The sequence below is a fragment of the Streptomyces sp. NPDC001222 genome (assembly GCF_042896945.1).
Classification (GTDB): domain Bacteria; phylum Actinomycetota; class Actinomycetes; order Streptomycetales; family Streptomycetaceae; genus Streptomyces; species Streptomyces gibsoniae.
In genome coordinates this window covers 1-54,618 of the sequence record NZ_JBIAXT010000039.1, presented here as the reverse complement: position 1 = coordinate 54,618, position 54,618 = coordinate 1, and the positions used below count along the sequence as shown (strand labels likewise).

Below are 54,618 nucleotides of genomic sequence, written 5' to 3'. Positions count from 1 at the left end.
ACTGCGAAGGCACTCCTCGAAGGCGGGCCGGACGATCTCGCGGGCAAGCTCGTGCCCGTCGTCCCGCCCGGAAAAGAGCTGAAGATCCCGCACCGCGGCGGATACGAGCACTACAAGATGACGCCGCGCCACGAGCACAGCCAGGAGGGGCAGGTCACCGTCTACCAGTGGTGGGAACGCACGGAAGTCGCCGAATAACGCGAACGGGCCCGCCCCCGGGAGCCAGGGGCGGGCCCTCTTCTACCTCGCGGTGGCACCGCCATGCAGCACCGCGAGGGGTCCTCGGACCGGGGTCGGGTCAGCCGAAGCGACCCGAGATGTAGTCCTCGGTCGCCTGGACCGACGGGTTGGAGAAGATGCGCTCCGTCTCGTCGATCTCGATCAGCCGGCCGGGCTGGCCCACGGCCGCCAGGTTGAAGAACGCGGTGCGGTCGGAGACGCGCGCGGCCTGCTGCATGTTGTGCGTCACGATGACGATCGTGAAGCGCTCCTTCAGCTCGCCGATCAGGTCCTCGATCGCGAGGGTGGAGATCGGGTCCAGGGCCGAGCAGGGCTCGTCCATGAGCAGCACCTTCGGCTCGACCGCGATCGCGCGGGCGATGCACAGACGCTGCTGCTGGCCACCGGACAGACCGGAGCCCGGCTTGTTCAGGCGGTCCTTGACCTCGTTCCAGAGGTTGGCGCCCTTGAGCGACTTCTCCACGATGTCGCTCAGCTCGGACTTCTTGTAGCTGCCGTTCAGCCGCAGGCCCGCCGCCACGTTGTCGAAGATCGACATCGTGGGGAAGGGGTTCGGGCGCTGGAAGACCATGCCCACCTCGCGGCGGACGGAGACCGGGTCGACCCCGGCACCGTAGAGGTCCTCGTTGTCGAGGAGCACCTTGCCCTCGACGCGTCCGCCCGGCGTCACCTCGTGCATGCGGTTGAGCGTGCGCAGGAACGTCGACTTGCCGCAGCCCGAGGGGCCGATGAACGCCGTCACCGAACGCGGCTCGACCGACATCGAGATGTCCTCGATCGCCTTGTGGGAGCCGTAGTAGGCGGTGAGACCGCTTACGTCGATTCGCTTGGCCATGACTACTTCACTTCCAGTATCAGTCGCTGTGGGCCCCGACCGGCGGAGCCGGAAATCGTCGCCTTTAGCGACCGGTCTTCGGGGCCTTCCAGCGGGCGATGCCGCGAGCCACCAGGTTGAGGATCATCACGAAGGCGATGAGGGCGAGTGCCGCCGCCCAGGCCCGGTCGTAGGCCGCGCCGGAACCGGCGCTGTTCGCGTACTGCTGGTAGATGTACAGCGGCAGCGAGGCCTGCGGGTCCTTGAACGGGTCGCTGTTGATGAAGTTGGTGCCCCACACCAGCAGCAGCATCGGCGCGGTCTCACCGGTGATACGCGCGATGGAGAGCATCACACCCGTCGTGATACCGCCGATCGAGGTCGGCAGCACCACCTTGAGGATGGTGCGCCACTTCGGGACACCCAGCGCGAGGGACGCCTCGCGCAGCTCGTTCGGGACGAGCTTGAGCATCTCCTCCGTGGAGCGGACCACCACGGGCATCATCAGGATCGCCAGGGCCAGGGAACCGGCGAAGCCGGAGTAGCCCATCTTGAGGATGAGGATCCAGAAGCTGAGGACGAACAGACCGGCGACGATCGACGGGATACCCGTCATGACGTCGACGAAGAAGGTGATGGCACGGGCGAGCTTGCCGCGGCCGTACTCGACGAGGTAGACGGCGGTGAGCACACCGACCGGCACGGCGATCACCGTGGCGAGGCCGACCTGCTCCAGGGTGCCGAGGATCGCGTGGTAGATACCACCGCCGGTGTCGGTGTCGGCGACCACACCCATCGAGTGGGTGAGGAAGTAGAAGTCGAAGACCTTCACACCGCGCTTGACGGTCTCCCAGATGAGGGAGGCCAACGGGATGACCGCGAGGAGGAAGCAGACCCAGACGAGGCTGGTGGCGACCCGGTCCTTGGCCTGCCGGCGGCCCTCGACGCGCGCCGCGATGACGTACGTGCCGAGGACGAACAGGACCGCGGCCATCAGGGCCCACTGGATGCTGCTGTCGAGGCCGGCGGCCAGGCTGATGCCCAGTCCCACGGCGATCGAGCCCGCGGCGATCGCCCAGGGCGACCACTTCGGCAGGCTGGCACCGCGCAGGGTGCTCACGCGCTTGTCGCGGACGGCTGCGGTGCTCATGCGTTGGCCCCCGAGTACTCCTTGCGGCGGGCGATGATCACGCGAGCCGCGCCGTTGACCAGCAGGGTGATGACGAAGAGGACCAGACCGGAGGCGATGAGGGCGTCACGGCCCTGGTCGGTGGCCTCGCCGAACTTGCTGGCGATGTTCTGGGCGAAGGTGCCGCCACCCGGGTCCAGCAGGCTGGTCTGGATGTCGAAGGTCGGGGACAGGACGGTGGCGACGGCCATCGTCTCGCCGAGCGCACGGCCGAGGCCGAGCATCGACGCGGAGATCACACCGGAGCGGCCGAACGGCAGCACGGCCATGCGGATGACCTCCCAGCGCGTGGCGCCGAGGGCCAGGGCCGCTTCCTCGTGCATCTGCGGGACCTGCCGGAAGACCTCACGGCTCACGTTGGTGATGATCGGCAGGATCATGATCGCGAGCAGGATGCCGACGGTGAGCAGGGAGCGCGGGGCGCCGCCCTGCCAGGAGAAGATGCCGGTCCAGCCGAGGTAGTCGTTCAGCCAGCCGAACAGGCCGGTCATGTGCGGTACGAGGACCAGGGCGCCCCAGAGGCCGTAGACGATGGACGGCACGGCGGCGAGCAGGTCGATGACGTAGGCGATGGGCCCGGCCAGCTTGCGCGGCGAGTAGTGCGTGAGGAAGAGCGCGATACCGACCGCGACCGGGACCGCGAGGGCCATGGCGATGATCGAGGAGACGACCGTGCCGAAGGCCAGGACCGCGATGCCGAAGACCGGCGGGGTCAGGTTGGTGTTCCACTCGAAGGTGGTCAGGAAGTTTCCGTGGTCCTTGCTGATCGCGAGGGTCGCACGGTAGGTGAGGAAGACCGCGATCGCGGCCATGATCACCAGAAGGAAGATGCCCGACCCACGGGAGAGGCCGAGGAAGACCCGGTCTCCGGGGCGGGTGGAGCCGCGGCGCGTCCGCTTGTGCGAGGCCGCGGAAGGCTGGGGGGCGGGGGGAGGCGCTTCTGTGTTCTGTGTAGTGATGTCCATCAGGATCTCCGGTCTGCGGAGCCGTGGCGGGTAACGACTCCGGGCGGCGGTGCACCGGACGGTGCGGCCCGCTCCCCGTTCGGGGAGCGGGCCGCACTTCGGGTCAGCTCAGGCTCGAGATGGTCTCGCGAACCTTGGAGTTGATCTCGGCGGGGATCGGCGCGTACTTCGCGTCGGCCAGCTGGTTCTGGCCGTCCTCCGACGCGATGTAGTTGAGGAAGGACTTCACGGCCGGCAGGGTGTCGGCCTTGTTGCCCTTGTCGCAGACGATCTCGTAGGTGACGAGGGTCAGCGGGTAGGCGCCGTCCTCGGTCGGCTGGTAGTTCAGCTTGAGGGCCAGGTCCTTGCCGGTGCCGGCGACCTTGGCGCTCGCGATGGCCTTCGTGGCGTTCTCGACGGTGGCCTTGGCCGGGGTGGAGGCACCGGTCTTGAGGTCGGCCGTCTTGATGCCGTCGGCGGCGTAGGACAGCTCGAAGTAGGAGATCGCACCCGAGGTCTGCTTGACCTGCTGGGCCAGACCGGCGGAGCCCTGAGCGGACTGGCCGCCCTTGGCCTGCCAGGCCTTGCCGCCCGAGTAGGGCCAGTCGCTCTTGGCGGTGGCGATCAGGTACTTGGTGAAGTTGTCCGTGGTGCCGGACTCGTCGGAGCGGTGGAAGGCCTGGATCTTGAGAGCCGGCAGCTTGGCGCTGGGGTTCAGCTTCTTGATCGCGGCGTCGTTCCACATGTTGATCTTGCCGTTGAAGATCTTGGCGATGGTGGACGGGTCCAGGGTCAGGCTGTCCACGCCCGGGACGTTGAAGCCGACCGCGATCGGGCCGCCGACCATCGGCAGGTCGATGGCCTTGCCGCCGCCGGTGCAGACCTTGCTCGACTGGGCGACCTGGTCGGGCTTCAGCGCGGAGTCCGAGCCGGCGAACGCGGTCTGGCCACCGAGGAACGCGGTGACACCGGCGCCCGAACCGGTCGGGTTGTAGTTGATCTGAACGTCGTGGCAGGCCTGCATGTACTGCTTGACCCACGCGTCGATCGCGTTCTTCTGCGCGGAAGAGCCGGAGGCCTGCAGCTGGCCCTTGGCGTTGTCGCACTTGACGGCGGAGGAGCTGGCCGGCGAGGCCGAGCTGCCGCTGTTGTTGGTCTTGCCCGTGTCATCGGAGCCGCACGCCGTCAGGGCCAGGGCGCCGGAGACGGCGACAGCACCGAGGGAAAGGGCGCGAAGCCGGTTCTTGCGCTGAAGCATCACTTTCGGGAGTTCCTTCCAGAAGCCGCCGTCCGTGGCGGCGTGCGAAGTGTGGTAGCCCGTCAGGGCTGCTGTGACGGTGAACGCGACAGCACGCCCCATGCGCGCTTCGCACCGTGTACGGCCGAAATTAGGCAGAACAGGTGAAGCTGCCGATGGTCGAGAGTGAACGGAAGGTGAACCCCTGCGGTCGGTGCGGTAAGGTCACGGAACGCTTACGTCTCGGACACAGGGGCATTCCGGTGGCCGAGCCGCAGTGGTGGGTGGTTGGCCTGCGATTTTCGGCCGGTGGCGGTTGTTTCCGGCCGTTCGCGCGGTCCCGTGCCACGTGCGGGGCACGGGCGTCAAGCGACTGCACCTTTCGGGATGCATGGCGCTTATGTCAGGTTAAGCACGTTCAGGAAGGCGTCGACCAGTTCGCGGTCGCGCGGGTGGGTCAGCCGGGCCCGCGCCGCGGCGGGCGGGAGCCACAGGATGCGGTCGACCTCGCGGTTCGGGACGAAGAAGCCCGCCGTCGCCTCGGCCGCCCAGTAGTGGACCTGCTTGGGGCGGCCGTTCACCTCGTAGTGGGCGGTGGGCAGGGGCGCGCCGGGGACGGCGGTGTACCCCGTCTCCTCCGCCACCTCGCGCAGCGCGCCCGCGAGCGGGTCCTCACCGCGCTTGAGCTTGCCCTTGGGGTGGGACCAGTCGTCGTATCTGGGCCGGTGGACCAGGCAGATCTGCGGTTCGCCGTCGACGGGGGAGCGGCGCCACAGGACACAGCCCGCCGCGCGGATGACGTCGTCGCTCATCGGGTGCTCCGGCTCCTCTCTCGTGCCGGCGGCACGCCTGTCGCGGCGTGCCCTGCCGTCGTGCGAGTCTCTGCCGCCGCGTGCCCGGGGGCGGGGCGGTGGGGGGCCGGCGTGTGCCGGCCCCCCGGGGGCGCCTACGGAGTACCCACCGCCTGCTTCTGCCACGACTGCTGGAACGCGAAGCGGGCCGCCTCCACCTCATGGCGCTGGTCGGCGTGCAGCACGCCCAGCGCGTACGCCGTCGCCGGGGCGATGCGCGGGGTGCGCGCCGCCGCCGCGGCGGCCGCGGCCGCCTCCGAGGCGTCCCGGTGCCGGTTCAGGGCCTGGCCCGCCGCCAGCAGTCGTACGTCGACGGGCGCGTCCTCCCCGTAGAGCACCTCCCGGGCGTAGCGGTGCAGGCGCAGCAGCAGCCGGACCTGGTGCCAGGGGCCGTCCTGCGGGTGCGGGGCCGGGTCGGGCGACAGGCCGTGGATCAGGGCCTCCGCGTTGTACGGATGGCCCGCCGTGACCAGCGGCAGCGCGGCCACCGCGTCGCACAGGCGCTCCTCCGCCGCGGCAGCCGGCGGACGCAGATCGGCGGTGGCCGCGGCGGCCGTGAGCGGGACCTCGCTGGCGAGGACCGCGACGCTGTCCGCCACCGCGTGGAACCGGCTGGAGCCGAGGGCCTGCAGGGCCGCGGAGTGGGCCCTCGTCCGGGCCAGGGTCAGCTGGCGCTCCAGCAGGGCCCCCGCCTTCGCCGCGCCGACGGTCAGATTGCCCCGCTCGGGAACGCCGGGCTGGCTGCGCGGGCCGGTACCGGCCTCCCCCGCGCCCCCCGTCGGGGCGGGGAAGACCGAGGAGCCGGACAGCCGGTGCAGCGCGAGCAGCAGCCGTTCGAGCCGGGCCGCGTAGGCGTGCTCGCGGGCGAGAGTGCCCGAGAGCCACGCGAGCTCCGGACGCATCGCCTCCGACCAGTCGGGGTCCAGAAGGGGACGGAAGGTGTGCAGCGTGCCGCTGATACGGCGGGCCGAGCGACGCAGCGCGAGCGCCGCGTCGCCGGAGTCCTCCGTGCCGGGACCCCCTACGTGCGACTCGTCCCCCACGCGCGACTTCGCACGGGCGGGAGGACCCCCATGAGCCGAAGGACCCCCGGCACCGGTCTCCCGGTGCTGCCGCAGCGAGCGGAGGAACTCCGTGGCCTGGGCCCGCAGATAGCCCGCGAGGGCGTCCCCGGTGGGCCCGGCCGTGGGGTTGGTCGGGGGATCAAGGTGTTGCTGTGCCACGCCGGCGCCTCCGGGCGTCTATGAGCATCTCCTGGATGTTCCGCAGGGGCTGGCCGTCCGCGTCGGTCGCGTGCCGGGTCCACTCGCCGTCCGGGCCCAGGTGCCAGGAGGCCGTGGTGTCGGACATACCGGTCTCGATGAGCCGGTTGAGGGCCGCCCGGTGCGCCGGGTCGGTGACCCTGACGAGTGCTTCGATGCGGCGGTCGAGGTTGCGGTGCATCATGTCGGCACTGCCGATCCACACCTCGGGTTCGCCACCGTTTCCGAACACGAAGACACGCGAGTGTTCGAGGAAGCGGCCGAGGATGGACCGCACCCGTATGTTCTCCGACAGGCCGGTGACGCCGGGGCGCAGCGCGCAGATGCCGCGCACCCACACATCGACCGGGACGCCCGCCTGCGACGCGCGGTAGAGCGCGTCGATGATCGCCTCGTCCACCATCGAGTTGACCTTGATGCGGACGCACGCGGGCCGGCCGGCCCGGTGGTGCTGGATCTCCTTGTTGATCCGGGAGATCAGGCCGTCGCGCAGGGACTTGGGGGCGACCAGCAGCCGGCGGTAGGTCTCCCGGCGGGAGTAGCCCGACAACCTGTTGAACAGGTCGGACAGGTCCGCGCCGACCTGCGGGTCGGCGGTCAGCAGCCCCAGGTCTTCGTACAGGCGTGCGGTCTTCGGGTGGTAGTTGCCCGTGCCGACATGGCTGTAGCGGCGGAGCGTCTCGCCCTCCTGCCGTACGACCAGGGACAGCTTGCAGTGCGTCTTCAGGCCGACGAGCCCGTAGACGACGTGGCAGCCCGCCTCCTCCAGCTTGCGGGCCCACTTGATGTTGGCCTGCTCGTCGAAGCGGGCCTTGATCTCGACCAGCACGAGGACCTGCTTGCCGGACTCCGCCGCGTCGATGAGCGCGTCGACGATCGGCGAGGTCTCCGAGGTCCGGTACAGCGTCTGCTTGATGGCGAGCACGTCCGGGTCGCCGGCCGCCTGCTCCAGGAACGCCTGCACCGAGGTGGAGAAGCTGTCGTACGGGTGGTGCAGCAGGACGTCCCGCTCCCGCAGCGCCGCGAAGATGTCGGGCGCGGACGCCGACTCGACCTCCGCGAGGTCACGGTGGGTGCCCGCGACGTACTTCGGGTACTTCAGCTCGGGCCGGTCGAGGTTGGCGATGCCGAAGAGACCGGTGAGGTCCAGGGGACCCGGCAGCGGGTACACCTCGGCCTCGGAGATCTTCAGTTCGCGCACCAGCAGGTCCAGCACGTACCGGTCGATGGACTCCTCGACCTCCAGGCGCACCGGGGGCCCGAAGCGGCGCCGCATGAGCTCCTTCTCCAGGGCCTGGAGCAGGTTCTCGGCGTCGTCCTCCTCGACCTCGAGGTCCTCGTTGCGGGTTATCCGGAAGGTGTGGTGCTCCAGCACCTCCATGCCCGGGAACAGCTCCTCCAGGTGCGCGGCGATGACGTCCTCGATGGGGACGTAGCGCTGCGGGGAGGCCTCCAGGAAGCGGGAGAGCAGCGGCGGCACCTTGACCCGCGCGAAGTGGCGGTGGCCGGAGACCGGGTTGCGCACGACGACCGCGAGGTTGAGCGAGAGTCCCGAGATGTACGGGAAGGGGTGCGCGGGGTCGACGGCCAGCGGGGTGAGCACCGGGAAGATCTGGTGCCGGAAGAGCGTGAACAGGCGTGCCTGCTCCTTGTCGGTCAGCTCGCTCCAGCGGACGATGTGGATGCCCTCCTCGGCGAGCGCCGGGGCGATGTCCTCGTGGAAGCAGGCCGCGTGCCGGGCCATGAGCTCGCGGGAGCGGGCCCAGATCATCTCCAGCACCTCGCGGGGCTGGAGGCCGGACGCCGAGCGGGTGGCGACACCGGTGGCGATACGGCGCTTCAGACCCGCCACCCGGACCATGAAGAACTCGTCCAGGTTGCTGGCGAAGATCGCCAGGAACTTGGCGCGCTCCAGCAGGGGCGTGTTCGGGTCCTCGGCCAGTTCGAGCACGCGCTCGTTGAACCCGAGCCAGCTGCGCTCGCGGTCGAGGAAGCGGCCCTGCGGGAGCTGGGCGCCCTCTCCCTCCTCGTAGACGTCGAGGTCGGCGTCGATGTCTGGTTCGAGTTCGGAGACCGTCGCGGCCACGGTGTGTGGGCGGTGCGCGGCGATGGAACCCACAGAGGGCTGCTGGTTCTGCGTGTTCGCGCGACCCGAGGGTTCCCCCTCACGGGGGGTGGCAGGGGACGGGTGGGCCGGTGCCTGGGCGTTCTGCTGGCTCATAAACCCATTCTTCCGCGCCGACCGGGTGACGGGCGCGTCGGAGAGGGCGGGCGGCGGCGTGGAGAACGGAACCCCGCGTTCCGCGCCGGCCCCGTTGTGCGGGGGCGGCGAGGGCTCGGGCACGACGGCGTTCATTGGCTGAGCGTCGCAAGTCCGTCTGAATCAATGGTTACGGCGACATGACGTGCGGGATAGCGAGGAGCGGCTCGCGGACGTCTACAGGGGGCGTGGCGGCGTACGAGGGGCTGGACGGAGCGTCTACGGCGTCCCGGCCCGAGTCGGGGTGGGAACGGGTGCGGTGTATGGGGCGGGGGGCTGCTTCCGGTCGCGCTGGGGCTGCTGCGTCCGGCCCGGGGCGGGGGTGTGCTTGAGGGCGGGGGCGTGGCGGCGTACGACGGGGCTGGACGGAGCGTCTACGGCTCCCGGCCCGAGTCGGCACGAGCGCCGAACAGACCCGGATCGTCCGGGAACTGCTGAACCAGCCCCGCTAGGGCGTCACCGCCACGCCCCCCAGCAGCCCCAGCAGCCTCAGGTCTCCGTCCGGTACATCAGATCCGTCTCGTAGGTGCTGAAGCCCAGCCGTTCGTACACCGCGAGCGCCGCCGCGTTGTCCGCGTCGACGTAGAGCATGGCGGTCGGCAGGCCCTGGGCGGTGAGGTACCGCAGGCCGATCGTGGTGAGGGAGCGACCGAGGCCGCCGCCCTGGGCGCCGGGCCGGACACCGAGGACGTACACCTCGCCGAGCTGCTCCTCCGCGTGGACCTTGGTCCAGTGGAAGCCGATGAGTTCGAGGCCGTGCGTACCCTCCCGCTCCGCGAGGAAGAAGCCCTGCGGGTCGAACCACGACTCGGCCTTGCGGTCGTCGAGGTCGCGCTGGGTCAGGGAGCCCTGCTCGGGGTGGTGGGCGAAGGCCTCGGCGTTGACGGCGAGCCAGGCCGCGTCGTCCTGGCCGGGCACGAAGGTGCGGACGGTGACACCGTCGGGCAGCTTCGGCTCCGGCAATTCGAGCTGGTCCAACGGGCGGCGCAGCTGGCGCAGTTCGCGGAAGAGGGTGAGGCCGAGGACCTGGGCGAGGTGCCGGGCGGCGGAGTGACCGCCGTGCGCCCACACCCGCAGCCGCTTGCCCGAGGCGGCCAGAAGGGCGGCGCCCAGCGCCCGGCCGTGCCCGTGGCCGCGGTACGAGGGGTGCACGACCAGTTCGGCGGCGGGGGCCTCCACCGGGTCGGTGTCCTCCAGCTGGGCGTACCCGACGAGGGTCTCGCCGACCCTCAGCAGCAGATGGGAGACGCCCTCACGCTCGCCACCGCGCAGTTGCAGCCGCCCCTGCTCGGACACCGCCTGTTGTCCGTCGACCCGGGCGGCCTCGGCGAGCAGCTCCAGCACGGCCTCGGCCTGTGCGGGAGGGAGCGCGGTGACGGTGTCGATGGAGCGGGTCGATGCCGGGCGGGCGGTGTCGTCGCTGGTCATGGATACGAGGGTAAGGGGCGGCCCGGTACGAGGGGAGGGAACGGGATGGGTGTGGGACGGTCCGGCGGTTACTCGTCCGGACTCGGCGGCGGTGTCGGGGCGCCCGGCAGCCGGAGCGTCGCCACCGTGCCTCCGCCGTCCGCCGGCTGCAGGGCCACCTGGCCGCCCGCCTGCTGGACCGTGCGGGCCACGATCGACAGGCCGAGGCCCGAGCCGGGCAGCGCGCGGGCCGAGGGGGAGCGCCAGAAGCGGTCGAAGACATGCGGGAGTTCCTCGGCCGCGATGCCGGGGCCGTGGTCGCGGACCGTCAGGACGCCGTTGGTGAGGGCGACGTCGATCGTGCCGCCCGCGGGGCTGAACTTCACCGCGTTGTCGAGGATGTTCACGACCGCCCGCTCCAGCGCGGACGGCTCCGCCCGGACGTACCAGGGCTGGAGGGCCGCCGTGATGGTCAGCTCGGGGCCCCGCAGCCGGGCGCGGCGCAGGGCGGCCTCGACGGTGTCCTGCAACTCCACCACCTGGGCCTTGCCGGCGTGCAGCCCCTTCTCGGGGCGGGACAGCTCCTGGAGGTCACCGATCAGCGAGGCCAGCTCGGTCATCTGGGCCTTCACCGAGTCGAGGAGCGCCTTGCGGTCCGCCGCGGGGAGCGGGCGGCCCGTCTCCTCGCTGCGGGTGAGAAGTTCGATGTTGGTGCGCAGGGACGTGAGCGGGGTGCGCAGCTCATGGCCGGCGTCCGCGATCAGCTGCTGCTGCAGCTCGCGGGAGCTGGCGAGGGCCGAGGTCATCGAGTTGAAGGAGCGGGACAGCCGGGCGATCTCGTCCATGCTGTCCTCGTCCACCGGGATCCGCGTGGTCAGGTCCTCGGTGCGGGCGATGTGTTCGACGGCCTCCGTCAGCTTGTCGACGGGACGCAGACCCGCACGGGCCACGGCCAGGCCGACGGCACCGGCGCCCACGACGCCGAGGCCGGACACGATCAGGAGGATCACGGCGAGGTCGTCGAGCGTCTTGTCGGTGTCCTTCAGGGGGTACGCCACGATCAGGACGTAGCCCGGGTACAGCTGAGGGCCCGCGGGGGTCTCGCTCAGCAGGGGCGTCGTCAGCACCCGAACCGGCGCGCCCTTGCTGTCGACGCTGTTGTGGAGGATGCCGTGGGTCGGGTTCCGGGCGATCTCGGTGTCGCTGCGGGTGATCCTGACCATGCCGGCCGAGTTCGCGTACACGCAGATCTGGCCGTCGGCGTTGACCACCTGGGTGTAGTACGTGCTCATCTCGGGGCCGCGGTCCTCCTGCGGGGAGGGCGTGGTCCTGCACTCGGCCAGGACGTTCGCCAGACCGCCCGGCCGCACCGGGGCGCTGGAGCTCTTCAGGTCGTTGTCCACCTGCTCGTACAGCTTGCCCTGCACGAGGAACCAGCAGCTCACCGACACCGCCGCCACCCCGAACGCCACCGCCGCCGCCACCAGCAGGGCGAGCCGGGAGCGCAGCGGCAGGGAGCGGAAACGTCTGATCACTCGGCGCCGCCCTGCCGCAGGACGTAGCCCACACCGCGCACCGTGTGCACCAGCCGGGGTTCGCCGCCCGCCTCGGTCTTGCGGCGCAGGTACATCACGTACACGTCGAGGGAGTTCGACGACGGCTCGAAGTCGAAGCCCCAGACCGCCTTGAGGATCTGCTCGCGGGTCAGCACCTGGCGCGGATGGGCCATGAACATCTCCAGGAGCGTGAACTCGGTACGGGTCAGTTCCACCGGCCGCCCGCCCCGTGAGACCTCGCGCGTCGCCAGATCCATCCGCAGGTCCGCGAAGGTCAGCGCCTCCTCCTCCGGGACGCCCACCGTCGTGGCCGCGTACGAGCTGCGCCGGAGCAGGGCGCGGATGCGGGCGAACAGCTCGTCCAGCTCGAAGGGTTTGACGAGGTAGTCGTCGGCCCCGGCGTCGAGACCGGTGACGCGGTCGCCGACCGTGTCGCGGGCCGTGAGCATCAGGATGGGGGTGGTGGTGCCCGCGCCGCGCATCCGGCGGGCGGCGGTGAGGCCGTCCATCCGCGGCATCTGGATGTCGAGCACGACCAGGTCGGGCTGGTACGCGGTGGACTTCTCCAACGCGTCCGCGCCGTCCACGGCGACCTCGGTGTCGTAGCCCTCGAAGGCGAGGCTGCGCTGGAGTGCTTCGCGGACCGCCGGCTCGTCGTCGACGATCAGAATGCGCTGGGGTTCACGGTCGCCTTCGGCGGGGCTCATGTGTCGGGGGATCCTCGGGGTGCGGCGGGACGGTGGCTGAACGTCTTCAGCCTCGCACGTTTCGCGGGGAAGAGTCGGAAGGGACCGGACGGCTACCGGCGCCGGGATCGTCCGCGCACGGGGGGCGTGCGCCGGCGCCGGGGCGTACGGCGGGCGGATCGGACGGGTGCCGGCGCCGGGGCGCCGAGGCGGGCGGATCTGCGGAGTGGCGGGCGGGCCGAAGGTGTGCGGATCTGCGGAGCGGTGGACGCTTCGAGGGTCAGCACATCGCCGTGGTGAGACGGTTCAGCGGCACCTTGCGGCGGGGGCGCCCGACGTTGGTGCGGCGCAGGCCCATCAGCTGGGGGACCGCCACCTCCGGGACCCGGCGGTCCGGTGCGCGCAGCTCGTACGCCTTGTAGGCGGGGGCCGCGGGGGCCGCGGGGGCCACGACGGCGCGGAGTTCGTACGCCTCCGGCGCGGGGGCCGCCGGGGTGTGGAGCTCGTGTGCCACGGCCAGGGCCAGGCAGACCCGGGCGGGGGCGACGGGGGCGGTCGTGGGGTGCAGAACCTGCTTGATCATGTCGTGCTCCTTACCAACCGGCCCTACCGGGCGTCCGCTCACTTCCGAGAACCGGAGCGAAGGGTCGCCAGGTCGGACTTGACGGTGTTGATCGGGATGGCGAAGCCGAGCCCCACACTGCCGGCGCTCGACGAGGTCGAGTCCGAACTGGCGGAGTACATCGCCGAGTTGACGCCGATGATGTTGCCGTTCATGTCGATGAGGGCGCCGCCGGAGTTGCCCGGGTTGAGGGACGCGTCCGTCTGGATCGCCTTGTAGGTGGTGGTGGAGGACCCGGTGTCGCCGTTGAACTGGCGGCCGCCGAACTCGAACGGCCACTGGCCGTTGCCGTTGCCCTGGCCCTGACCCTGGTTCTCGTCGGTCGAGACGGTGACGTCGCGGTTGAGGGACGAGACGATGCCGCTGGTGACGGTCCCGGTCAGGCCCTCGGGGGAGCCGATCGCCACGACCTGGTCGCCGACCTGGATGCCGTCGGAGTTGCCGAGCGTGGCGGCCTTGAGCCCGGAGGCGCCCTCCAGCTTGATGAGCGCGAGGTCCTTCTTGCTGTCGGTGCCGACGACCTGGGCGGTGTAGGACTTGCCGCTGCTCGTGGCCACCTTGATCGAGGACGCGCCGGAGATGACGTGGTTGTTGGTGACGATCTCGCCGTCGCCGGTGATGATCACGCCGGAGCCGGTCGACTGGCCCTGGCCCGAGTTGGCGCTGATCTCCACGATGCTCGGGCTGACCGCGGCGGCGACCCCGGCGACCGTGCCCCGCTTGCTCGACGGCACGACGTTGGTGCTGGTCGAGCTGGAGGGGACGGTGGTCTTGCCGGTCAGTTCCTGGATGCCGTAGGCCGTGCCGCCGCCTATGGCCGCGGCGACGATCGCCACGGCGGCGAGGACCGCGAGCGGCCCCTTGGTCCGCTTCCTCGGCTCGGGCGCCGCGGGGACGGTACCGAGATGCGCGGCCGCGTCGCCGCCATCGCCCTCGCCTCCGCCGTATCCCGGGGCGAAGGCCGGCCGGGCCGGCTCGTACGCCGGCGGGGGCGGCCACTCGGGGTTCACGGAGGGAGCGACGTGCTGCTGCCGGGGGTACGCGAACTGGTGTCCGTCACCCTGGGGGTACTCGTACTCGCCGCTGCGGCGGAAGCTCTCGGTCATGTAATAGAGAGTGTCCCGGGATCATGAGAGCCAGCTGAGTCACCGCTGAGAAGCCCGACAGAACCTCGTATGCCCGATATAAAGGCGCCTCGCGGAAGCCTTCGAGGGCAGGGCCGCGGGAAGGCCGGGACAGCCTCGGGACTCCTGGTGCCATGGAGGCAGGGGAAACCTGAGGTTTCCATGAGATGAGTGATCGGGGAGCGGTGGGCGAACATTTGTCTGAGGGTTGTGCGGCCCATGTGAAAGAAGGGCGCCCGAGGCTACGATCGCGGCCACCGGAGGGGGGCTCCGCGGTTTCGCCCGACTGCTCTGCGCGGCTCGCGCCGCGCTGCGTCGGGCCGGTGCGTCGTACGCCCTCCTCGGGCCCTGTCTACGACACACCCAGGAGCCATGAGTGATACATGCCCTGCGCGACCGCTGGAGACGCCCCGCCGTGGCCCTCCCCGCGGCCGCACTCGCGCTGACCCTGAGCGGCGTCGGCGCCCTGGCGGCCCAGTCGGCGGCCGCCGCCGACGGACTCCCGACGCCCGGAGTCACCCAGCAGCGGACCGATGCCCCGAAGCCCGCCGCATCGTCCCAGGTACTGCACCAGCGCCTGATCAACGCCGCCAGGAAGCAGGCGGCCGTGAACAAGGAGCAGGCGCAGACGGCGGCCGCCAAGGCGCCCGCCGCCACGGGCAAGCCGTCCTCGTTCATCATCGGCGGCACGGAGACGACGATCGCCTCCGCCCCCTGGATGGTCCAGCTCGGCTACTACGACCCCGCCACCGACGAGGGCTACTTCTGCGGCGGCACCCTGGTCGCCCCGAACAAGGTCCTCACCGCCGCGCACTGCGTCGCCGGTCTGGACTGGGTCGACAACGGTGTCGTGCGGGCCGGCTCGGGTGACCTCGACGGCGGGACCGCGGTGTCCGTCATACGCCAGTGGAGCCACCCCCACTTCAGCCACGACACGCTCCAGAACGACATCGCCGTCCTCACCCTCGGCGCGCCGCTGGAGCAGCAGTGGATGCGGCTGGCGGCGTCGAACGACAGCGCGCTCTACAAGCCCAGCACCACCGCCAACGCCACCGTCTACGGCTGGGGCCTGACCTCCGGCGCCGACGGTGCCGACCTGTCGGCCACGCTGCGCAAGGTGAGCCTGCCGATGGTCGCCGACGCGACCTGCAACAGTGCGATGAAGTCGGTCATCGGCGCGGACTACTTCGCCGAGGGTTCGATGATCTGCGCCGGCACCCCGGCCACCGGCACCGACGAGGGCACCAAGAGCACCTGCAACGGTGACTCCGGCGGCCCGCTCGTGGTCGGCGGCAAGATCGTCGGCGTGGTGTCGTGGGGCGTCGCGGGCTGCACGGGCAAGGGCGCCTACCCGGTCTTCACCAAGGTCTCGTCGTACACCTGGGCCGCCCAGCCCCGTATCGACGACGCGGACCTGAACTACGACGGCCGCGCCGACCTGCTGGAGCGCACCCCGTCCGGGGGCCTGTTCGAGCAGGACAGCAAGGGCACCTCGCTCGCCCGGCGCGCCTTCGGCAGCAGCGGCTGGCAGACCGCCAGCTGGGCTCTCCAGGCCGACCTGGACCGCGACTACTTCCAGGACCTGATCGTCCGCGAGAAGAGCGACGGCAAGCTGTACCGCAGCTACTACGATCACGCCGCCCAGCAGTTCACCTGGATGCAGATCAGCTCGGTGTGGGGCGGCTACAAGTCCTACGCCGTGCCGGGCGACATGACCGGTGACGGCCGCCCCGACCTGGTCGCGGTGGACACGGACGGCTCGGTGTATCTGTACCCGGGCAAGGGCAACGGCCAGTTCTACGGGCGGGTCAAGGTCGTCGACCGGGCGTGGAAGGGCGTGCAGATCTTCGGCCGGGGCGACCTGTCCGGCGACGGCAAGGCCGACCTGCTGGCCCGCTCCACCGACGGCACGCTGTGGCTGTACCGGGGCACCCAGCAGGAGCACACCCCGTGGTCGACCCGGATCAAGGCGCGTACGGGCTGGAACTTCACCTCGTACGTGGCCAACGGCGATGTGACGGGCGACGGCATCGCCGACGTCATCACCCGCGACTCCAGCGGCAAGCTGTGGCTCTACCCCGGCACCGACAAGGCGTCCGCGGACCTGTTCGGCTCCCGGATCAGCCTGGGCACCGGCTTCAACCAGTACAACCTGCTGTTCTGAGCACCCTTACGACGCTCGGGGGCACACACCCCTGGCGACGGCCCGCCGGTCCACCGGCGGGCCGTCGTGCTGCGGGCGGCGACCGGAAGAGCGGCGGCGGCGTGGGGCCTCGCTCAGCCCTCGCAGCCGCAGGAGCCGCGGACCACCAGGCGTGACGGGAACTGCTTGACGCGCTCGCGGCGGGAGCCGGCCACGCGGAGGCCGTCGTCGAGGACCAGGTCCACGGCCGCCCGGGCCATCGCCGACCGGTCCGAGGCGACCGTCGTCAGCGGCGGATCCGTCAGCGCCGCCTCCTTGACGTCGTCGAACCCGGCCACGGCCAGTTCGCCCGGCACCTCGATGCGCAGCTCGCGCGCCGCGCGCAGCACGCCGATCGCCTGGTCGTCGGTGGAGCAGAAGATGGCAGGCGGACGGTTCGGGCCGGCCAGCAGCTCAAGGCCCACCCGGTAGGCGTCGTAACGGTTGTACGGCGCCTCGAACAGCCGGCCCTCCGTCGACAGCCCGGCCTCCTGCATGGCCCGCCGCCAGCCCTCGACGTGGTCGGAGACCGGGTCGCCGACCGCGGGGGTCTCGGCGGTGCCGCCCATACAGGCGACATAGGGGTAGCCGTGCTCCAGCAGATGGCGGACGGCGAGCTGGGCGCCACCGAGGTCGTCGGTGACGACCGCGACGTCGTCGATCGCCTCGGGCCGCTCGTGCAGCAGCACGACCCGGGCGTCCCAGGCGTCGATCTCGGCGGCGGCGTGGTCGTTGAGCGCGTGGCTTACCAGGATCAGCCCGGAGACGCGCATCCCGAGGAAGGCCCGCAGATAGTGGACCTCACGCTCGGCCACATAGTCGGTGTTGCCGACCAGCACCATCTTTCCGCGCTCGGCGGCGGCCTGCTCGACCGCATGCGTCATCTCGCCGAAGAAGGGCTGGCGCGCGTCCGGGACGATCATGCCTATGAGGTCCGTGCGCCGCGACGCCATGGCCTGGGCGACCCGGTCCGGCCGGTACCCCAATTCCTTGATCGCCGCGAGGACACGCTCGCGCGTGGCCGGGGCGACCGGCCGGGGTCCGTTGTTGATGACATAGCTGACGACGGCGGTGGAAGTACCCGCCAGCCGCGCCACATCGTCCCGAGTCACCTTGGCCACGCGCGGAGTCTACGCGGATGGACCGCCCCTGGGCAGGGACTACGTGGTTCTATGCCTCAGCCGTGACCTCGGCCGCGGACACGGCCGCCGTCTCGCCCGCATCCTCCGCCTTTGGCCGGCCCGCCGGGGCCTTCGCCTTCGGCTCCTCGGCCGAGCGGTCCGGCTTCTCCGGGGTGACGAACCGGTAGCCGACGTTCCGGACGGTGCCGATCAGCGATTCGTGCTCGGGGCCGAGCTTGGCGCGCAGCCGCCGTACATGGACGTCGACCGTGCGGGTACCGCCGAAGTAGTCGTAGCCCCAGACCTCCTGGAGCAGCTGGGCCCGGGTGAAGACACGGCCCGGGTGCTGCGCCAGGTACTTCAGGAGCTCGAACTCCTTGAAGGTGAGATCGAGGACGCGGCCCTTGAGCTTGGCGCTGTAGGTGGCCTCGTCGACGGACAGGTCGCCGTTGCGGATCTCCATCGGGGAGTCGTCGTTGACGATCTGCTGGCGGCCCATGGCCAGCCGCAGCCGCGCCTCGACCTCGGCCGGTCCCGCGGTGTCCAGCAGCACGTCGTCGATGCCCCAGTCGGCGGTGACGGCCGCGAGACCGCCCTCGGTGACGACGAGGACGAGGGGGCAGCCGGGCCCGGTGGAGCGCAGCAACTGGCACAGGCTGCGCACCTGCGGCAGGTCCCGGCGCCCGTCGACGAGGATCACGTCGGCGCCGGGGGTGTCGACGAGAGCGGGGCCTTCCGCCGGGGCCACACGCACGTTGTGCAGGAGCAGGCCGAGAGCGGGAAGCACCTCCGCGGACGGCTGGAGAGCGTTGGTCAGAAGAAGCAGAGAACTCATCGTGCGCCTCCCGCCTCAATCGTCGTCGGTTCGTGCACGGTTCGCTCGCCCATAACGTCTGGTTCCTCCTCGGTCCCTTCGAGGACGTTTGCGGCACTGCTTCGTTCGTACGGTGGCGAATCCCGCCTGCCCTGGGACCCGCTGCGCGTTCGCCGGCCCGTACACCTGCGGTTTCCCGCTTCGTATACAACGCTTCCGAAAGCACAAAAGGACCCGGGGGCTACGCTGCCCGAGTCCTCTGCACAGCAGAATAGCCCACATGAGCACTGGTCGGGCAGGTCACATGGCACCATCCACGGTTCGTCCACACTTCGAGACGACGAGCCGTGGGCCCCTGCGGACGGTTCTGCGTACGGTCGACAGCGTCGCGATCGACGCCGCATACGAGCCGGGAGCCGGTGCGGACGACACCGAGCGTGCACCCGCCGGCCATCTGGACGATCTTGCGATCGTCGTCGCGCACGGCTTCACCGGCGATCTGGAGCGGCCTCATGTCCGCCGCGTCGCCGGCGTCCTCGCCCGGTACGGCGCCGTGGTCACCTTCTCCTTCCGGGGGCACGGTGCGTCGGGGGGACGCTCCACGGTCGGCGACCGCGAGGTGCACGACCTGGCGGCCGCGGTGCGCTGGGCGCGTGAACTGGGGCACTCCCGGGTGGCCACCATCGGCTTCTCGATGGGCGGATCGGTGGTGCTGCGGCACGCGGCACTGCACCAGGAGGGCGCGGACACGGACGCGGTGGCGGCCGTCAGCGCCCCGGCCCGCTGGTACTACCGGGGCACGGCCCCCATGCGGCGGCTGCACTGGCTGGTGACCCGGCCGGAGGGCCGCCTGGTGGGCCGCTACGGCCTGCGCACCCGTATCCACCACCGGGACTGGGACCCGGTGCCCCTCTCGCCGGTGCAGTCCGTCCCGCTGATCGCGCCGACCCCGCTGCTGATCGTGCACGGCGACCGGGACGGCTACTTCCCCGTCGACCACCCGCGGATGCTGGCGGACGCCGCGCCCGACCACGCCGAACTGTGGCTGGAGCCCGGGATGGGCCATGCCGAGCACGCCGCCGACGACGCGTTGATGGCGAGGATCGGCGCGTGGGCGGTCTCGCGCGCGGGCTAGGGGCTGTCGTCACACTCGCGTCGTCGCCCGAAGGGCGGCCCTGCGGCGTCAGGTGCGTGCTCTCGGCGTGCCGGCCGAAAGCCCAAGTCCATCCAGTACGAGGCCTTCCGGCCGGCACTTCCCCAAGTTCTTCGAGCAGGGGGGTACCCCCAGGGCACGCCCCGAGCTCTCGGCTTCGCTCGAGCAGGGGGATCCGGGGGCCCATGACGTCGCTCCTTCACGGGCGAACGTCACCTGCCGAGGCACTAGCCTGAGGGCGTTCACGACGACGAGCTGAGGAAGCAGATGGCAAAGGGCACGGTGCGCTACTGGGCCGCCGCCAAGGCCGCGGCCGGGACCGCCGAGGAGCCGTACGACGCGACGACGCTCGCGGAGGCGCTCGACGCGGTCCGTCTGCGACACCCCGGAGAACTCGTGCGTGTCCTGCGGCGATGCTCCTACCTCGTCGACGGTGACCCCGTCGGGACACGCGCGCATGAGACGGTACGGCTGGCCGAGGGCGGCACGGTCGAGGTGCTCCCGCCGTTCGCAGGAGGATGAGCGATGAGCAACCCGCCCCACGAGGGGTACGACCAGGGCTACGACCCCTATGGGCAGCAGGGATATCCGCCCCAGGCGCAGCAGCCGGGGCCGCAGCAGGGTTGTCCCCAGCAGTCACCGCAGCAGGGGTGGTACGACCCGAACGCGGCCGCGTATCCGCAGCAGCAGCCGTACCCGCAGCAACAGCAGCCTCAGCAGTACCCGCCGCAACAGCAGTGGCAGGGACAGGCGTACGGCCGGTCGTTGCCGCCGGAGGGCTCGGCGTACGAGCCCCACGGCTACGCGGCACCCCCCACCGGGGGCCTGGCCCACCCGACCCGGGCCGACGGCCCGGGCGCCGGCACGGCGACGGCCACGCCGTCCGCCCCCGTCGACCTCTCCTCCCTGCCCGCCAACCAGCGGGCCCGGCTGGAGGGCCGTTCGCCGATCATCGAGCCCGGACTCCAGCCCGCCGCGCTCACCGCGGGCCTCGGCGTTCTGCTCGCCGGTGCCGCGGCCCTCGGGACGTACGCCCTCGTCGTACCGCTCGTGGTGCTCCAGGCCGTGACGGCCGCCGGATGGTTCCGGCTGAACGGTATGTGGCCCGCCCGGCAGGGCATCGCACTGGCGTTCCTCGGCGCGGTCACCGCGGACGTCGCGCTGCTCGTGGCCGGCCGGGAGCACGCGCCCGCCGCGATCCTCGGCACCCTCGGGGTCTGGGTGCTGCTGTCCCTCGTGCTCCAGCTGCGGTCGCACGCCGATCCGGACACCCGGATGTACGGCCTGATGGCGACGGTCGCCTCGTCCGCGCTGTCGATCATCGCGGCCGGGCATCTCGCGGCCGCGCCGGACGCCGTCACGGTCGGCGCCGTCGCGGTCGCCGCCACGGTCCTGGCGCGTGCGCTGCCGCTGCCGACCGCGGCCTCCGTGGTCGTGGCCCTGCTGGCGGCGGCGGGGGCGGGCATCGCTATGGGCGGGGCGACGGGTCTCGGCACCTCCGGCGCCTTCCTCGGTCTCGGTGCGGGCGTCTGCGCCCTGATCGGCCACCGGGCCGCGTCCTACGACTACCCGTCCCGCTTCGTCCACTTCACGGCGGGCGTGGCCCTGCCGCTGACGGCGGCGGCGCCGGCCGTCTACCTGCTGGGGCGTGCGCTCGGCTAGTCATGCCTCCGTGCATGTCACAAGTGATCGACAATCCGACGGCCGCCACAGCGCACGGGGTTACAGTCGCGCTCGGCGGCCACTCGGCCGTCGTTGATCTGTCGTGCACGACCGCCGAGGTGGGGGAACACCGAGCATGCGCGCACTGCGAATACTGCTGATCGTCGCCGTGATCCTGGGCGGGCTCTTCGCGATCGTGGACCGGGTCGCGGTCCACTTCGCCGAGGGGAAGGTGGCCGACAAGCTGCGGACCGCCGAGAACCTGGCCGCCACCCCGGACGTGTCGATCAACGGGTTCCCCTTCCTCACCCAGGTCGCCGGCGGCGAGCTGGACGACGTCGAGGTCGGCATCAAGGACTACGAGGCGCCCACCGGCAACGACGGGCAGAAGGTCCGTATAGACGACCTCCACGCGCATATGAAGGGCGTCAGGTTCTCCGGGAACTACAGCTCCGCCACCGCCTCCGACGCCACGGGCACCGCGCTGATCTCCTACGCCGAGCTGCTCAGGACCGCCAGGTCGGAGCCCACCGACGTGGGCCTCGGCGTGACGGCCCGGGTGATCGGGCTGTCGGACGGCGGCAACGGCAAGATCAAGGTGACGCTCACCTTCACGGCCCCCGGCGTCAAGTCGACGCAGCCCGTCTCCGTGCTCAGCTCGGTCACCGTCCGGGGCAACAACCTCCAGGTGCACGCGGACGGACTGCCCCAGCTCGACGGGGTCTCGCTGGGGGAGAACCGGATCCGGGCCATCACCGACTTCCGGCAGGGAATCGCCCAACTGCCGGGCGGCATCCACCTCGACACGGTGCGGGCGGCGAAGGACGGCGTGGAGATCACGGCGAAGGGTTCGGACGTCAGGCTGGTGGGGTAGGACGCCCGACGGCCCCCGCCCCGAAGGACGACTGTCCGAAAGGCGAGACACACCCGTCCGCTCCATAGATGAGCCGGTGACCCGGTGCGCCCGCCGGTCACCCGGCGGCGGCCCGGCCCCTGACTCCTTCTCACATCCCGGACGATCGCATCTCAGCATGCGACACACCGGTGACACGCCCGGCGATACGTCCCTACGATCGACCCCATGCAGCGACAGGCGGATCTCACGAAGCGGCGGGCAGTAGACCTGTGCCGCGTCGCCGCCATGCTCTGTCGCCCCTTCTGAGCGGGAACCCTTCCCGTACCCCTCTCGTATCGCCGGCCCCGCGCCTGATTCCGGGGCCCCTGTGCGCCGTGTACGCCCCAGCCCGATCGTGTACCCGCGCCCACCGCACCCGCATCACCCGCCGCAACTGCCCCGGAGGAGAAAGCGCATGAGCCGCAGCGACGTCCTGGTCGACGCCGACTGGCTTCAGGACCACCTGGACGACCCGACCATCGCGATCGTCGAGGTGGACGAGGACACGTCCGCGTACGACAAGAACCACATCAAGAACGCCGTCCGGATCGACTGGACGACGGACCTCCAGGACCCGGTCCGCCGCGACTTCATCGACCAGGCCGGCTTCGAGAAGCTCCTGTCGGAGAAGGGCATCGCCAACGACCAGACGGTGGTCCTCTACGGCGGCAACAACAACTGGTTCGCCTCGTACGCCTACTGGTACTTCAAGCTGTACGGCCACGAGAGCGTGAAGCTGCTCGACGGCGGCCGCAAGAAGTGGGAGCTGGACGCCCGCGAGCTGGTCGACGGCACCGACGTGCCCGAGCGCCCCGCCACCCAGTACCAGGCCAAGCCGCAGGACACCTCCATCCGCGCCTTCCGCGACGACGTGGTCGCCGCGATCGGCGCGCAGAACCTGGTCGACGTCCGCTCGCCCGACGAGTTCTCCGGCAAGCTGCTCGCCCCGGCGCACCTGCCGCAGGAGCAGTCGCAGCGTCCGGGCCACGTCCCGAGCGCCCGCAACATCCCGTGGTCGAAGAACGCCAACGACGACGGCACGTTCAAGTCGGACGAGGAGCTCAAGGAGCTCTACGCCGAGGAGAAGGTCGACCTGGCCAAGGACACCATCGCCTACTGCCGCATCGGTGAGCGCTCCGCGCTGACCTGGTTCGTCCTGCACGAGCTGCTCGGCGTCCAGAACGTCAAGAACTACGACGGCTCCTGGACCGAGTACGGCTCCCTCGTCGGTGTCCCGATCGAGCTCGGCGCCGCCAAGTAATCCCGGACCCCGGACCTACCCGAAGGAAGAACCATGTGTGGAGCGAAGGCCGGCGGCCCCGACGCCTCGACGATCAAGCCCGGTGAGACCACGATCCAGGGTCAGGTGACCCGCGACGGCGAGCCCGTCGTCGGCTATGTGCGCCTGCTGGACGCGACCGGCGAGTTCACCGCCGAGGTCCCGACCTCGGCGACCGGACAGTTCCGCTTCTACGCGGCCGAGGGCACCTGGACCGTGCGCGCCCTGGTGCCGGGCGGCACCGCGGACCGTACGGTCGTCGCCCAGAAGGGTGGCCTCGCGGAGGTCGCGATCGCCGTCTGACGGCACACTCCACGACGGTCCGAGGGGCCGTGAGTGACGGCTGAAGGGCCGCATCCCCGGGGGTTGGACGCTACTGGTGGTGCGGCCCTTCAGCATGTCCGGGCTCCGGGCATAGCCTGGAGGTATGTACGCACGCCGGCGTCATCTGTACTTCGCCATGATGGGGACCTGCATCGGGTTGTTCGTCCTGGCGTGGGGCGTCGTGCGGCTCTGGTCGGTCCCGGCGGCGGTGGGGATGTGCGTGGTCGCCATGGTGATCCCGCCGGTGGCCGCGGTGGTGGCGAACCGGCGCGGTCCCGACGACCGCTGGTGGGACGACCCGTCCGGGGACCCGAAGTCCGACGAGTGGTGGGACGAACTGGACGGGAAGAAGCGGCACTAGTGCCGACCGGGCCCGGCGGCCCGGTCTCAGTACACGAGTGCCTGCGTGTCGTCCGCCAGCGCCTCCTGGACGAACATCTGCGAGCCCGCGATCCGTACGCCCTCGATGACGTCCTTCTCCGTGATCTCGCGGCGGGCCGCGCACTGTGTGCACAGGGTGATCCGCCCGGCCGCCAGGACCGACGCGATCAGATCCGGCAGCGGCGCCGCGTGCGGCAGCTCGAACTCGGCGGCCCGGCCCGGCAGCGCGAACCAGGACGACTCCCCGGTCAGCCAGAGCGAGACGTCCACGCCGCTGGCCACCGCCACGGCCGCCACGGTGAACGCCTGCGAGCAGCGCTCCGGGGCGTCCGCCCCGGCCGTTACCTTGATCACGAGCTTCTTCGCCATGCCCGCAGCCTAGTGCGACGGGGGTCATGCGCGGTGCTCCCGGTTGTGGTGGCGGCGCAGCAGAACGTTGGCGTCCGTCTCCGCGCTCGCGTCGTACTCCGCCCGCGCGGCCGCCCGCAGCCCGTCCAGCTCCGTGCACAGCGCACAGCCGCGGACCGGGAGCGGCGGGCCGCTCGTGTCGCCGGCCGACCGGGTGCGTTCGTTCGCCGCGGTCACTCCGGCACTCAGCCGCTCCCGGGCCGTCGCCGGGCGGAGCGCGGCGGGGTCGGCCTGCCATTCCCGGCCCCCGCCGACCGGGCGCAGCAGCGCGTACGGCCCCGACCGGTCCTGGTACGCGCCGACCTTGCCCGTCGCCGGGTCGTAGAGAAGCGCTCCGCGCTCGGGGGACTCCGCCGTCATGGGTGCCGTTCCTTTCCGCCAACGCCTGCGCTCCGTGTGACAAGTGAACTACGCTGCGTGTTCCGCACAGTAAGAGCATGGCCGCTGAGCAGGGCCGGAACGCCGTGGACGAGACCTCCTTCGCCGTCGCCCGGCACTTCTTCCACACCTTCCACGGCCGTCCTCCACGAGGGGAGCGCGATGCCGCCGCGACGGGTGATCACAGGGCGCAGCCAGGAACCGAGGAAGCGGTTCGCGGAGGAGCTCCGATTACTGCGCACCGAGCGGGGCGACAGCCTGCGGAAGCTCGGCGAGGTGCTGGGCTGGGACTGGTCCCTGTTCGGAAAGATGGAGAGCGGCCAGACGTTGGGCAGCCCCGAGGTGGTCCAGGCGCTGGACCAGTACTACGGAACACCGGGCCTGCTGTTGGCCCTGTGGGAACTGGCGGTGGGGGATCCGACGCAGTTCAAGGAGCAGTACCGGCGGTGCATGATGCTGGAGGCGGAGGCGGTGAGCCTGTGGCAGTACTCGGTGAGCAGGCCCCCGGGGTTGCTCCAGACCGCCGGGTACGCCTGCGAGGCGCTTGCAGCAGGCGGCCTCAAGGGTGAAGAGCTGGACCAGCAGGTCGACGCGCGCATCGGGCGACGGAAGGTGCTGGAAGGGGGCGATGCGCCACCGTTCCGTGTTCTGCTCTCAGAAACGGTACTGCGGAACTCGCTGCGCAGCGCTCAGGCCTGGAGGGGGCAACTGGAGCACCTGGCGGAGGCTTCGGAGCGTCCGAACATCACCCTGCACGTACTGCCGTTCGGCACTGGACTGCACGGCCTGGACAGTACGGACGTGATGTTCCTGAGGTTGCTGGACGGACGTACGGTGGCCTACGCGGAGAACGACGTGCGAGGCGAACTCGTCGAAGAAGCAAGCAGGGTTGAGCGCCTGCACCGCACCTATGATGCGGTACGTGACCTGGCTCTGAACCCGGCCGAGTCGCGGAAGTTCGTCCTGCGGATGTTGGAGGAGTTGCCGTGCGAGGAGTCGACCTGAGCAGCGCGACGTGGCGCAAGAGCAGCTACAGCAACTCGGACGGCGGCAACTGCGTAGAGGTCGCCCAGAACCTCCCCTCCGTCGTCCCCGTCCGCGACAGCAAGGCCCCCGCCCGCGGAACCCTCGTCTTCGAGGCCGCCGCCTGGGCCGCTTTCGTCGCGGCGGTCGGAGGAGACGACATCGAGTCGTGATCAAACCACCGTACAACCACGGGTGTTGACCGAGAGTCTCCTGTGAAGCGCGCATGCGGAATGCGCGCTTCGCTTTTTGTGGGGGATGTCTTGGAAGTACCCGAAGAGGTACCCGAAGAGGTACCCGAAGTGGCAGCGGAGCTGCCTGAGCCCGCGCCCCGCGCCCGCCGTCGTGGCCGTACGGCGCTTCTCATCGCGACGGCCGCCGTGCTCGGCGTCGTCGCCGGCACCTGCATCGGCTACCTGATCCAGGCCGACAGGGAACCCACCCGGCTGCCCTCCTTGTCACAGCCCACGCTCCCGCAGGCCAAGGGGCCCGCTCCCGAGCCGCTGTCGGCCGCGCAGGATCGCCAGGTGAAGACCGACGGAGACCTGCGCAAGTTTCTGCTGACGAAGCCGCGTGGCGCCAAGGACGTGGACGTGCTGAAGGGCGACGACGGCTGGTTGGGACTGGCGGCGTACGCCGAACTCTTCACCAAGCCCGGCGCCGGCTTCGGGACCTTGGTCGACGAGGAGTTCCGCCGGGGCGCCGAGGCCGGTTGGGAGACCGGCAACGGATCCATCGTGGAGATCCACCTGCTCCAGTACCGCCAGGAGGAGACCACGGGCGCTGCCGACAGAACCAAAGCCGAAGAGGGCTGGACACAGGGCCGGCACGGCACCAAGAGCTGGCCGATCCCCGGCACCGGGGCGGGCATGGCGTACGTCAGCTCCGAGCCGGGCACCGGCTACGGCGCCGAGGCCTTCGCCTGGCGCGGTGACATCGCCGTAGAAATCTTCATCGACTCGGCCGAGCCGGTTTCCAAGGCGCAGATCATGGATCTCGCCCAGCGACAGTTGGAGCGTCTGTGAGCAAGAGCCAGGCAGATCAGAGCCGGGCAGAGGAAGAGCCGGCACCGAAGGAGCCCGTACGGCGGGTTCGCCGTGGCCGGGTCGCCGCCGCTGCCGGGGCGGTACTCGTCGTCGGCGCGGTCGTCGCCGGAGTCGGGTACACCGTCGTGACCGTCCGGGACGCCGACTGGCATCCGGGCGCACCCCTGTGGACGTTCCCGGAGGACAAGGCGGCGGAGGCGAAGCCGGCCGCGCAGACGGGCCTGGCCGGGATGCTCGTGCCGTACGAGCTCCTCTGGCAGCGCGGCCCGGACCTCGGCGAGTTCGGCTCTGACGCCCGGCTCAGCGGGGAGCAGGCCACCGCCTTGCGCAAGGAGGCGTATCACGACCTGCCCCGCACTCAGCGCGAACGGCTGGAGAGGGAGATCGACAAGGAGCGCGTCCAGGGCATGGCCATGCGCAGCTACGTCCAGCCGGCCGGCGACATCTTCCAGGACGACGGGGCCGTCACGGTGAGCATCGTTCTGACGCAGATGGAGAACAAGGCCGCCGTCCGTGACCTCTCGACGTTCCAGAACGAGTTCCTCGCGGCCCTGGACATCTTCCGCAAGGGTCCCGAGATCAAGGGGCACAAGAACGCCAAGTGCTTCCTACCTCCCAAGGGCGAGGACACCAAGGGCAAGGGCGAGGACGGCGACAAGGGCGTCGAGACGATGGCCTGCTCGGCGTACGAGGGGAATGTCCTGGTCGGCGTCACCGCGTCGGGTCCGCGTGACCTGAACACCAAGGAGGTCGCCGCCCTGCTGACCAAGCAGCTCGATCGCATCAAGGAGCCGGGGGCGGCCGTATGACGGAGCAGGCGCGACAGCTGGAGGGGCGGGCAGGGATGCCGGAGGACACCGCGGCGCCGGAGCAGACCGAGGCACGGATCCAGGCCGGGACGCCGGAGGACGTCGTGCCGGCGGCGGCCACGCCGGCGGGGCCCTCTCCCGCCGACGGCCCCGAGCCGCCGAAGGAGCGGCGGGTGCTGCGGGCCGTTCTGCGGTGGACCGCCGCCGTGGTCGTCTTCGCGGCGGCCGGTGCGGGGACGGCGTGCGGCATCACACGCATGGAGCGGACCGACCTCCCGGCGCTGGCGACCCGGTCGGACGGGCGGTGGGACTACCCGATGCTCAGCAAGCCGCCGCTGCCCTCCGGCAGCCCCGGGCCGTTCGCCGACGACAACCCGGCCGGCGCCCACTACGCCGACCTGCGCGCCCTCGTCCTGCCGGCGCCCAGGGGCGCGTCCGAGGACAAGGCGCTGAACGGCGAGGAGGGCTGGCTGGCGACCAAGGACCTCCTGGCGGAGTTCGCCGTGCGGGAGGACCGGACTGAGCTCGGGCAGAGCCTCACCGACCTCGGCCTGCGGCACGTCGCGGCCCGCGGCTGGACCACCCAGGACGGCACACGGACCCGCGTCTACCTGCTGCAATTCGGCACGGCGGAGGTCGCGCACCGGGCGAGCGAGGCCTTCGGCGGGGGGAACGCGCCCGAGCACGAGGTGCATGGCGCCGACGTGTCGCACCTGGACGCGGACTTCCCCGGCGCGGCCGAGGTCAAGGGCGTCTGGCGGGTCGTCTACGCCGAGGACAAGCCGTACGGCGACGAACAGGTCCGGCACGCGTACCTCCAGGCCGGTGACATCGTGGCGATGGTCGTCGAGTCCCGTAAGGGCACGGCACCGGCCGTCCCCTTCCAGCAGACGGTGACCCTGCAGAGCCAACTGCTCGGCTGACCGCAGCCGACCCCGTGAAGACGTACCTCGAAGGGAGGACCGGGCCCCGGCCGCGTAAGCTGGGCCCCGGTCCTGTACATACGTACCTCACCCCGCTCAGCCGAGGAGCACCCCGTGGAGATCTTCTTCGAAACCCTGCTGGTCCTGGTCTGCGTCGGCGTGCTCGCCTTCGCCGGGCTGGCTGTGAAGAAGCTGTACCAGGGCCAGCGCTGAGCCCCACACCCCCGCCGGACACGACGAAAAGCTGCTCATGATCGAGATCCCGTCCGACCTCCACAAGCACCTTGTCCCGCTCGCCTTCCTGCTCGGCAACTGGGCCGGCGCGGGCGTGCACGACTTCCCCGGTTCCGAGAAGTGCAACTTCGGGCAGGAGGTCTCCTTCACCCACGACGGCCGGGACTTCCTGGAGTACCACTCCCACAGCTGGGTGCTGGACGGCGAGGGGAACAAGGTCAGGCCGCTGGAGTCCGAGTCGGGCTACTGGCGGATCGACAAGGACCGCAAGGTCGAGGTCACGATGGCCCGCGACGACGGGGTCGTCGAGGTCTGGTACGGCGAGATGGCCGAGAAGAAGCCGCAGGTCCACCTCGCCACGGACGCCGTCGCCCGGACGGCGGCCTCGGGTCCCTACACCGGCGGCAAGCGGCTGTACGGGTACGTCAACAGCGACCTGATGTGGGTCGGCGAGAAGCAGACCCCCGAGGTCCCGCTGCGCCCCTACATGTCGGCCCATCTGAAGAAGGTCGTCACCCCGGAGGACGTCGAGCGCTGGGCCAAGGCCCTCCCGGACGACCTCCCGGACGACGGAATCGCCTTCTTCAAGTAGGCCGGGCCGCCCGTCGGGCGCTTGCCGGCGCCCCGACGGGCGCCTCCCTCTCGCTCGGCGGCCCGGGACCCGGGACCCGGTCGGTCCTACACTGGGTGCTGTGGTGAGCACCGACTGGAAGAGCGATCTGCGGCAGCGCGGCTACCGGCTGACCCCGCAGCGGCAACTCGTGCTCGAAGCCGTGGACACCCTGGAGCATGCGACCCCCGACGACATCCTCGTGGAAGTGAGGAAGACGGCGTCGGGGGTCAACATTTCCACGGTGTACCGCACCCTGGAGCTGCTGGAGGAGCTGGGGCTGGTCAGCCACGCCCATCTGGGGCACGGCGCGCCGACGTACCACCTCGCGGACCGGCACCACCACATCCACCTGGTCTGCCGCGACTGCACGAACGTGATCGAAGCCGATCTCGACATCGCCGCCGAGTTCATCGCGAAGCTGCGCGAGACGTTCGGTTTCGACACGGACATGAAGCACTTTGCGATCTTCGGCCGATGCGAGGACTGCTCGGTGAAGAGTTCAAATACCGCGTCGTAGGCTTGGATCCATGAAGAGCCCCCTGCTGTCCCTGCCCGGCGCGGTCCCTGCCGAGGGCGTGGACGAAGGCGTCGCCGCCCACTACGGCGACCTGTTCCGTGAGCAGCGCGCCCTGGCCGACGGCTCCGGATTCGTGGATCTCTCGCACCGCGGTGTCCTCACCGTCAGCGGCGAGGACCGGCTGAGCTGGCTGCATCTGCTGCTCACCCAGCACGTCAGCGAACTGCCTCCGCACCAGGCCACCGAGGCTCTCGTCCTCTCCGCGCACGGCCATATCGAGCATGCGCTGTACCTGGTCGACGACGGCGAGACGGTCTGGGCCCATGTGGAGCCCGGCACCCAGGACGCGCTGATCGCGTACCTGGAGTCGATGAAGTTCTTCTACCGCGTCGAAGTCGCCGACCGTACTGACGACTTCGCCGTCGTGCATCTGCCCGCCGGCTCGATCGCCGAGGTCCCCGAGGGCGTCCTGGTCCGCGAGACGCCGTACGGCCGCGATCTCTTCCTGCCGCGCGGGGACCTGGAGTCCTACGCCGGGAAGAGCGGCCCCGCGGCCGGCCTGCTGGCGTACGAGGCGCTGCGGGTCGAGCAGCACCGGCCCCGCCTCGGCTTCGAGACCGACCACCGCACCATTCCGCACGAACTGGGCTGGATCGGTTCGGCCGTGCATCTCCAGAAGGGCTGCTACCGCGGTCAGGAGACGGTCGCGCGCGTCCAGAACCTGGGCAAGCCGCCGCGCCGACTGGTCTTTCTGCACCTGGACGGCAGCGAGGTGCATCTGCCGCCGCACGGCACCGAGCTGCGGCTCGCGGACGACGGCCCGGAGGGCCGCAAGATCGGGTTCGTGACGACGTCGGTACGCCACCACGAACTGGGTCCCGTCGCCCTCGCCCTGGTCAAGCGGAACATCCCGGTGGACGCCCCCCTGATGGCGGACTCGACGGCGGCGGCGCAGGAAGTCGTCGTGGAGCCGTAGGGCCCAGAGCTTCCGGAAGCCCGCAGGGCTCACATCTCCAGGAGCACGGTGAACGGGCCGTCGTTCGTCAGCGACACGCGCATCTGCGCACCGAACCGGCCCGTCGCCACCGTCGCGCCCAGCGCACGCAGCTGGGCGACCACCTCCTCGACGAGGGGCTCGGCGACATCGCCCGGGGCGGCCGCGTTCCAGGTGGGGCGGCGGCCCTTGCGGGCGTCGCCGTACAGCGTGAACTGGCTGATCACCAGCAGCGGCGCGTCGATGTCGGAGCAGGACCTCTCGTCGTGCAGCATGCGGATCGACCACAGCTTGCGGGCGAGTTGGGCCGCCTTCTCCTTGGTGTCCTCGTGCGTGACCCCGACGAGTACGCACAGCCCCTCGCCGTCGATCTCGCCGACCGTCTCGCCGTCCACGACGACACTCGCGCCGTCCACTCTCTGCACCACCGCACGCATGGGGTCCATGATGCCGTGCGGCCCGAACGCCCTGTACGGGGCACCCGGGACGGGCGTTCCGGTACCTGGGAGGGCGTTCCGGTACCTGGGAGAAGGTTCCGGGACCGGTCGGTGAAAACCGGACCGGTGATTTCTTATGAGGGCATTCTTATTGCCCCTTAACACCTCCATCCGGGGCAGATCGGTGGCACTCGGTCACGCGACGGTGGCATGGAGTGGCACGATGCGTGTGTCGCGGCCCATCCGTGGGGGGTGCCGCGCCGGTCGAGGGGACGGTAGAGGTACATGAGCACATCGAGTACCGGGCACCCGCCCGGGATTGTGGCGCCCGCCGTGTCGGGAGTTCTGGGGCAGCACCGGGCGCCCGTGCAGCGCACGGACAGCCCCCTGGCCACCGACCCGCCCGGGCCCGATCTGTCCGCACTGCGGCTGGGCGAGGTGCGCGCGCTGCGCCGGGACGCCCAGCGGGACGAGGCCGACCTCAGCTATGTACGACGGCTGCTCCAGGGCCGTATCGACATCCTGCGGGCGGAGCTGGCCCGGCGCGGCGGCCGGGCGGCCGAGGGCGTCATGGAGCGGCTCGCGGAGATCCTCCGGGACGCGCCCGCCCGCCAGCGCTCCTCCGCCCGCCATGTGACGCTCGGCACACCGCATGGAGAGGAGTACCGGCGGCTGGCGTCCCGGATGCTCGGCGAGGTCGAGCTGTCGGACCTCCAGGCGCGCACGGACGAGGAGTTGGGCGCGGGGATGATCCGGCTCGTGGGGTACGAGCGGCAGGTGTCCCGGCGACGGCAGCACCTGCAGCGCACGGCGGACGACTGCAGTGCGGAAATCGCGCGCAGGTACCGTGAAGGGGAAGCGCAAGTAGACGACCTGCTCATGTGACACGAGGGCCCTGGCGAACCCGGGGCCCCGAGTGTGCACGAGGGCGCTCGCCGGGCCGGAGACCCTCCGGCCGGGCGTCGCCGGGCGGGTCCCGTCCCGAAGGCCACCGCCCATGTCGACGTCCGCCCAGCCCACCGTCCCCGCCCAGCCCACCCCGTCCGCTCCGTCCCCTGTGCCCCCGGTGCTCGCCGAGGTGGTGCGCTCCGGGTTCGTCGAGGGGCGGCACCGCGGGAGCCTGGTACTGCTGGCCGCGGACGGTTCCGTGGAGTTCGCGCTCGGGGACGCGCACGCACCGGTCTTCCCCCGGTCGTCCAACAAGCCGATGCAGGCGGCCGGCGTGCTGCGCGCGGGCCTGGAGCTGACCGGGGAGCGGCTGGCGATCGCCGCCGCGAGCCACTCGGGCGAGGCGTTCCACCGGGAACTCGTACGGCAGATGCTGTCGGAGCACGACCTGACCGCCGAGCGGCTCCAGTGCCCGCCCGATCTGCCGCTGGACCCGACGGAGGCGGAGGCGTACCTCGCGTCGGGGGCCGTCCGGGACCCCATCACCATGAACTGCTCCGGCAAGCACACGGCGATGCTGGCGGCGTGCGCGCTGCGGGGCTGGCCGCTGGACTCCTACCTCGACCCCGCGCACCCGTTGCAGCAGCTGATCCACTCGGTGGTGGAGGAGGCGGCCGGGGAGCCGGTGGCGGCGGTCGGCACGGACGGCTGCGGGGCCCCGCTCATGGCGGTCAGCCTCGTCGGCCTGGCCCGCGCCTTCCGCTCCTTCGTCCTCGCGGCGCCGGGCACGGCGGAACGCCGGGTGGCGGACGCGATGCGAGCGCACCCGGAGTACGTGGCGGGCACCCGCAGGCCCGACACCTGGCTGATGCGCGAGATCCCCGGCGCCCTGTCGAAGATGGGCGCGGAGGCGGTCCAGGCCGTCGCCCTGCCCGACGGCCGGGCCCTCGCCTTCAAGGTGGACGACGGCGGCACCCGGACGCTGGGCCCGATCCTCGCCCGGGCCCTCACTCTGATGGGCGTCGAGGCCCCGGTGGTGTCCCGGATCGGCCGGGCGCCCCTGCTGGGCGGAGGCCGGGAGGTCGGCGCGATACGCGCGGCCTTCTAGGGGGTGATTCGCGCCGGATCGGCGCGCGGCGTCTGCGGGTGATCCGGCAACGCGGCGAGGTGCCGTGCCCGGGGGTACCTCCCAGCCGCCAGGCTGGGGGAGTCGCGCGCCCGGCCGTAATTGTCAGGCCCCCAAGGTCGTGTTTCGAAGTCCCGTCTGGCCCGGGACGCCTGGCACGGCACCTCGCCGCGTTGCCGGGGTCGTCCGCGTACGCCCAGTACGCGGACGACCCTCCGCCTTGCGATGCTCCCCCAGCTACCGCTGGGAGGTGCCCCCTGCACCGGACGCCGCGGGCCCCGCCCCGCCCTTCGGGCGGACGACGCTGCTTTCGAAACACGCCCAGGGCCCGTTGCCTGCCGGAGCGCCGGTGTCCTGCGGCGGAAATTCCTGGCCGCCGGCCGGCATTTCGCCGGCTTGCATATTCGGGCGACAGCCCTGCCGGCACCCCCTAGCGTGTCCGCATGAGCCGCCCCGGGGACATCGACGTACGCGCCATCACCGAGTCCGAGATCAAGGAGTGGAACCGGGCCCTCGCGACCGGTTTCCTCCGTCCTCCGGAGGTCTCGGACCACGACGTCGCGTATCTGGCCACGTATCTCGTCCCGTCCCGCACCCTCGGCGCCTTCGACCGCGGCGCCCCCCGCTCCCCGGGCGGGGGGACCCCCGTCGTGGCCACCTTCCGCTCCTTCCCGCAGGAGCTGACCGCGGTCGGCGGCACCCCGGTCCCGGCCGACGCGATCACCAACGTCTCCGTCACGGCGACCCACCGCCGCCGTGGTCTGCTGAGCCGCATGATGGCCCTCGACCTCGCGGCCGCGAAGGAGCGCGGTGACGTCGTCGCCACGCTCATCGCCGCCGAGTACCCGATCTACGGCCGCTTCGGCTTCGGGCCGGCCACCCACACCGCGCAGTGGGTGGTCGAGATCCCCCGCACCGGCCTCGACCGCCACCGCCCCGCCCCGGACGACGGCGGCCGCGTCGACCTCGTCGACGGCGCCGCGGTGCGGGAGCTGGGGCCCGCACTGCACGAGCGCCTGCGCAGCGGCCAGGCCGGTGCCATCGACCGCTCCGAGCGCTGGTGGCAGGTCAGCACGGGCGCGATCCGGATCGACGCCCGGCCCTGGACCGAGCCGTTCCACGCGGTGTACCGCGGGCCCTCCGGCGCCGTGGAGGGCCTGGTCACCTATGAGTGCGAGAACCACTGGGGCGACGACAAGAAGCCCGGCGGCGAGGTGACCGTCAAGAGCCTGATCGCCACGGACCCCGCCGCCGAGCGCGCCCTGTGGCACTACCTCTGCTCGATCGACTGGACCACGACGGTACGGTCGGGTCACCGCGCCCCCGACGACCTGCTGCCGCATCTCCTGCCCGACCCCCGCGCCGCCCGACTCGTCACGTACTCGGACTGGCTGTGGGTGCGGATCCTGGACGTCGTACGGGCCCTGGAGGCGCGGACGTACGCCACCGCCGGCACGCTCGTCCTGGAGGTCGTGGACAAGGCGGGACTGGTCGGCGGCCGCTACCGGCTGGAGGCCGGGCCGGACGGCGCGCGGTGCACCCCGACCGACCAGGAGCCCCAGCTGACCCTGCCCGCCGCCGAGTTGGCGACCCTGTGGCTGGGGGACGAGTCCGCCGTACGGCTCGCGGCGCTCGGGCGGCTGCGGGAACAGCAAAAGGGCGCCGCCTCCGTGGCCGACGCCCTGCTGCGTACGTCCAGGCGGCCGTGGTGCCCGGACATCTTCTGAGCCCTTCGGGGCTCGCTCGCGGGTGGTGCTCCTTCCGTGCAGGTGGTGGCTGCCGTGCCGTGCATCCGTAGCTGTTCGGTTGTGGGTGCCTTACGGCTGTTCGGTTGTGGTGGTGAGGTGGTGCGGGCCGACCGAGCTCCCGGCTCCCCTCCGGAAGGGAGTCCGGACGGCCAGACTGCCGGAACCTGAACCTCCGGTCAGCCGGGCTGGGCGAGCGACGTCTTGAGCCAGGTGACCAACCTGTCAAAAAGGTGGCCACGTCGTTCAAGAACGCTCAAACTCGCCCAACTTTCATCAAAGTTGGCGACCAACTTCAACTGAGTTATCTCCACTTGGAGTCGTCTCATAACCACCTCCCGGTGAACTGCCCAAAGATGGCGCGAAGTTGTACCGTTTTGCCGTGGAGGCGGAACACACTGCCGCCCTTGGGCGGACGGGGTCACAACGGCCACAGAGGTCCCACCACGACGTGGCCGACGAGTTGCGCAGCAGGATCAGATCCGGGGTGCTGCGGCCGGGGCAGCGCATGCCCACCCAGGCCAAGATGGCGGCGGAGTTCGGCGTGGAGCGGGGTGCCGTACGCCGGGCGCTGCGCATCCTGCACTCGGAGCATCTGCTCACCGATGTCTCCAAGGGGAGCCCGGCGACCGTGGCGCGGCACGCGGGCGGCGCGCAGGCCGGGCCCGGGGCCCTGCCCCAGCCCACGACGGTGGCGCTCGGTCCGCGTACATCCGCGGCGTTCGCCGCACCGCACGTGGTGATCGACGCCCTGTGCCTGACCGCGGTCTCGCTCACGCTGGCGCTGAGCGAGCCGTTGCGCGAGATTCACGCGGGACGCATAGAACCGGCCAGGGTCGATGTGCGCGTACTGCTGCCGAGCGGCCGGATCGATCTGGCGTTCCCCACCACGGTGGAGGGCCCGGACGACGACCGGCTGCACCGTCGCTGGCTGGCGCAGCGCAACGCGCAGGGCCATGTGCTGCGGCACAATCTGCTGGCGCTGCGCAGCTCGCACGGCATCGACGTGCATGTCTCCTTCCGGGCGCTGCCCTTCACCCCGCCCGTGAAGCTCTATCTCCTCAACGGGTCGGAGGCGCTGTTCGCCTACTACACGCTGACGCGCCGCGGCGAGGAGATCGACCAGGAGCACCTGGACGTGTATGACGCCGAGGGCACCCGGTCGCTGCTGTTCTGCTTCGCCCAGGGGGCGTCCCTGCGGGACACCACGTTCGTGGAGCAGTCGCAGCTGTGGTTCGACGCCCTCTGGGAAACGATCAGCACCGACCTGACACTTTCCTAGTGACCTCTGATACGACGCGGACCATGCCGGTGACAGAAGAGACCGAGAGACTGCGTGAACTGGTCGAGGGCGCACGCTTCGTGCTGTTCGACTTCGACGGGCCGATCTGCCGCCTGTTCGCACTCCACCCGGCGGCCGAGGTCGCACGGGCGATGGAGCGGTGGCTGCACGAGCAGGGACTGAGCCTGCCGCAGGACGGGGAGGAGTCCGCGCAGTCCGACCCCCAGGTGGTGCTGCGCACGGTCCACCGGCGGCACCCGGGCAGCGATCTCGTGGCCGAGCTGGAGGAGGTGCTCACCCAGCACGAGCTGCGGGCCGTCCCCAGCGCCATGCCCACCCCGTACGCCGATCCGCTCATCCGCACCTGGACCGCGCGCGGCACCCGGCTCGCGATCACCACCGACAACGCGGCGCGCACGGCCTCGGCGTATCTGGCCAGCCGGGGCCTCGCCGGCTGCTTCGCCCCGCACATCTACGGCCGTACACACGAACTCCACCGGATGAAGCCGGACCCGTACCCCCTGAACCGGGCCCTGCGGGCGATGGGGGCGGCCTCCGGGAGCACCGTGATGATCGGTGACGCCCCGGCCGACCTGTATGCGGCCCGGCAGGCCGGGGTGCCGTTCCTCGGCTACGCGCGCAACGACGGGAAGGAGGCCCGCCTGCGCGAGGAGGGCGCCGAGGTGGTCGTGCGGTCGCTGGAGCCGGTGCTGTGGATTCTGCGGAGGTGAGCCCTTGCCAACTCCGTCCATGTGCTTGCCAACCATCGAACAGTTATCGCCAGTTGGTCGTGACCGATAAGCAGGTATTAAACAACTCCCCGCAGATGGGCGTGGGTTGTAACGTTTGGTCGTGACCCAGGAGAACGTCGCAGTGAACGGCAGCAGAAGGTCCTCGCCCCAGGAGATCGCCGACGCGCTGCGGGCCCGTATCCGCGCCGGCGATCTGAAGGCCGGCGACCGGCTGCCCACCCAGGCCGAACTGGCCGAGGAGTTCGGGGTGGAACGGGGCACGGTCCGCCAGGCCCTGCGCGCCCTCCACGAGGACGGTCTGCTCAGCAACGTCACCAAGGGCAGCCCGCCCCGGGTCGCCGAACCCGCGCCGGTCAGGGACGAGCCGCAGCCGACGATGGTCGGACTGGCGCCGCGGCTCACGGAGGCGTTCGCGGTCCCGCACGTCCGTGTCGACGCGGCCTGCCTGACCGCCGAGACGCTGATGCTGGCCCTCGGCGAACCGGTCCGGCAGATCCACGAGGGCCGTATCCGCCCTCAGTCGATCGATGTGCGGATCCTCCTGCCCTCCCGGGACATCAACCTCGCGTTCCCGATCTCCGTCAGCAGCCCCGGTGACGAGGACCCGGTCCACCGGCGGTGGCTCGAACAGCGCAACGCCCAGGGGCACGTCCTGCGCCACAACCTCCAGGCCCTGCGCGCGTCGCACAACATCGACGTCCGGGTGACCTTCCGCGCGCTGCCCTTCACCCCGCCGGTGAAGCTCTATCTCCTCAACGGGGCGGAGGCCCTGATCGCGTACTACATGCTCACCAAGCGGGAGGAGGAGGTGGAGAGCCAGACCCTGGAGATGTACGACACCCTGGGCGCCAGGTCGCTCCTGTTCTCCTTCGAGCGCCGGACGGGCACCCGGGACGCCGTGTTCGTGGAGCAGTCGCAGAAGTGGTTCGACGCCCTCTGGGAAACGATCACCACGGACCTGACACTCTCCTAGTGACCTTTGATACGACACTGACGGATCAAAATGCGGAAGAGCACGAGCAGTTGCGGGATCTGATCGGTCCTGTGCGCTTCGTACTCTTCGATTTCGACGGTCCGATCTGCCGCCTGTTCGCGGGACACTCGGCCGAGGGCGTGGCGAAGGATCTCGTCGAGTGGCTGGAGCGGCAGGGGCTGCGGGACCTGCTGACGGAGGACGAACGCGCCCGTCCGGACCCCATGGCCGTCCTGCACGCGGTGAACCGCCGACGCCCGCGCAGCGATCTGGTGACCGAGCTGGAGGAGCGCCTCACCCAGCAGGAGCTCAAGGCGGTGGTCACCGCCTGGCCCACCGCCCACGCGGATCCGCTGATCCGGACCTGGGCCGCCCGCGGCGCGAAGCTCGCCGTCGCGACGAACAACTCGCCGCGGACCGCCCTCAGCTACCTCGACGACCGCGACCTGACCGGCTGTTTCGCCCCGCATGTCTATGGCCGCACCCGTGATCTGCACCGGCTGAAGCCGGACCCGCACTGCCTCAACCGCGCCCTCAGCGCGATGGGCGCCTCCCCGTCCACCGCCCTGATGATCGGTGACACCCCCTCCGACCTCCGGGCGGCCCGGCAGGCCGGGATACCGTTCCTCGGCTGCGCGGGCAGCGGTCCCCAGGAGAAGGCGCTGCGGGAGGCGGGAGCCGAGTGCGTGGTGGTCTCGCTGGAACCGGTGCTGCGGATCGTGGGCGAGCGGCCCGGCCCGGTGCGCTGACCCGCGCGGCGCGTGCCCCTTCCGAGTGCCGCGAGCGCCGGGTTCCGTGGGGAATGCCGAGTCCGTCACCTGCCACGGGCCCCGATGCCCTAGGGTGTGCCCACTTCGTTCGCGGCGCATGAACATCGAGAGTGCCGCACAGTCATGCAGGAGTCATTGTTGGGCGGTCCGCCAGTGCCTGACCACCGCGCTTTCCGGCGGCCGGCGGACGTCGCGTTCGGGAGGTTTCTGCGCTACGCCCGGGCGCTGGGGGCCTTCGAACGGGGCCACCACCACCTGCACTACCGGGTGAGGCCGCTGACCGAGCGGGACGCCGCCCTCGTGGCGGCGGAGGCCGGGGCGACGGTCACGGTGCGGCAGCGGATCCCGTCCGCGCTGCCCGCGGTCATCAGGACCTGGCAGGACGAGTCGGAGATCCTCGACGCGATCGGGGCCGTACTGCCGCACGTTCCACGGTGTCTGGCCAAGCACCGGGACACCGTGGTCCTCAGCCACGTCGAGGGCGTCCCCCTGTCGAGCATCCGCCCCGACGGCACCCCGCTGGACCCCGGCCACATCACCGCCCTGGCCGGTCTGCTCGCGGACATGACCCAGGTACGGCGACGGCATCTGCCGCCGCTGCCCGCGTCCTGGCCGCGGGCCGGCCGGGACGGCAGGGCCTTTCTGCGCGCCCTCGCCCTCGCGGCGGAGGAGCAGATCAGAGTGCGCAACTGGGCCAGGTTCGGCGGTCTGTTCGTGATGCTGGGCATCCCCGAGGACGCCATGGTCCGCTTCGCGGAACGGGTGCCCGCGCTCATCAGCCGCCCCTTCAGCCTCCTGCACACCGATCTGCACCGGGACAACGTCATCGTGTCCTCCCACGGTGATCCGCCGCTGATCTGCGTCGACTGGGAGCTCGCGACCTACGGCGACCCCCTGCACGACCTCGCCACCCATCTGGTGCGCATGCGGTACCCGAGCCACCAGTGGGAGGAGGCCGTCGAGGCATGGCGCACCGTCATGGGGGAGCGGCGCAGCGGCGCCGTCCACGGTCTCGACCGGGACCTGGGGCACTATCTGGCCTTCGAGCGCGCCCAGTCCGTCTATCCGGACGTGATGCGCGCCGCCGAGTCGCTCGGCGACTGCTACGACCAGCGGGACCTGGACGCCGCCACCCAGGCGGTGCACCGGGCGCTGCTGGCGGCGCAGGAGCCGCTGCGTCTGAGGCACGTACCGGACGAGCGGGCGATCGAGCGCATCCTCTTCAGATGGAACGAGTCCCACGGGGTCCGGCCCGGCCGGGAGCGCACCATGCCCCAGATCGTCTGGGACCACGACCGGCGGGTTCCCGTCCGCCCCGACTTCCCGCCCTGGGCCGTCAGCCAGGCGCTGTTCGAGGAAGGGGCCGCGCCGGCGGACCGCGTGTTCAAGGGCACGGCCCACCTCAACACGGCGGTACGGGTGGCGGGCGTCGCCTTCCCGGTGATGGTGCGCCGGAGGGCGGGGTCGTCGAACCCGCTCGAACGGCGCTTCCTCAACGAGCACGTGGTGCTGGGCGCGATCGAACAGACCGGGGTCCGGGTGCACGCGCCGCGGGTCCTGGCGCTGGGCACCAGCGGGCTGCGCGAGCAGTTCACCATCCACACCTACGAGGGGCCGGCCGACGGCATCCGGCCGCCCGCCCACCCCGAGTACGGACTGCTGCCGCACGAGGCGGACGACCTCGTCGATCAGCTCGTCGAACTGACGCACGTCCCCTGCGACCGGGTCGCCCCCGTCTTGGGAGACGTGGACTTCTACTCCTGGCTGCGGGCCGAGCTGGTCCGCATGGTCGGCGAACTGCCCAAGGACACCAGTTACCTGGCCCGGGAACTGGGACTCCCGGACCGTGTCCGGCTGGACGAGATCCTCACCCGCCACATCCTCGCCCCGCGCCGGTCGGTGCTACTGCACGGCGACCTCAACCCCTGGAACCTCGTACGCCGTGCGGACGGCGGCCTCACCCTCATCGACTGGGAGATGGCCATGATCGGGGACCCGCTGTACGACCTGGTCCGCCATATGCATCTGACGCCCACCCGCCCGGACATCCGCCGACGGCTGCTGGACCGCTGGTCGCAACGTCTGCCGGACGACTGCACCAAGGGCTGGCGGGAGGACTGGCGGGTGTACCGGTGGATCGAGATCATCCGCTCCGCGTATGTGGACCTCGACCGGCTGGTGACGGGCGACAGCCTGGAGGCCCCGAACGTACGCCGGGCGGTGGACGCCTACGCGATGACGCTGGTGGAGGCCACGGCCGCACTGGGCCTGCCGGACCGATCCACGGTCAGCCCGTACCTGGTTCGCACCCTGCCACGCGGCGGTCACCGGGCCGGGGCGGTCACTGTGGACACCTGACGGGTCCCGTCGGCCGGGCGGCGGTCGGACTGTACCTGGTTCGCACCCTGCCACGCGGCGGTCACCGGGCCGGGGCGGTCACGGTGGACACCTGACGGGTCCCGTCGGCCGGGCGGCGGTCGGACCGACCGGGCACATGATGCCCTCGCCTGTCGACCGCGCGGTGCACGTCGCCCCCGGCCTGCGCCGAGTCGCCACGCGGCAGCCGCCGTTCGCGGCGCGGCGCACTTTTGCAAGCGGTGTGCTTGCAATTGTTAGCGCGAGTGGGGCACAGTGGAGGCATGGCATCGCTCAACGTCGGCAACCTCGGTGAGTATCTGCGCGAACAGCGGCGCAATGCGCAGCTGTCGCTCAGGCAGCTCGCCGAAGCCGCCGGGGTGTCCAATCCGTATCTGAGCCAGATCGAGCGCGGGCTGCGCAAGCCGAGCGCGGAGGTGCTGCAGCAGGTCGCCAAGGCGCTGCGGATCTCCGCCGAGACGCTGTACGTGCGGGCCGGCATTCTCGACGCCGAGCGGGACCGGGGGGAGTGCCGGCCGGAAGGCGCGACGCGCGCCGTCATCCTCGCCGATCCCGCGCTCACCGAGCGGCAGAAGCAGGTGCTGCTCCAGATCTACGAGTCCTTCCGCAAGGAGAACGGAGTCGAGATCGCCCAGTCGGGCACGGCGGACGAGGACAGCCGGGCGGCCCCGAAGGCTTTGGAGACGGACGACGTCCAGGACGCCGACACCCCCGGCCCCCGCACGGCCGACGACAGCGATGCCGGTCCGCGGCGCACCAGCCGTCGACCGGGCCGGCCGGCATGACCGGGACGACCCGGACGCGACCGGCGGACCACCCAAAACCCTCAGTCGAAAGCCGAACCGGGAGGACCGTTCCCATGGCCATCACCGACGACCTGCGCAAGACCCTCAGCGACCCGACCCCGCTCTACTTCGCCGCCGGCACCGCCGACCTGGCCATCCAGCAGGCCAGGAAGGTCCCCGGCCTGGTCGAGCAGCTGCGCACCGAGGCCCCGGCCCGTATCGATGCGGTGCGCAACACCGACCCGAAGGCGGTCCAGGAGCGGGCCGCGGCCCGCGCCAAGGAGGCCGGTGCCCGGGTGAAGGTGACGCAGGAGACAATCCAGGCGCGGGTCGGCGAGTTCCTGAACTCGCTCGACTCGGACCTCAAGAAGTTCGGGACCACTCTCGACGCCGACCTGAAGAAGCTCGGCGAGACCGCCCAGGACATCGCCCTGCGCGGCGTCGGCGTCGCCGCCGAGTACGCGGTCCGGGCCCGTGAGACCTACGAGAAGGTCGCCGAGCACGGCGAGCAGGCCGTGAAGACCTGGCGCGGCGAGGCCGCCGACGAGATCGAGGACCTCGCGGTCGCCGTCGAGGGCAGGCCGGAGCCCGTCGAGGTCAAGGACGAGCAGAAGCCGGCCGAGGCCAAGGCCGAGCCCGCTGACGACAAGAAGAACGCGCCGAAGAAGTCGGCGCCGGTCCGCAAGCCGGTGGCGAAGAAGACCACCCCGCCGGCCAAGTAGGCCGAGCAAGCACCGTATGACCGGTCGCGCGCTACGTCGCGAGACCGAGGGCGGGCCGGGCACTTCGTGGGTGCCCGGCCCGTTCTACGGATACACGGCGGCCGCGGGCGGGTACGGTGGCCGTACAGAGGACTCGACCCGGGCGGTGGGCATTGTGCTGATGACGGCATTCGGCGGCTTCTTGTCGCTGCTCTATCTCGCCATGCTGGTGCTCGCCGTGGTGGCACTGGCGATGGCCGCGTTGTACCGCGACGACGCCTATCGCGCCGCCGACAAGCAGAACAAGGGCTTCTGGCTGATCATCCTCGGTATCGCGGTCGCCGTGAACCTGCTGGTGCCGATGCTCTTCCTCCAGCTCGCCGGCCTGGTCGCCACGATCGTGTTCTTCGTGGACGTCCGGCCCGCGCTCAGGCAGGTCTCGGGCGGTGGCTGGGGCCGTCGCCGCCGCGGAAGCAGCAGCGACGGACCCTACGGTCCGTACAACGGCGGGCGGTAGCCGACCCGCCCGGGGTCACGGCACGCGGTCGAGCAGGACGACCGCCACGTCGTCCGTCAGCTCTCCGCCGTTGAGGTCGCGGACCTCGCTGACCGTCGCCCGCAGCAGCGCCTCGCCGGCCAGGCCCTCGGCCAGCCGGCGACGGACCAGTTCCACCATGCCGTCCTGGCCGAGGCGCTCCCGGCCCTCGCCGACGCGCCCCTCGATGAGCCCGTCCGTGTAGAGCATCAGGCTCCAGGCGGAGCCCAGCTCGACCTGCGTCCGCGGCCAGCGGGCGCGCGGCAGCAGACCGAGCGCGGGGCCGTTGTTGACGTACGGCAGCAGCTCGGCCGTGGGCGTCCCGCCGAGGGCGCGGGAGAGGCCCGGGCGTGCGATCAGCGGGGCCGGGTGGCCGGCCAGGCACAGCCCGGCGCTGCGGCCGTCCGGCGCGATGTCCACCGTGCACAGCGTCGCGAAGATCTCCTCGTTCTGCCGCTCGTGCTCCAGGACCTGCTGAAGCGTGGACAGCAGCTCGTCGCCGCACAGACCGGCCAGCGTCAGCGCACGCCAGGCGATACGCAGCTCCACGCCGAGCGCGGCCTCGTCCGGGCCGTGCCCGCAGACGTCGCCGATCATCGCGTGCACCGTGCCGTCCGGCGTACGCACCGTGTCGTAGAAGTCACCGCCGAGCAGCGCGCGCGAGCGGCCGGGGCGGTAGCGGGCCGCGAAGCGCAGCGAGGAGCCGTCCAGCAGCGGGGTGGGCAGCAGACCGCGCTCCAGACGCGCGTTCTCCTGCGCCCGCAGCCTGGACTCCGTCAGCCGTCGCTCGGCCGTGTCGGACCGCTTGCGTTCCACCGCGTAGCGGATCGCGCGGCTCAGCAGACGTCCGTCGAGCTCGTCGCGGAACAGATAGTCCTGGGCGCCGACGCGCACGGCCTCGGTGCCGCGCTCGGCGTCACCGGACGCGGTCAGCGCCAGTACGGCGTGGCGGGGCGCGAGCCGGAGGACGTGCCGCAGCACGGCCAGCTCGTCGTCCTCCCGGTCGGCCCGGCCGGGAGCGGGCAGCGCGAGGTCCAGCAGGATGCAGTGGACGTCGTCGGTGAGCAGCCGCTCGGCCTCGGTGAGGTTGCGGGCGGTGCGCAGCCGGATGGGGCGGCCCGCCGAGTCGAGCAGCTCGGGCACGATCGGCGCGCCGGCCGGATCGTCCTCGATCACCAGCAGGGTGAGCGTGTCGGCCGGAGCCTTGGTACGGGTGGGCGGCCCCGGTGCGGCCTGGGTCCCCGGCGGGGACGCGGCTTGAGCCTGACCACTCTCCACGGCCGGGATCGCTCTCTGCCGCGGTACGGGTACGGGCATCGTCTTGGGTTCCTTCCCTCCCCCCGAGGGCACGGGCGGGGCGAGGGACCTCGACCCACCGACGGGGACCTTAGCGGTAGCCGAGGCCGCAGCGGAATGCCCGACGGCGTGGTGCCGGGCATCGGGCCGCCGTCATATGCCGCATCCCCTACCGCAGTTGGACAGGGGTGACAGCGCCGGGGATGACGAAAGTCACGTCGGGTGCGGGAGCGGGCCGAGCGGCGGCGTGCGCCGTGTCACGTGGGGCGCGTCACGCCGGACCGGCCGCCCTCACTTCGCGTCCGGGCGCACGACTCCGAGGATCGGCATCGTGCCCGCGCCCGCGATCGTCACCGTGCGTCCGGGGCGCGGTGCGTGGATGATCGCGCCGTTGCCGACGTACATCGCCACATGGCTGGCGTCATGGAAGTAGATGATCAGGTCGCCGGGGCGCATGTCCTTGATGTCGACGTGCCTGAGCTGCTTCCACTGTTCCTGCGAGGTGCGCGGGATGGCGGTGCCCGCCGCCGCCCAGGCCTGGGACGTCAGCCCCGAGCAGTCGTACGACCTCGGACCCTCGGCACCCCATACGTACGGCTTGCCGATCTGGTCGCTCGCGAACTGCACGGCCTTGCGCCCCTCCGCGGAGGCCTCGGTGCTGATGTCCTTGAGTATCCCGGTGTCGAGCCAGGCGGTCTGTGCCTGGTTCGCGGCCTGCTCCTCCAGCTTCCGCAGCCGCTCCTGCTCCTGCTTCTTCAGCTCGGACTGGAGTTTCTCGGCGGCGGTGATCTCCTTCTCGATCTTCTTCTTGGCCTCGGCCCTGGCCTTGCGGTGGGCCTCGAGCTGCTTCCACTGGTCGGCGGCGTCGCGCGCGTACTGCTTCAAGTCCTCCTGGGTGCGCGTCATCTCCGCGAGCAGTCCCTCGGTCGCGTGCTCGCCCTGACGGATCGTGCCCGCGTCGTCGAGGAACTTCTGCGGGTCGTGGCTCAGCCAGAGCCTGACCTCGGGCGGCAGCCCGCCGCCGCGGTACTGGGCGCGGGCCGCGGCACCCGCGCGGTCCTTCAACTGGTCCAGCCGCTCCTGGCCCCTGACGATCTCTCGGGCCAGATCGACGATCCGCGCCGACTGCCGCTTGGTCTGCTCCTCGGCCGCGTTGTACGCGTCCGTGGCGACCGCGGCGTCGTGGTACAGCGTGTCCAGCTTTCCGCGGACCGCTTCGAGATCCTTGTCGGTCGGGGTCGACCCGCCGGTTGTCGGAGCCGACCCGCCGGGCGGAGTGGGTGTCGGGGCCGGGCCCGGGTTCGCATACGCGGCGCCCGGTGCGCCCAGCACGGTGACCGCGCAGACCAGAGCGATGGCCGCCATGGTCAGGGTCCGCTTCCCGGATCCCATACTTCGCCCCCAAATCTGGTTTACCGTCAGTAACTTGCGGCGTCTGGGGGATCGTGCCATGTCGGCGGGCAAAGCGACAGAGGCGGGACTTATCCGCACAAAAAACTCCCTCGCCTGCCGCACTTGGTACGACGATCTCCCTACCCCGTGGCCGCTCTCCTACGGCCGTGTTTCCTGCCGCCCGCGTACGGCGGTCCCCGCCCCTCCGTCACCCACGCACGGTGATCTCCCTGCCCCCTCGGCCACCCTCGTACGGCGAATCCGCCGCGTATGTGACGAAGCACGCCGGAAGATCGTTCCCCGCAGGTCAGGAGGGGTCAGGAGATGCAGGAGGGATTCACGCGCGAGGCGCCAGGGCTTCCCAGGCGACCGTGACCTCGCCCTGGCGCCAGCGCGCCGGGCCGTCGGTCACCGGCCAGTCCGCCGTCAGCCGGCGGACCGTGCGTATCCAGCGCTGGCGCGCGCCGTAGGACGCGAAGGGTGCGGCGGCGGCCCAGGCATTGTCGAAGTCGCGCAGGAAGGCGTGCACGGGCTCGCCCGGGACATTGCGGTGGATCAGCGCTTTCGGCAGCCGCTCGGCCAGGTCGGACGGGCGGTCCAGGGAGCCGAGGCGGGTGGCGAAGGTGACCGTGCGCGGCCCCTCCGGGCCGAGGGCCACCCACACATGGCGGCGGCCGATCTCGTCGCAGGTGCCCTCGACGAGCAGCCCGCCGCGGGAGCCGGTCGCCGGGTCGGCGGGGGCCAGGCGGGCGCACAGCCGCTCCCAGACGGCGGCGACCTCGCCCTCCTCGTACTGCCGCAGGACGTTGGCGGCGCGGATGAGGCAGGGGCGGCCGGGCACCGGCACCTCGAAGCCGCCGTGCCGGAAGACCAGGCCCTCGCGGGCATACGGCCGCGCGGCCGCGACCCGGGCGGGCTCGATCTCCACCCCGACCACCTCGGTGCGGGGCGCGGCGGTGCGCAGGCGGTGCAGTAGTTCGACCGCGGTCCAGGGGGCGGCCCCGTACCCGAGGTCGACGGCCACCGGGTCCGCCGTACGGCGGAGCTCGGCGCCGTGGACAGCGGCGATCCAGCGGTCCATCCGGCGCAGCCGGTTCGGATTGGTGGTCCCGCGCGTCACCGTACCCACGGGGCGGGACGCGGCGCGGGTTGACATGCGTACGAGAGTAAGCGGCGGCGCGGGGAGGGCGGGCGGCCTGTGGACAACGTGGCGGGGGGCCTGTGGACAACGTGGCGGGGGGCCTGTGGACAACGTGGCGGGGGGCCTGTGGGCAACGGAACGGCCGGCACCCGTCCGATCCCGCGACCGCAGGGCCGGCGAGACCCCCCCGGCCCCATCCATATGGCTATCGAACGGTTGATCGGAGAGCGGTAATGATTCAGTAAAACCACCCGCAGGGGAAATGGAGCGCCCCGTGTCGGCGTTCGCACCGTTGGCAGGGTGTGCGGTCCCTCGCACACGGCATGCACGCAACAAGGAGGAACGCGACGTGAGCCAGTACGTCAGCAGGCTCGGGCGTCGCTCCCCGGCGGCTTCCTCCCGGCTGCGGCTGCCGCACCGCAGGCCCCGGCGTATCGCCATGCTCTCCGTGCACACCTCGCCGCTCCACCAGCCCGGCACGGGCGACGCCGGCGGTATGAACGTCTACATCGTGGAGCTGGCCCAGCGGCTGGCCGCGATCAACATCGAGGTCGAGATCTTCACCCGGGCCACCACGGCCGCCCTCCCGCCGACCGTCGAGCTGGCGCCCGGCGTCCTCGTCCGGCATGTCGACGCCGGCCCCTACGAGGGGCTCGCCAAGGAGGAGCTGCCCGCCCAGCTGTGCGCCTTCACCCACGGAGTGATGCAGGCCTGGGCCGGCCACCGCCCCGGCTACTACGACCTCGTGCACTCCCACTACTGGCTCTCCGGCCATGTCGGCTGGCTGGCCGCCCAGCGTTGGGGCGCCCCGCTGGTGCACGCCATGCACACCATGGCCAAGGTCAAGAACGCCTCCCTCGCCGAGGGTGACGCCCCCGAACCCGCCGCCCGTGTGATCGGCGAGACCCAGATCGTGTCCGCCGCCGACCGGCTCATCGCCAACACCGCCGAGGAGGCCGCCGAACTCGTCCGGCACTACGCGGCCGACCCCGGCAAGGTCGCCGTCGTCCACCCGGGTGTCAACCTGGAGCGCTTCCGGCCCGCCGACGGCCGTGCCGCCGCCCGTGCCCGGCTCGGACTTCCGCAGGACGCGCTGATCCCCGTCTTCGCGGGCCGCATCCAGCCCCTCAAGGCGCCCGACGTGCTGCTGCGCGCCGTCGCCGTCCTCCTCGACGACCGCCCCGAGCTGCGTTCCCGCATCGTCGTGCCGATCGTGGGCGGCCCCAGCGGCAGCGGTCTCGCCAAGCCGGAGGGGCTGCAGAAGCTCGCCGCCCGGCTCGGCATAGCGGACGTGGTGCGTTTCCGGCCGCCCGTCGGGCAGGAGCAGCTCGCCGACTGGTTCCGCGCCGCCTCCGTCCTGGTCATGCCGTCGTACAGCGAGTCCTTCGGGCTCGTCGCCATCGAGGCGCAGGCGGCCGGTACGCCGGTGCTGGCCGCCGCGGTCGGTGGTCTGCCCGTCGCCGTCCGGGACGGGGAGACCGGATTCCTGGTCCAGGGGCACGACCCCGCCGCGTACGCACGCGTACTGCGCGACTTCGCCGACAACCCGCAGCTGTGCGCCCGGATGGGCGAGGCCGCGGCCCGGCACGCCGGGTCGTTCGGCTGGGACACGGCGGCCTCGGCGACGGCCGGGGTGTACACCGAGGCCATGGGGGCCCACCGGCGCCGGGTGCGCGCGCACCACGGCTGACGCCCGTCGCGTACGCTGCCCGCATGGCTGAGGAACAGCAGGCGGCGCAGGTCATCGAAGGGGTCCTCAAGGACGCCGAACTGGAGTGGGAGAGCCCGCAGTCGGGCTCGTACGTCGTGAAGCTCCCCGGGACGCGCAAGCTGTCGACGACCGTCTCGCTGATCGTCGGCCGGCACTCCCTGTCTCTGAACGCCTTTGTGATCCGCCACCCCGACGAGAACGAGTCCGCGGTCCATCGCTGGCTGCTGGAGCGCAACCTCAAGCTCTACGGCGTGAGTTACGCCGTCGACCCGCTCGGCGACATCTATCTGACGGGCAGGCTGCCGCTCGCCGCGGTCACCCCCGAGGAGGTGGACCGGCTGCTCGGCTCGGTCCTGGAGGCGGCGGACGGCAGTTTCAACACCCTTCTGGAACTGGGGTTCGCCTCCGCGATCCGCAAGGAGTACGCCTGGCGGGTGGCGCGCGGGGAGTCGACGCGCAACCTGGACGCGTTCAGTCATCTGACTCGACGCTCCGAAGACTGACCATCTGGACCGTACCAATCAATCCTGCATTGACTCTTCCCCGGTCAACGGGCGTCGTGGCATGCTCACTGCCAACGCAAATCTGAACAGCGTTCACATCCATGGAAATTCACCTCTCTGGGCGTTCCTGAGATCCTTGGAAGGCGGTTCGGGCATGGGCATGGGGCACGCGGACATCACCAGACGGAGCCTGCTCGGCAGCGCCATCGCCGTGGCGGCCGTCGCCGTGACCGGAACGACGGCGACGGCCGCCGCACCCACTCCACCCGCCCCGCAGAAGGGCCAAGTCCCCGCGCTGTGGCGCGAGTTCGTCCGCACCCCCTTCACCCACCCGCAGATCCCCTACGTCGGCCGGGCCGGCTACCGCCGCGGGGCGGCGCGCTTCCCCCGTCGCCCCGTGGTCGCCGATGTGACCGCGTACGGAGCCGTGGCCGACGGCACGACGGACTGCGCACCCGCGATCAACCGTGCCATCGCCGCTGCCGGACGGGCCGGCGGTGGCACGGTCCTCATCCCGCCCGGCACCTTCCGCATCGACGACCTCATCCGCCTCGGCTACGACGACGTCGTCCTGCGGGGCGCGGGCAGCGGCCGTACGACGCTGTACGCGACCAGGAACCTCACCGAGCTGATCGGTGTCTACGGCTCCCGGTACGGCGGCGACAAGTCCTCCTGGTCCTGGGCCGGCGGCCTGATCTGGCTGGCGCCGACGGCCCGTTGGGACTCCCTGGTCGCGGCCGTCCGGGCGAAGGCGTGGCCCTTCGAGGGCTGGACCGGCAACAAGCGCGACGAGTGGGAGACGCTCACCACGGTGTCCCCGGCCCGGCAGGGCTCCTGGACGGTGACGGTCGCCGACGCCCGGCGGCTGAGGCCCGGTCAGCTCGTCCTGCTCCGCCTCGCGGACGACGCCGGGCACACCCTCCTGGAGCACATGTCCGGCGGCGGTCCGGGCCCGGAGGCGTACTACTGGGACGACAAGACCAAGCTGACGTCGTACGTCCCCTATGAGTGGCCCGTGCGCATCGCGCGCGTGGCGGGCCGGAAGGTCACGTTCGAGCGACCCCTGCCGCTCGACGTGCGCCCGGAGTGGGACCCGCGGCTGACGACGCACGTACGGGCGCTGACCGGCGCCGGCGTGGAGGGCCTGACCCTCCGGGTGGTCGAGACCCCGCAGTCCCCGCACCTGCTCGACAAGGGGTACAACGGGGTCGTGTTCCAGTGCACGTACGACTGCTGGGCGGACGACGTCGTCGTCACGAACGTGGACAACGGCTTCGGCCTGGTCGCCGCCTCCTCCTGCACCCTGCGCCGCACCCGCGTGGCGGGCCGGGGCTCGCACCACCCGTACTTCTGCCGCGAGGGCTCGCACGACAACCTGATCGAGGACTTCACCATCGAGCAGCGCACGGTCCCGGCCCCCGCGAACACCCAATTGCACGGCATCAACGTGGAGGGCCTGTCCTCGTACAACGTCTGGTCGCGCGGGGAGATGCAGATGGGCACGTTCGACTCGCACCGCGGGCTGCCGTTCGCCGACGTCCGTACGGACATCACGGTGAACAACAACGGCCGCCACGGCGGGGACGCCTCCGCCGGGCCGCTCTTCGGCGCCCGCTTCACGCACTGGAACGTCCGCGTCACCAACGGCCGCGCCGGTCTGATGAAGCTCGACGGACTGGCCCCCTGGTCGGCGACCGTCGGCCTGAACGAGGTCACGGAGTTCGACCAGATCGACGTGCCCGACTTCACGGGCGATCTGCACTCCCGGCTGGAGCTGTACGGCACGACGGACGTGGTCCGGCCGCGCAACCTCTACGAGGCGCAGCGGGAGCTGTAGGCCTCCTCACTCCGCGGCGGGCCGATGCGGTCGATCAGCAGGGCGAGCCGGCGGTCGTGCCGGTCACGGCGCAGCCGGCCGCCGCGCATCAGCGTGAGCGGTCCGTGCAGCCCGCTCCAGACGGTGTCGGTGAGCACGCCCGGGTCGTCGTCGGCGGTGGCGAGCGAGGTGACGACGAGGCGCAGCTCGTCGAAGGCGGCGCGCAGCGGGGCGGCGGTCTCGGGCCGCGCGAACGGCGGGTCCACGGAGAGCGCGCCGCCGCGTATGCCGCACGCCTTCGCCGCCGCCCCCGGGCAGGACGCCGACCTCCTGATCGTCCTCACTCCGGGCGTCGAACGCTTCGAGTGGCGTGGGAGCCAGAGCTCTGACGGGCTGCCCCCCCATGCGGGAGCGTCCCCTCAGGCCGCGCCGACCTCCGCGCCCGCCGTCTCCGGCTCCGCCTCCGTCGTCTTCCTGTCCGCCGTCGTCCCCTCCGCCGGAAGGCGGCGCATCAGCGCCCCGTACCCGGCCGCGGCGCCCGTGCCGACCACCGCGCACAGCGCCCACAGCCATGCGGCGCCGAGCCGGTCGATGACCACACCGGACATCAACGGGGCGATCAGACTGGCCACGGACCACGACAGGGTGTACATGCCCTGGTACCGACCGCGCCCGCGTACAGGGGAGAGCCGGACGACGAGACCCGTCTGCGTGGGCGCGTTGACGATCTCCGCGAGCGTCCACACGCACACCGTCAGCGCGAACGCGCCGATCGACCCCGCGAAGGCGGTCAGCCCGAAGCCGTAGCCCGCGAGCAGGGACGAGACCACCAGCAGCCGGCGCGGGTCACGGTGCTCGATGAACCGGGTGACCGGGATCTGGAGCGCGACGATCAGCACGCCGTTGACGGCGATCGCCAGGCCGTAGTCCGCGGGCGTGAACCCGGCCCGGCCCATCGCCACCGGCAGGCCCACGGACCCCTGCTGGAAGACCAGCGCGACCAGGAAGGACAGCCCGACCACGCTCATGAAACGGCCGTCGCGCAGCACGGTCCCGAGGCGCACGTCGTCACCGGCCTCCTCGGCGAGCGGCGCCGGCCTGGATTCGGGCAGCTTCACGAAGACGACGATCGCGCAGATCATCGTCATCCCCGCCTCGATCAGGAACCCGGCGAGATAGCTGAACTCGGCGATGAACCCGGCGGCCATGGAGGAGACGGCGAAGCCGAGGTTGATCGCCCAGTAGTTGAGGGAGAAGGCGCGGAGCCGGTCCTCGGGCCGGACGATGTCGGCCATCATCGCCTGCACGGCCGGACGGGAGGCGTTGGCGGCCATGCCGACGACGAAGGCCACGGCGGCGAGGGCGACCGGGTCGCGCATGAAGCCGAGCAGGGCGACGGACAGGGCCGTGGACGACTGGGCGATGAGCAGGGTCGGCCGCCGCCCCAGCCGGTCGGCCATCACCCCCGCGCCGAGGGAGGAGACGACGCCGCCGAGGCCGTGCAGCGAGGCCACGAGACCGGCGTACGAGGCGGAGTATCCGCGGTCCAGGGTGAGGTAGAGGGCCATGAAGGTGGCCACGAAGGCGCCGAGCCGGTTGACGAGTGTGCTGGTCCACAGCCACCAGAACTCCCGTGGAAGCCCGGACACGGTCTCCCGGGCGGCACGCCTCAGGGCGGCGAGTGACATGTGCGATCCCCCACGAACGTAAGTGGCTCCAGCGGTGGGCACAACTTACGAGGGTGGGGTTCGGGTCGGCCACTCAATTAACAGATGCCGTCAACTGTCGTACGGGAGGGGGACGGGCCGTCCGCCCTCCGGGCAGGCGGGCAGGGCGACGAATGTGTGGATTACGCTCTGAGGCATGGCCGACGCACCGTACAAGCTGATCCTCCTCCGCCACGGCGAGAGCGAGTGGAACGCGAAGAACCTGTTCACCGGCTGGGTGGACGTCAATCTGAACGAGAAGGGCGAGAAGGAGGCGGTCCGGGGCGGTGAGCTGCTCAAGGACGCCGGCCTGCTCCCCGACGTGGTCCACACGTCCCTCCAGAAGCGCGCGATCCGCACCGCGCAGCTCGCGCTGGAGGCGGCCGACCGCCACTGGATCCCGGTCCACCGCTCCTGGCGCCTGAACGAGCGCCACTACGGCGCCCTCCAGGGCAAGGACAAGGCCGCGACGCTGGCCGAGTTCGGCGAGGAGCAGTTCATGCTCTGGCGCCGCTCCTACGACACCCCGCCGCCGCCGCTGGCGGACGACTCGGAGTTCTCCCAGGCGAACGACGCGCGCTACGCGTCGATCCCGCCGGAGCTGCGCCCGAAGACGGAGTGCCTGAAGGACGTCGTCCTCCGCATGCTGCCGTACTGGTACGACGGCATCGTCCCGGACCTGCTGGCCGGTCGCACGGTCCTGGTCGCGGCCCACGGCAACAGCCTGCGGGCCCTGGTCAAGCACCTCGACGGCATCTCGGACGCCGACATCGCGGGCCTGAACATCCCGACGGGCATCCCGCTCGCCTACGAACTGGACGCCGACTTCAAGCCGATCACCCCCGGCGGCACATACCTCGACCCGGAGGCGGCCGCGGCGGCGATCGAGGCGGTCAAGAACCAGGGCAAGAAGAAGTAAGCGCCCACAGACAGGCCCCCTACCTGCGGTTTCTCCGCTGGCAGGGGGCTCTTCTCTTGCCCTGGGCCGTCTCTGGGCCGTCAGCCGGTTGATCGGGCCGTGCTCAGTGCTTGGTCAGAGCCGTGGACTCCTTCAGTCTCGCTGGTCAGGCAGACCGGTGATCAGTACACCGGCTGCTGAGTGCCCTCAAGGCAGCTTGAGCCTGCCCATTGAGACTCCGCCGATCTTCAGAACTGCAGGTGCCCCCAAACCCAGCCGTTGCCACCGGGGACGTTGCGTCCGGTGACCTGGCACCAGGATTCCGGCCTACAGCTTCCCACGAGCTCAACTCGTTGGCCGACGCGCAGGATGCCGATCACCCGTCCGGCACCGTCCGGCTCATTCTTGACGTTGTAAACGTCTACATCCTCACCGGCCACCGTTGCCATTCGCCCTGCAGGGTGCGGTGCTTGTCCGGGCGGATAGGGGGTCTGTCCCACGATGTTGCCTGCGGAGCGGTACCGGCACACCACAAACCATCCGTTGGGCTTGGGCGCACCCTGCTTTATCCCACAGCCGATCTCCTTGGTGGATGACCACACCATCTGCGTGTAGTGGCCCCATCTGTAAAAATTGGTCCTTTTCGCAGGATTGGGGTCGTTGACCGCATGGGCCGGATCGATCTTTTTGTTTGGATCGGCGTTGTAGTACTGCTTCTCGTTGGCCCACCAAGCCGCCGCATCGATGGTGTCCCGCCGAGTGGTGTAGCAGCGATCTCCGCATAGCCCCTGGTCATGGGGCGGCCATCGCGCAACTCTCCGAGTAGCGAAGCTCGTT

Annotated in this window: 55 protein-coding genes and 1 pseudogene (1 of these 56 only partly in view); 34 read left to right on the top strand and 22 right to left on the bottom strand. The window is 71.1% G+C overall.

Translation table 11 applies throughout. The features are described 5' to 3' along the window. Positions 1-198: the 3' portion of a DUF5988 family protein gene (locus tag ACFY2Z_RS35545; protein WP_311694356.1), read on the top strand. 3 nt of this gene lie to the left of the window's left edge; the window shows 198 of its 201 coding nt (coding positions 4-201); its start codon lies off the left edge, out of view; its stop codon occupies positions 196-198. 100 nt (positions 199-298) lie between these two features. Here ACFY2Z_RS35545 and pstB read toward each other — a convergent pair whose 3' ends face one another. The 12 genes from pstB to ACFY2Z_RS35485 form a co-directional block, all read right to left on the bottom strand. Continuing rightward, complete coding sequence (gene pstB / locus ACFY2Z_RS35540; RefSeq protein ID WP_311694357.1) at positions 299-1,075, bottom strand: phosphate ABC transporter ATP-binding protein PstB; 777 nt, start codon at positions 1,073-1,075, stop codon at positions 299-301. A 64-nt stretch (positions 1,076-1,139) separates the two neighbouring features. Next, entirely contained in the window at positions 1,140-2,204 is a 1,065-nt protein-coding gene (gene pstA, locus ACFY2Z_RS35535) for a phosphate ABC transporter permease PstA (protein ID WP_390748120.1), read from the bottom strand. Then, positions 2,201-3,208, bottom strand: coding sequence for a phosphate ABC transporter permease subunit PstC (gene pstC / locus ACFY2Z_RS35530; RefSeq protein WP_390748119.1), 1,008 nt, complete (start codon positions 3,206-3,208; stop codon positions 2,201-2,203). The genes pstA and pstC overlap by 4 nt, the downstream gene beginning before the upstream one ends. Before the next feature lie 103 nt (positions 3,209-3,311). Next, complete coding sequence (gene pstS, locus ACFY2Z_RS35525) at positions 3,312-4,445, bottom strand: phosphate ABC transporter substrate-binding protein PstS (protein WP_390748137.1); 1,134 nt, start codon at positions 4,443-4,445, stop codon at positions 3,312-3,314. Between the two features lie 377 nt (positions 4,446-4,822). After that, positions 4,823-5,236 (bottom strand): NUDIX hydrolase, encoded by a 414-nt coding sequence (locus ACFY2Z_RS35520; protein ID WP_390748118.1) that lies wholly within the window; start codon positions 5,234-5,236, stop codon positions 4,823-4,825. A gap of 134 nt (positions 5,237-5,370) precedes the next feature. Then, positions 5,371-6,498: a CHAD domain-containing protein gene (locus ACFY2Z_RS35515; RefSeq protein WP_390748117.1), complete on the bottom strand. Its 1,128-nt coding sequence runs from the start codon at positions 6,496-6,498 to the stop codon at positions 5,371-5,373. Continuing rightward, on the bottom strand, positions 6,479-8,893 hold the full coding sequence (locus ACFY2Z_RS35510; RefSeq protein ID WP_390748116.1) for an RNA degradosome polyphosphate kinase: 2,415 nt from the start codon (positions 8,891-8,893) through the stop codon (positions 6,479-6,481). Before ACFY2Z_RS35510 ends, ACFY2Z_RS35515 begins: the two co-directional genes overlap by 20 nt. 393 nt (positions 8,894-9,286) lie before the next feature. After that, entirely contained in the window at positions 9,287-10,225 is a 939-nt protein-coding gene (mshD, locus tag ACFY2Z_RS35505; RefSeq protein WP_390748115.1) for a mycothiol synthase, read from the bottom strand. Between the two features lie 68 nt (positions 10,226-10,293). Continuing rightward, positions 10,294-11,739, bottom strand: a complete 1,446-nt coding sequence (locus ACFY2Z_RS35500; RefSeq protein WP_390748114.1) for a sensor histidine kinase — start codon at positions 11,737-11,739, stop codon at positions 10,294-10,296. Further along, complete coding sequence (locus ACFY2Z_RS35495) at positions 11,736-12,467, bottom strand: response regulator transcription factor (protein ID WP_355919710.1); 732 nt, start codon at positions 12,465-12,467, stop codon at positions 11,736-11,738. Before ACFY2Z_RS35495 ends, ACFY2Z_RS35500 begins: the two co-directional genes overlap by 4 nt. Positions 12,468-12,726: 259 nt before the next feature. Next, positions 12,727-13,029: a hypothetical protein gene (locus ACFY2Z_RS35490; RefSeq protein ID WP_390748113.1), complete on the bottom strand. Its 303-nt coding sequence runs from the start codon at positions 13,027-13,029 to the stop codon at positions 12,727-12,729. Positions 13,030-13,067: 38 nt separating this feature from the next. Next, on the bottom strand, positions 13,068-14,174 hold the full coding sequence (locus ACFY2Z_RS35485) for a S1C family serine protease (protein WP_390748112.1): 1,107 nt from the start codon (positions 14,172-14,174) through the stop codon (positions 13,068-13,070). Between the two features lie 394 nt (positions 14,175-14,568). On the opposite strand from ACFY2Z_RS35485, the gene ACFY2Z_RS35480 reads away from it, so the two are divergent. After that, complete coding sequence (locus ACFY2Z_RS35480; RefSeq protein ID WP_390748111.1) at positions 14,569-16,356, top strand: trypsin-like serine protease; 1,788 nt, start codon at positions 14,569-14,571, stop codon at positions 16,354-16,356. Between the two features lie 113 nt (positions 16,357-16,469). On the opposite strand, the gene ACFY2Z_RS35475 is transcribed toward ACFY2Z_RS35480, so the two are convergent. Together ACFY2Z_RS35475 and ACFY2Z_RS35470 are read right to left on the bottom strand one after the other, a co-directional pair. Next, positions 16,470-17,495 carry a LacI family DNA-binding transcriptional regulator gene (locus ACFY2Z_RS35475; RefSeq protein ID WP_390748110.1) on the bottom strand — a complete coding sequence of 342 codons (1,026 nt, stop codon included), beginning with the start codon at positions 17,493-17,495 and terminating at the stop codon, positions 16,470-16,472. A gap of 49 nt (positions 17,496-17,544) precedes the next feature. Continuing rightward, entirely contained in the window at positions 17,545-18,330 is a 786-nt protein-coding gene (locus tag ACFY2Z_RS35470; RefSeq protein ID WP_390748109.1) for a winged-helix domain-containing protein, read from the bottom strand. A 259-nt stretch (positions 18,331-18,589) separates the two neighbouring features. Between ACFY2Z_RS35470 and ACFY2Z_RS35465 the strand changes: the two genes are divergently transcribed. The 8 genes from ACFY2Z_RS35465 (at position 18,590) to ACFY2Z_RS35430 (ending at position 23,983) form a co-directional block, all read left to right on the top strand. Then, the gene (locus ACFY2Z_RS35465; protein WP_390748108.1) at positions 18,590-19,444 is read left to right on the top strand and encodes an alpha/beta hydrolase; all 855 of its coding nucleotides are present in this window, start codon (positions 18,590-18,592) and stop codon (positions 19,442-19,444) included. Positions 19,445-19,729: 285 nt separating this feature from the next. Beyond that, complete coding sequence (locus ACFY2Z_RS35460; RefSeq protein WP_311694387.1) at positions 19,730-19,984, top strand: MoaD/ThiS family protein; 255 nt, start codon at positions 19,730-19,732, stop codon at positions 19,982-19,984. A gap of 3 nt (positions 19,985-19,987) precedes the next feature. Further along, on the top strand, positions 19,988-21,124 hold the full coding sequence (locus tag ACFY2Z_RS35455; RefSeq protein ID WP_390748107.1) for a hypothetical protein: 1,137 nt from the start codon (positions 19,988-19,990) through the stop codon (positions 21,122-21,124). Between the two features lie 136 nt (positions 21,125-21,260). Then, entirely contained in the window at positions 21,261-21,998 is a 738-nt protein-coding gene (locus ACFY2Z_RS35450) for a DUF2993 domain-containing protein (RefSeq protein WP_390748106.1), read from the top strand. A 207-nt stretch (positions 21,999-22,205) separates the two neighbouring features. Beyond that, on the top strand, positions 22,206-22,286 hold the full coding sequence (locus ACFY2Z_RS35445; protein WP_351335063.1) for an Ms5788A family Cys-rich leader peptide: 81 nt from the start codon (positions 22,206-22,208) through the stop codon (positions 22,284-22,286). 148 nt (positions 22,287-22,434) lie between these two features. Continuing rightward, complete coding sequence (locus tag ACFY2Z_RS35440; protein WP_390748105.1) at positions 22,435-23,280, top strand: sulfurtransferase; 846 nt, start codon at positions 22,435-22,437, stop codon at positions 23,278-23,280. A 33-nt stretch (positions 23,281-23,313) separates the two neighbouring features. Then, positions 23,314-23,601 (top strand): DUF1416 domain-containing protein, encoded by a 288-nt coding sequence (locus ACFY2Z_RS35435; protein WP_311694394.1) that lies wholly within the window; start codon positions 23,314-23,316, stop codon positions 23,599-23,601. A 124-nt stretch (positions 23,602-23,725) separates the two neighbouring features. Continuing rightward, on the top strand, positions 23,726-23,983 hold the full coding sequence (locus tag ACFY2Z_RS35430) for a DUF3099 domain-containing protein (protein WP_311694396.1): 258 nt from the start codon (positions 23,726-23,728) through the stop codon (positions 23,981-23,983). A gap of 26 nt (positions 23,984-24,009) precedes the next feature. Here the strand turns inward: ACFY2Z_RS35430 and ACFY2Z_RS35425 are convergent, their stop codons facing one another. Both ACFY2Z_RS35425 and ACFY2Z_RS35420 read right to left on the bottom strand, forming a co-directional pair. Beyond that, entirely contained in the window at positions 24,010-24,372 is a 363-nt protein-coding gene (locus ACFY2Z_RS35425) for a DsrE family protein (protein WP_390748104.1), read from the bottom strand. A 24-nt stretch (positions 24,373-24,396) separates the two neighbouring features. After that, the gene (locus ACFY2Z_RS35420; protein WP_390748103.1) at positions 24,397-24,771 is read right to left on the bottom strand and encodes a hypothetical protein; all 375 of its coding nucleotides are present in this window, start codon (positions 24,769-24,771) and stop codon (positions 24,397-24,399) included. 180 nt (positions 24,772-24,951) lie between these two features. Between ACFY2Z_RS35420 and ACFY2Z_RS35415 the strand changes: the two genes are divergently transcribed. The 8 genes from ACFY2Z_RS35415 to ACFY2Z_RS35380 all read left to right on the top strand — a co-directional run bounded on the left by ACFY2Z_RS35415 (position 24,952) and on the right by ACFY2Z_RS35380 (position 30,930). Then, positions 24,952-25,794: a helix-turn-helix domain-containing protein gene (locus ACFY2Z_RS35415; protein WP_390748102.1), complete on the top strand. Its 843-nt coding sequence runs from the start codon at positions 24,952-24,954 to the stop codon at positions 25,792-25,794. Further along, entirely contained in the window at positions 25,776-25,985 is a 210-nt protein-coding gene (locus ACFY2Z_RS35410; protein WP_390748101.1) for a DUF397 domain-containing protein, read from the top strand. Before ACFY2Z_RS35415 ends, ACFY2Z_RS35410 begins: the two co-directional genes overlap by 19 nt. Before the next feature lie 129 nt (positions 25,986-26,114). Continuing rightward, positions 26,115-26,837 (top strand): hypothetical protein, encoded by a 723-nt coding sequence (locus ACFY2Z_RS35405; RefSeq protein ID WP_390748100.1) that lies wholly within the window; start codon positions 26,115-26,117, stop codon positions 26,835-26,837. Beyond that, positions 26,834-27,667, top strand: a complete 834-nt coding sequence (locus ACFY2Z_RS35400) for a hypothetical protein (protein WP_390748099.1) — start codon at positions 26,834-26,836, stop codon at positions 27,665-27,667. Before ACFY2Z_RS35405 ends, ACFY2Z_RS35400 begins: the two co-directional genes overlap by 4 nt. Further along, entirely contained in the window at positions 27,664-28,590 is a 927-nt protein-coding gene (locus ACFY2Z_RS35395; protein WP_390748098.1) for a hypothetical protein, read from the top strand. Before ACFY2Z_RS35400 ends, ACFY2Z_RS35395 begins: the two co-directional genes overlap by 4 nt. A gap of 250 nt (positions 28,591-28,840) precedes the next feature. Further along, positions 28,841-29,416, top strand: coding sequence for an FABP family protein (locus ACFY2Z_RS35390; protein ID WP_390748097.1), 576 nt, complete (start codon positions 28,841-28,843; stop codon positions 29,414-29,416). 100 nt (positions 29,417-29,516) lie between these two features. Next, positions 29,517-29,954, top strand: coding sequence for a Fur family transcriptional regulator (locus ACFY2Z_RS35385; protein WP_390748096.1), 438 nt, complete (start codon positions 29,517-29,519; stop codon positions 29,952-29,954). Between the two features lie 10 nt (positions 29,955-29,964). Beyond that, the gene (locus ACFY2Z_RS35380; protein ID WP_390748095.1) at positions 29,965-30,930 is read left to right on the top strand and encodes a YgfZ/GcvT domain-containing protein; all 966 of its coding nucleotides are present in this window, start codon (positions 29,965-29,967) and stop codon (positions 30,928-30,930) included. A 29-nt stretch (positions 30,931-30,959) separates the two neighbouring features. Here the strand turns inward: ACFY2Z_RS35380 and dtd are convergent, their stop codons facing one another. Further along, the gene (dtd, locus tag ACFY2Z_RS35375) at positions 30,960-31,385 is read right to left on the bottom strand and encodes a D-aminoacyl-tRNA deacylase (protein ID WP_311694426.1); all 426 of its coding nucleotides are present in this window, start codon (positions 31,383-31,385) and stop codon (positions 30,960-30,962) included. A gap of 285 nt (positions 31,386-31,670) precedes the next feature. Between dtd and ACFY2Z_RS35370 the strand changes: the two genes are divergently transcribed. The 11 genes from ACFY2Z_RS35370 (at position 31,671) to ACFY2Z_RS35320 (ending at position 43,300) form a co-directional block, all read left to right on the top strand. Then, a complete protein-coding gene (locus ACFY2Z_RS35370) occupies positions 31,671-32,270 on the top strand; it encodes an AmfC protein (protein WP_390748094.1) in 600 nt (199 codons plus the stop codon). Positions 32,271-32,382: 112 nt separating this feature from the next. Beyond that, positions 32,383-33,381, top strand: coding sequence for an asparaginase (locus ACFY2Z_RS35365; RefSeq protein WP_390748093.1), 999 nt, complete (start codon positions 32,383-32,385; stop codon positions 33,379-33,381). 461 nt (positions 33,382-33,842) lie between these two features. Beyond that, positions 33,843-35,126 carry a GNAT family N-acetyltransferase gene (locus tag ACFY2Z_RS35360; protein ID WP_390748092.1) on the top strand — a complete coding sequence of 428 codons (1,284 nt, stop codon included), beginning with the start codon at positions 33,843-33,845 and terminating at the stop codon, positions 35,124-35,126. A gap of 385 nt (positions 35,127-35,511) precedes the next feature. Further along, the gene (locus tag ACFY2Z_RS35355; RefSeq protein ID WP_390748091.1) at positions 35,512-36,426 is read left to right on the top strand and encodes a winged helix-turn-helix domain-containing protein; all 915 of its coding nucleotides are present in this window, start codon (positions 35,512-35,514) and stop codon (positions 36,424-36,426) included. Beyond that, on the top strand, positions 36,375-37,157 hold the full coding sequence (locus tag ACFY2Z_RS35350) for an HAD family hydrolase (RefSeq protein WP_390748090.1): 783 nt from the start codon (positions 36,375-36,377) through the stop codon (positions 37,155-37,157). The genes ACFY2Z_RS35355 and ACFY2Z_RS35350 overlap by 52 nt, the downstream gene beginning before the upstream one ends. A gap of 115 nt (positions 37,158-37,272) precedes the next feature. Further along, entirely contained in the window at positions 37,273-38,151 is an 879-nt protein-coding gene (locus ACFY2Z_RS35345) for a GntR family transcriptional regulator (protein WP_390748089.1), read from the top strand. Beyond that, entirely contained in the window at positions 38,151-38,900 is a 750-nt protein-coding gene (locus ACFY2Z_RS35340; protein WP_390748088.1) for an HAD family hydrolase, read from the top strand. The genes ACFY2Z_RS35345 and ACFY2Z_RS35340 overlap by 1 nt, the downstream gene beginning before the upstream one ends. 144 nt (positions 38,901-39,044) lie before the next feature. Then, positions 39,045-41,279 carry a phosphotransferase family protein gene (locus tag ACFY2Z_RS35335; protein WP_390748087.1) on the top strand — a complete coding sequence of 745 codons (2,235 nt, stop codon included), beginning with the start codon at positions 39,045-39,047 and terminating at the stop codon, positions 41,277-41,279. A 281-nt stretch (positions 41,280-41,560) separates the two neighbouring features. Beyond that, the gene (locus tag ACFY2Z_RS35330; RefSeq protein ID WP_390748086.1) at positions 41,561-42,082 is read left to right on the top strand and encodes a helix-turn-helix domain-containing protein; all 522 of its coding nucleotides are present in this window, start codon (positions 41,561-41,563) and stop codon (positions 42,080-42,082) included. 74 nt (positions 42,083-42,156) lie between these two features. Continuing rightward, the gene (locus ACFY2Z_RS35325) at positions 42,157-42,804 is read left to right on the top strand and encodes a hypothetical protein (RefSeq protein ID WP_390748085.1); all 648 of its coding nucleotides are present in this window, start codon (positions 42,157-42,159) and stop codon (positions 42,802-42,804) included. Positions 42,805-42,964: 160 nt separating this feature from the next. Beyond that, a complete protein-coding gene (locus tag ACFY2Z_RS35320; RefSeq protein ID WP_267971890.1) occupies positions 42,965-43,300 on the top strand; it encodes a DUF2516 family protein in 336 nt (111 codons plus the stop codon). 15 nt (positions 43,301-43,315) lie between these two features. Here the strand turns inward: ACFY2Z_RS35320 and ACFY2Z_RS35315 are convergent, their stop codons facing one another. The 3 genes from ACFY2Z_RS35315 to ACFY2Z_RS35305 all read right to left on the bottom strand — a co-directional run bounded on the left by ACFY2Z_RS35315 (position 43,316) and on the right by ACFY2Z_RS35305 (position 47,162). Further along, positions 43,316-44,635 carry a PP2C family protein-serine/threonine phosphatase gene (locus tag ACFY2Z_RS35315; RefSeq protein WP_390748084.1) on the bottom strand — a complete coding sequence of 440 codons (1,320 nt, stop codon included), beginning with the start codon at positions 44,633-44,635 and terminating at the stop codon, positions 43,316-43,318. Between the two features lie 270 nt (positions 44,636-44,905). Then, entirely contained in the window at positions 44,906-46,006 is a 1,101-nt protein-coding gene (locus ACFY2Z_RS35310; protein WP_390748083.1) for an NlpC/P60 family protein, read from the bottom strand. 337 nt (positions 46,007-46,343) lie between these two features. Continuing rightward, the gene (locus ACFY2Z_RS35305) at positions 46,344-47,162 is read right to left on the bottom strand and encodes a class I SAM-dependent methyltransferase (RefSeq protein ID WP_390748082.1); all 819 of its coding nucleotides are present in this window, start codon (positions 47,160-47,162) and stop codon (positions 46,344-46,346) included. A 334-nt stretch (positions 47,163-47,496) separates the two neighbouring features. Between ACFY2Z_RS35305 and mshA the strand changes: the two genes are divergently transcribed. The 4 genes and pseudogenes from mshA to ACFY2Z_RS35285 all read left to right on the top strand — a co-directional run. Beyond that, positions 47,497-48,837: a D-inositol-3-phosphate glycosyltransferase gene (mshA, locus tag ACFY2Z_RS35300; RefSeq protein ID WP_390748081.1), complete on the top strand. Its 1,341-nt coding sequence runs from the start codon at positions 47,497-47,499 to the stop codon at positions 48,835-48,837. 23 nt (positions 48,838-48,860) lie between these two features. Continuing rightward, positions 48,861-49,361, top strand: coding sequence for a YbjN domain-containing protein (locus ACFY2Z_RS35295; RefSeq protein WP_390748080.1), 501 nt, complete (start codon positions 48,861-48,863; stop codon positions 49,359-49,361). Positions 49,362-49,521: 160 nt separating this feature from the next. After that, positions 49,522-51,198 (top strand): glycosyl hydrolase family 28-related protein, encoded by a 1,677-nt coding sequence (locus tag ACFY2Z_RS35290; RefSeq protein ID WP_390748136.1) that lies wholly within the window; start codon positions 49,522-49,524, stop codon positions 51,196-51,198. Between the two features lie 255 nt (positions 51,199-51,453). Further along, positions 51,454-51,546, top strand: a pseudogene (locus ACFY2Z_RS35285) (cupin); the annotation flags it as partial. Between the two features lie 50 nt (positions 51,547-51,596). Here ACFY2Z_RS35285 and ACFY2Z_RS35280 read toward each other — a convergent pair. Beyond that, positions 51,597-52,865 carry an MDR family MFS transporter gene (locus ACFY2Z_RS35280; RefSeq protein ID WP_390748079.1) on the bottom strand — a complete coding sequence of 423 codons (1,269 nt, stop codon included), beginning with the start codon at positions 52,863-52,865 and terminating at the stop codon, positions 51,597-51,599. A gap of 175 nt (positions 52,866-53,040) precedes the next feature. Between ACFY2Z_RS35280 and ACFY2Z_RS35275 the strand changes: the two genes are divergently transcribed. Further along, positions 53,041-53,802, top strand: coding sequence for a phosphoglyceromutase (locus ACFY2Z_RS35275; RefSeq protein ID WP_390748078.1), 762 nt, complete (start codon positions 53,041-53,043; stop codon positions 53,800-53,802). Between the two features lie 227 nt (positions 53,803-54,029). Here the strand turns inward: ACFY2Z_RS35275 and ACFY2Z_RS35270 are convergent. Then, positions 54,030-54,618 (bottom strand): CAP domain-containing protein (locus tag ACFY2Z_RS35270; RefSeq protein ID WP_390748077.1); only part of this gene is annotated, 589 nt, incomplete at its 5' end.

What these genes read in the sequence shown, in the direction of transcription:
- ACFY2Z_RS35490 (WP_390748113.1), bottom strand. Translation starts at nt 13,029, where the DNA reads ATGATCAAGCAGGTTCTGCACCCCACGACCGCCCCCGTCGCCCCCGCC.
- ACFY2Z_RS35295 (WP_390748080.1), top strand. Translation starts at nt 48,861, where the DNA reads ATGGCTGAGGAACAGCAGGCGGCGCAGGTCATCGAAGGGGTCCTCAAG.
- pstC (WP_390748119.1), bottom strand. Translation starts at nt 3,208, where the DNA reads ATGGACATCACTACACAGAACACAGAAGCGCCTCCCCCCGCCCCCCAG.
- pstS (WP_390748137.1), bottom strand. Translation starts at nt 4,445, where the DNA reads ATGCTTCAGCGCAAGAACCGGCTTCGCGCCCTTTCCCTCGGTGCTGTC.
- ACFY2Z_RS35485 (WP_390748112.1), bottom strand. Translation starts at nt 14,174, where the DNA reads ATGACCGAGAGCTTCCGCCGCAGCGGCGAGTACGAGTACCCCCAGGGT.
- ACFY2Z_RS35445 (WP_351335063.1), top strand. Translation starts at nt 22,206, where the DNA reads ATGCAGCGACAGGCGGATCTCACGAAGCGGCGGGCAGTAGACCTGTGC.
- ACFY2Z_RS35365 (WP_390748093.1), top strand. Translation starts at nt 32,383, where the DNA reads ATGTCGACGTCCGCCCAGCCCACCGTCCCCGCCCAGCCCACCCCGTCC.
- ACFY2Z_RS35325 (WP_390748085.1), top strand. Translation starts at nt 42,157, where the DNA reads ATGGCCATCACCGACGACCTGCGCAAGACCCTCAGCGACCCGACCCCG.
- ACFY2Z_RS35330 (WP_390748086.1), top strand. Translation starts at nt 41,561, where the DNA reads ATGGCATCGCTCAACGTCGGCAACCTCGGTGAGTATCTGCGCGAACAG.
- ACFY2Z_RS35320 (WP_267971890.1), top strand. Translation starts at nt 42,965, where the DNA reads ATGACGGCATTCGGCGGCTTCTTGTCGCTGCTCTATCTCGCCATGCTG.
- ACFY2Z_RS35390 (WP_390748097.1), top strand. Translation starts at nt 28,841, where the DNA reads ATGATCGAGATCCCGTCCGACCTCCACAAGCACCTTGTCCCGCTCGCC.
- ACFY2Z_RS35370 (WP_390748094.1), top strand. Translation starts at nt 31,671, where the DNA reads ATGAGCACATCGAGTACCGGGCACCCGCCCGGGATTGTGGCGCCCGCC.
- ACFY2Z_RS35455 (WP_390748107.1), top strand. Translation starts at nt 19,988, where the DNA reads ATGAGCAACCCGCCCCACGAGGGGTACGACCAGGGCTACGACCCCTAT.
- ACFY2Z_RS35290 (WP_390748136.1), top strand. Translation starts at nt 49,522, where the DNA reads ATGGGGCACGCGGACATCACCAGACGGAGCCTGCTCGGCAGCGCCATC.
- ACFY2Z_RS35360 (WP_390748092.1), top strand. Translation starts at nt 33,843, where the DNA reads ATGAGCCGCCCCGGGGACATCGACGTACGCGCCATCACCGAGTCCGAG.
- ACFY2Z_RS35310 (WP_390748083.1), bottom strand. Translation starts at nt 46,006, where the DNA reads ATGGGATCCGGGAAGCGGACCCTGACCATGGCGGCCATCGCTCTGGTC.
- ACFY2Z_RS35450 (WP_390748106.1), top strand. Translation starts at nt 21,261, where the DNA reads ATGCGCGCACTGCGAATACTGCTGATCGTCGCCGTGATCCTGGGCGGG.
- ACFY2Z_RS35470 (WP_390748109.1), bottom strand. Translation starts at nt 18,330, where the DNA reads ATGAGTTCTCTGCTTCTTCTGACCAACGCTCTCCAGCCGTCCGCGGAG.
- ACFY2Z_RS35425 (WP_390748104.1), bottom strand. Translation starts at nt 24,372, where the DNA reads ATGGCGAAGAAGCTCGTGATCAAGGTAACGGCCGGGGCGGACGCCCCG.
- ACFY2Z_RS35380 (WP_390748095.1), top strand. Translation starts at nt 29,965, where the DNA reads ATGAAGAGCCCCCTGCTGTCCCTGCCCGGCGCGGTCCCTGCCGAGGGC.
- pstB (WP_311694357.1), bottom strand. Translation starts at nt 1,075, where the DNA reads ATGGCCAAGCGAATCGACGTAAGCGGTCTCACCGCCTACTACGGCTCC.
- ACFY2Z_RS35460 (WP_311694387.1), top strand. Translation starts at nt 19,730, where the DNA reads ATGGCAAAGGGCACGGTGCGCTACTGGGCCGCCGCCAAGGCCGCGGCC.
- dtd (WP_311694426.1), bottom strand. Translation starts at nt 31,385, where the DNA reads ATGCGTGCGGTGGTGCAGAGAGTGGACGGCGCGAGTGTCGTCGTGGAC.
- ACFY2Z_RS35510 (WP_390748116.1), bottom strand. Translation starts at nt 8,893, where the DNA reads ATGAACGCCGTCGTGCCCGAGCCCTCGCCGCCCCCGCACAACGGGGCC.
- ACFY2Z_RS35435 (WP_311694394.1), top strand. Translation starts at nt 23,314, where the DNA reads ATGTGTGGAGCGAAGGCCGGCGGCCCCGACGCCTCGACGATCAAGCCC.
- ACFY2Z_RS35395 (WP_390748098.1), top strand. Translation starts at nt 27,664, where the DNA reads ATGACGGAGCAGGCGCGACAGCTGGAGGGGCGGGCAGGGATGCCGGAG.
- ACFY2Z_RS35305 (WP_390748082.1), bottom strand. Translation starts at nt 47,162, where the DNA reads ATGTCAACCCGCGCCGCGTCCCGCCCCGTGGGTACGGTGACGCGCGGG.
- mshD (WP_390748115.1), bottom strand. Translation starts at nt 10,225, where the DNA reads ATGACCAGCGACGACACCGCCCGCCCGGCATCGACCCGCTCCATCGAC.
- ACFY2Z_RS35335 (WP_390748087.1), top strand. Translation starts at nt 39,045, where the DNA reads ATGCAGGAGTCATTGTTGGGCGGTCCGCCAGTGCCTGACCACCGCGCT.
- ACFY2Z_RS35415 (WP_390748102.1), top strand. Translation starts at nt 24,952, where the DNA reads ATGCCGCCGCGACGGGTGATCACAGGGCGCAGCCAGGAACCGAGGAAG.
- ACFY2Z_RS35280 (WP_390748079.1), bottom strand. Translation starts at nt 52,865, where the DNA reads ATGTCACTCGCCGCCCTGAGGCGTGCCGCCCGGGAGACCGTGTCCGGG.
- ACFY2Z_RS35520 (WP_390748118.1), bottom strand. Translation starts at nt 5,236, where the DNA reads ATGAGCGACGACGTCATCCGCGCGGCGGGCTGTGTCCTGTGGCGCCGC.
- ACFY2Z_RS35315 (WP_390748084.1), bottom strand. Translation starts at nt 44,635, where the DNA reads ATGCCCGTACCCGTACCGCGGCAGAGAGCGATCCCGGCCGTGGAGAGT.
- ACFY2Z_RS35465 (WP_390748108.1), top strand. Translation starts at nt 18,590, where the DNA reads ATGAGCACTGGTCGGGCAGGTCACATGGCACCATCCACGGTTCGTCCA.
- ACFY2Z_RS35430 (WP_311694396.1), top strand. Translation starts at nt 23,726, where the DNA reads ATGTACGCACGCCGGCGTCATCTGTACTTCGCCATGATGGGGACCTGC.
- pstA (WP_390748120.1), bottom strand. Translation starts at nt 2,204, where the DNA reads ATGAGCACCGCAGCCGTCCGCGACAAGCGCGTGAGCACCCTGCGCGGT.
- ACFY2Z_RS35420 (WP_390748103.1), bottom strand. Translation starts at nt 24,771, where the DNA reads ATGACGGCGGAGTCCCCCGAGCGCGGAGCGCTTCTCTACGACCCGGCG.
- ACFY2Z_RS35495 (WP_355919710.1), bottom strand. Translation starts at nt 12,467, where the DNA reads ATGAGCCCCGCCGAAGGCGACCGTGAACCCCAGCGCATTCTGATCGTC.
- ACFY2Z_RS35440 (WP_390748105.1), top strand. Translation starts at nt 22,435, where the DNA reads ATGAGCCGCAGCGACGTCCTGGTCGACGCCGACTGGCTTCAGGACCAC.
- ACFY2Z_RS35275 (WP_390748078.1), top strand. Translation starts at nt 53,041, where the DNA reads ATGGCCGACGCACCGTACAAGCTGATCCTCCTCCGCCACGGCGAGAGC.